This window comes from Metabacillus sp. 113a, from assembly GCF_050107635.1.
Classification (GTDB): domain Bacteria; phylum Bacillota; class Bacilli; order Bacillales; family Bacillaceae; genus Metabacillus_B.
In genome coordinates, this window is the sequence record NZ_JBNILJ010000017.1 from 1 (window position 1) to 57,671 (window position 57,671).

Consider the following 57,671-nt stretch of genomic DNA (forward strand, 5'->3'; position numbering starts at 1 on the left):
ATGAGATGCCCCTGTCTTGAAGGCTGTTCAAAACAGAAATGGACTGCGAACGTTTAGTCATTCAAGAATCCCACCCGTCACACCGTAAGGTGTAGGGCTTGCGGCTTTAGCCGTGGGAGTCTCAAAGGCAAGATGGGGGTTTTAGTCTGCTTATTTATAAAGCGCCCCATTTATTGTCTAACGATTTTCAGCAGGATTCGGCATGCATGAGTCAGGAAACGGTCTCGAACTCCATTAAGACGCCGCAGCGGACATAAATAGAATAGTTGAAGGAAAGCGAAATGCATAGCAGCTGCTGTGCGTTTTTTTTTGCGGTTATTTTTCGTTGGAGCCGATTTCGTAAGGATGACGGCCTGGTACTTAGGTTGTGAATTGAAAAATTTTGCAGAATCATGTGGTGCGCATAAACGGAAACCGATATATTATGGTGTACATTGAAAAAAATTACAGTATGGGGTCTGGCCAATGAATATGATTAACCGATTAAAAGTTTATTTCGGTCCGAATAGCAAAGGGCTTTATCAGCCGCTGGTCTTTTCCTTCCTGTTGGCTTTAATCTTGCCGGTATGTGTGATTATTGTTCAGCTTATCATTGATGAGACAATAATAATGAATGACTATAAAATGTTCCCTTTAGAAATTTTTCTGCTTTGTCTTTTAATTGCTGCAGCACTCATTCTTACCCATCTAATAAACCGGGCCTTCCGGGAATTTAGACTGCGTGCCGCTGCCGGACTGAAAAAAGCTTTACGGGACAAGCTTTTGCAGCTCTCCATCCATTCGTTTGACCATCAAGCATATGAGCAGCTTTTATCCTTTTTTACTCAGGATGTTGAAGCAATTAGAAGGTTTTTTCAAAGGGGGCTCCACAAATTTTTTGTAGTCCCTGTCATAATTATATTGAGCCTGGGGATCCTTTTTTACTACTCGATTCCGCTTGCTGCAGGGGCCCTTGCCGCTTCGGCTGTTTTAGCCGGAATTATGTACCGTCATCTAAGGATTAAAGCTAACGTTCATATAGAATCTGCACACTTGTCTGATTTGCTTTCTTTAAAAGGAGCGAGGCCTTCAGGTGTCGTTTCTATTCAAAACCAAAAGCTGAAGGGTGCTGCAGTGGGCTGTTCCTTCCTCTTTGCTGCTTCCGGGGGGGTGCTGGCATGGTATGGCCAGCTCGCTCCCGGTGAATATGCCGCCTGTGTCTGTCTCCTTGCACTTATTTTTATTCCGCTGGGCGGTTTCGGACAGATTGCAGGGCTGTGGCCCCATTTTCATACTTCAGGATACCGGCTGCTTGCGATCTTAGAGACACCAAGGTCTGTTTATCAGCCGCCGTTTCCTGCTAAGGACAGAGGGATGATTTTGTTTGACGATGTGGTATGCGGTTATCAGGAGAATCATCCGGTGCTTCATTCTTTATCATTTGAACTGCATCCCGGCAAAATCATTGGAATTATAGGAGAAAGCGGGGCCGGAAAGACTGCACTTGCCCATTTGCTTACTGGATTTTTAAAGCCTGTAGAAGGGGAAATAAAGCTTGGAGGCGGAGCGGGCGCCAGAATATCATCCTGTGCAGTATTTGAACGATCTGATCTGGAAGCTGAAACAGTGAAAGGGAACCTTGCATTTGGGAAGCCGGAAGCGCTGATGAGTGAGATTATTCAGGCTGCAAAAGCGGTTCAAGCTCATGATTTCATTATGGAGCTCCCTGAACAATACAATACACCTCTTGCTGGAATAACCCTTAATAAAGCGGCTATTCAAAAAATCGCGATTGCAAGGGCTTTGTGTACAATGCCGGACATTTTAATTTTAGATGATGCATTCATGGGAATTGAACCGTTCGAAGTCCGGAGGATCCTTAGCAATATAAAGAAGATAAGAGGGATTAAGACAGTTATCGTCCTTACCCGGAGTGCTGACACAGGCAGGTGCACAGATGAAATCATCTTTCTTTCGAATGGAACTGCATCGGAAAGGGGAACGCATCAAGAGCTCATGAGGAATGGCGGATTATACAGCAGATACTGTTTCGGTCAGCTTTTGCCTGCAAAGAATAAGCTGAAGGGCCAGTAGCAGCCCGGGTAATGGGACCCGGGATTTTTTGTGGAATCAAAACCAGGTTTACTTTACGGGGAGAAGTTTGATATAAAGGTATGTATACAAATACATAGAAATGAGGATACATATGAAACAATCAGAACAATGGTCTTCCAAGCTCGGATTTATCCTCGCTTCGGCTGGATCTGCTATCGGAATCGGGGCAATCTGGAAGCTTCCATACGTGGCGGGGACAAGCGGCGGGGGCGCTTTTTTCCTGCTGTTTATTTTATTTACAGCATTGATTGGCCTTCCACTCTTGCTCGGTGAATTCGTCATCGGGCGCAGCACACAAAAAGAGGCAATCCGCTCTTACCAGTCGCTTGTACCGGGTACGGCATGGTCTTATATCGGTTATCTAGGAGTCGCAACAAGCTTTATTCTGCTATCCTTCTACAGCGTTGTGGGGGGCTGGATCCTTCAATATCTGGTTTATAGTGTGACCGGCCAGCTGTCTGGATCGGCTGATTTCGGAAATCTTTTTAATGAAACAATTGCCCAGCCTTATTTTGCAGCGGGTTCGCAATTTGCTTTTATGCTGCTGACCATTCTTGTGGTGTCAAGAGGGGTCTCGAGCGGAATTGAAAAGGCGAACAAATTTATGATGCCAGCCCTTTTTCTTATCTTTATTGTCATCATCGTTCGTTCACTTACCCTCGAAAATGCGATGGAAGGAGTCGCATTTTTTCTGCAGCCGGATTTCACCAAGCTAAATTCGGAGTCAATTCTCGCTGCGATGGGACAATCCTTTTTTTCCCTTAGCGTTGGGGTATCTGTTATGCTTACCTATGCTTCCTATCTTGATAAAACACAAAACTTGCCTAAATCCGCTGTATCCATCGTAATTATGAATATTGTGATTTCGCTTCTTGCAGGTCTTGCGATTTTCCCGGCGGTATTTTCGATAGGGATGGAGCCTGAAGCAGGTCCTGGCTTGCTGTTCGTTATATTGCCCTCGATATTCGGACAAATTCCATTCGGTTCCTTATTCATGGTATTGTTCCTGGCGTTATTCTTGTTCGCAACTCTTACTTCCGCCTTTTCCATGCTTGAAATTTTAGTTGCTTCTTTAGCAAAGGGCAGGCAGGAGAAAAGGAAAAAGCTATCCTGGATCGGCGGTTTGCTTATATTCGCCGCTGGAATTCCCGCTGCTTTAAGCTTTGGAATCTTAGGGGATGTCACTCTATTCGGGAAAAATATTTTTGACGCCGAGGACTACCTGGTCAGTAACATTCTGCTTCCAATAGGTGCTCTCCTGATTGCTCTTTTTATTCCATGGAAGCTGGACAAAGCCATGCTGAAAGCTGAACTTGAAAAGGGAGCGGGAAGTGCGTCTGCCTGGTTTGCTCTTTGGCTTTACACTTTGAAGTTCATCGTTCCGATTGCCATCATTTTCGTGTTTCTTGATGTCCTGGGAGTGATCTGACAGACTTTGTTTTTAGTACACAATCAGCAAATCACCTCCGTTATCCTGCTCTTAGTTTAAGAGAGGGATTCGGAGGTGATTTTATATGCCGCAAATGTTCTTGGGCGGCGGTTAATAGATAATCGTCAAATGAAAAGTTAAGGACGATAATGCCAGTAAGATAATCAATCAGAATGCGTTAAAAGCCGGAAGGGGAGGAGGTTTGGGAGGTAAACCATTTGAAGCAGGATAACATTAAATCATTCGTGCGGGATAGACCATTGCTTAATCAGGCGTGTAAGACTAAAAAAAGACAGCCTGCTTTGCAGCGGCTGCCCTTTAGGCATAAAATCAGTTGCTGGCTTACAAGTATCCTATACGGCAGAAGAATGGCCAGCATTTAAGCGGGGAAGTATGGTTGAATGATCTTAAGAATTTTTTCTTAACAGCTCCACTGCATGCTTAGGTACATAAACTTTTCCGTCGCTTTCAACTGTAATCCCTTCAAGCTCGTACTTTTTGCTGCCAATCATCATTTCATTTTTATCAATGGCTATTTTTGCTTCCGTCCGGCCCCTCTTTACAGTCAGTACAGGATTGTTTGAATCAGTTCTGTCAATTTTAACGGACGCTCCGATTTTTCTGAATGCTCCTTTAGCTTCTGTAAACAGCTCTTCTGTCAGCTTGTCTAAATTAAAGCCCATTCCTTTAGCCATGGAGTAGGCTATTTCTGTATTGTCAATCATTCCATACGGTTTTTTAGGACCATAAGAGTAAAGGAAAACATCCTCGCCAGTATGTCCTCCAGTAGTGAACCCTAGGTTAGCCCGATTAGCGAGCATCTTAACAAGCACGCTTCCAGCTTCTGCCTTTGTTTTCACTGCCTCAAGCTTGGCTGTCTCATCAGCAGAAAGATTATCCAATCCATAAAGCTTTGCAGCTTGTTTAAGGTTAGATAAATCATCCTTCAGCTCACCCATTGCCCCTTCAAGAGTCATTTTAGATTTTTTAAGCGGGTCTATGTAAGCAGATACAGGAATGGAGTCATAGCCCCTGGATGTATTTTGATTCCCGATGGAAAGTCCGCTGTTTCCGTGATCCGTTAAAGCGATAACCATCGTATTTCCGTCTTTTTTTGCAAAGTCCAGTGCTTTTCCTACCGCTTCATCAAAGGCAAGGACATCACTAATCATTCCAATTGGATCATTGGCATGAGCGGCCCAGTCTGGTTTGCTTCCCTCTACAAATAGGAAAAATCCATCTTTATCTTTAGAAAGGGTATTGATTGATTTTTGCGTCATTTGGGAAAGAGAAGGCTGCTCGGGATTTGTTTTGGAACGATCCATATCATAGGCAAGAGCGGTGTCAGAAAAAGCACCCCAGATTTTTCCTGATTTTGATTCCATGAGTTCCTGTTTCGTTTCTACAACATCATAATTCTTGTTTTCAAGGACCTTCATAAGATTTTCTCCATCTTTACGGGTGCCTTTTTCAGATTCAGGAAGAAGTGCTTTTTTCCCTCCTCCAAGGACAACTTCCATGTCCTGATAAACTTGCTGCTCACCGATTACGCTGAAATTATTCCGGTTTACATGATGGGAGGAGAAAGCTGCCGGAGTTGCATGCTGAATTTCGGAGGTTGCCACAATTCCAGTCGACCGGCCTGAAAGCTCGGCACCTTCAAGAACATTTGCAACTGGCTTGAATTGATCTCTACTCTTTACTTTTTCTGCTCCCGGTGAATTGACAACAGAAGGCAAAACGCCTACATATCCGGAGTTGGATTTGTTTCCTGTTGCCATTGCCGTACCTCCAGGTGCAGAGTCAGTAATAGCAGATTCCGATGAAAATGTTTTGACACCGCCTGAAGCGATTTCATCCATGACAAGAGGAGCTCCTTTGTACCAGCGGGCCAGCGTTGTAGCTGAAGAGCTTGCACCATCCATCACAAGCATAATAACGTTAGTCGGTTCCTTTGGCTTCTTGGCAGATACTTCATGTTTTGATAGTCCATCCCCGATAATCTTTTTCGATAATTTTTTCATTTTCTGCCTCCACACATGTATTGTATTCGACTTTATTCTAGTCTCGAAATACTTAGATAGTATTCAGAAAATTTTAATAGATTGTAAATAGTGGAAAAATAGAACTATCTACTTATTAAACAAATTAAATTCATGCCGATAGGTAAATCGATTTTTTTCAGTAAAAGGAGAACCCAATAAAAATAAGCTGCCAATAACTTAAAGGCAGCTTTTAAATCATATGTTGTATGGTCACTTATTGCAGAGGTGTTTCATTCAATTCCTGTTCAGCCATAAGAACTTCGCTTTTATCAGGGTAAACACGGTCGATATGCTGTTCTCCCCAAGCGCAGAGAGAGTCAAGGATTTCTTTTAAAGACCAGCCGTAATCAGTAAGGAAGTACTCTACTTTGGGAGGGACCTGATTGTACACTTTCCGTTCAATGATTCCGTCCTCTTCCAGCTCACGCAGCTGCTGGGTCAGCATTTTCTGGGTAATGCCGGGCATCAGCCGCTTAAGTTCTCCTGTTCTTCTGGTGGCCTTAATAAGATGGCAGAGTATAACGACTTTCCATTTGCCTCCTATAACTTCTAAAGCTGCTTCTACAGGAATATTGTATTTTTTCATGGGTAATGCACCTGCCTTTACATACTGTATATAACTATTATAACCTTTGTTGCCTATGGAGGCTATAAGGTACTTATTGGTGCCTATGGTACAGTTAATGCGTCAAAACCATTAGGATTATGATAACTAGTGTTTACTATTACAAAGGTACATCCGTTGACACTAAATACGTTTGTAAGCGATATTTACAAATAGTTCAACTAATTCTTTATCAGTAGTAATTGTATTAACATATGGGCTCAAAGTTGTGCACCTACTATAAAATAATTGGATTATTTGCTGTCTTAATACTGTTATCCTTTACACCCGTTCCTGTCCTTTTAATAACATTATTATCGTTTAAGGTAACCCTGTAAGTGCCAGGCGGCAGATTTTCACTTGCTTTCAGACCTTCTTCTATTTTCTTATGAATATCTTGACTTGGTTCAGTATTTGCGTCCTTCATATAAAGTTCAATAACAATATTTACTCGCTTCGGATCAATAGTTGGCTGCTTTAAATTTTTAATGGTTCGGGCTGGATTCTGAATATATTGTTCTCTAATTGGCGTAAGTGAAGGGTCAAAAGCTACAATGTAGTACTCCTCCATTCTATAACCAATTGTAGAGATGTTTTTTATAGCCTCAGAAAGGAGACCAGATACAGGGAATGTGGATTTAATTTCTTTTACGAATTTATTCAAATTATTGATCTCATTCTCGAAGAGCATCGCCTAAAGGCCTGTCTCTATATCTCTTTCAATTTCTTCTTGTAAGGACGTAATCTGGTCATACAATATCTTCTTTCCTGGAACACTAACAGGTACAATTGCTAGTGTGTGAAAATGGGGTTCCCCAACCGATTCCACAAAGACCGAAATCCCATCTCGGGCTCCCGCTAAATTGTGAACCGTCACTTCTGTATTATAGTTATTTTTGAAAAAGGTTTTCACAGCCTCTATTATTTCTTCTTTGTTTTCCGATGCTAGTTTTTCGGTTAGATTGCCGCTGTTAGGGAGTTTAAATCCTTCTCCTGTGTAATCCTGCACACTGGCATATGTATCTTGATTCTTGGTTTCCTCTTTTTGAACTCCTTTCTCTGGCGATGGTGTTCCCCCAAGCTCTTCCGTTAATTCAGCATTCTTCTTATCTAACTCATCTCCCATTTTTTCCAATTGTGAGCAGCTTCCTGTAATAAAAACAGACCTAACGAGATAGTGCACAGCTTATATGTAACGTTCAACGGCTTACCTCCTTACTTTACATATATACCTCTAAAAACCCAAAATAATTGAATCGAATCAGGATCCAGGAAAAAATTCCTTCAGTGAAGCAGGGGGAGCACCGCAACCGTGTCCGTCCCCGCCAGACTGAAATTTTTTGTATAAGAAAAGCTGACTCTTTCAAATACAAGAGTCAGCTTTCTATTTAACGGATATACAGCCTTCCAGCTTAAGATAGGCAGGCTGGTTAACGGTCTGAAAACATATACGTACGATGGTGATACCTGATTCCAAAAACTAAGCCAATCGCCATCATACTGCCCATTAAGGAGCTTCCTCCATAGCTTATGAAAGGGAGGGGGATTCCTGTTATTGGAAGGATGCCGACGGTCATTCCTGCATTTTGCAGGACATGGAACACAAACATGCTGATGACTCCTGCACAGATAAAGCTGTTAAATGGCTCATTTGTTTCCATCGCCACTTTAATTAAATGGTAGATGAGCAGAAAAAATAAGCTGATGACAATGCTTGTCCCTACAAACCCGAATTGCTCTCCGATGACGCTGAAGATAAAATCCGTGTGATTCTCGGGAATTCGGACATCACTGTTTCCAAGCCCCTTCCCGAATATTTGTCCCGAACCAATCGCTTTCATTGAGTTGAGCAAATGGAAGCCTTCTGCAGAAGGATACTGTTCAGGATCCAGCCAGGAGTATATCCGGGCCATCTGATATTGCTTTGTCCCAAGGACGGCACTGATCAGTTCCTGCTGCCGGAGTGCCAGATACAAGAGGGTGATGCCCACTAAAGCAATCGAAGAATAAACAATCGTAATGATTTTCCAGGATATACCGGACACAAGAATCATTCCGGCGGTTATGGCAATCAGTACAAGTGAAGTTCCCAAATCCTGCTGCATGATCAGAATGAGCGGAAAGCCTGATACAGCTCCAATTTTCACGAGAAGAAACAAATCCGATCCGATTGATTTCTGCTGATGGCTCTGATGATGCTGGATTAACACGCTGCTGATGGCCAGTATAACAAATGTTTTGACAAATTCAGAAGGCTGAATCGAAATGAACCCGAGATCAAACCAGCTTTTTGCACCTTTAATTGTTGGAGCAATGCTTTCGGGAGCTACCTTTAATAACAGCAGCAAAAAGATTCCGAACCCATACAGGTACCAAGTAAGCCTCTGCAGCTGTTCTGAATCAAAAAACATGACAGATGCTACAATTCCGCAGCCGAGGATGTAGTATATGAATTGACGAACGACAAAATTCGTTTCATATTGTGTAGCGGTCAGCTGTGCTCCATAAATGGCAATGATGCTAGTACAAAACAGCAGAAAAAGCAAAAAAGCCAGCTGGTAATCAAACTGCTGATTTAAAGAGTTTCTTTCTCTTTCCATATCTTTCACCAACTTACAAAAGTTTCCGCTAGTAAAGCCATTAGCGAGGCTAAACACTATCTATCATCCTACCACAATCTATTAAATGTGTGCGAGGAAATATTCCACCGCTAAGCGCCTAATTCTATAGACGTTATAAAGCCTTAAAAAGTTTCTATGATGGCAGGCGAAACTTCGCTGTACTGTGTATCTAGGCAGCAAGCCCTTTAAACGGACAGCGGCAGAAAAGCATGGGAACGAAAACCAGCCTCACAGATATTCTGCTCCGTTGCTCTGTTAAAAAGAATGAAAAAAGTCCCATATTAATTTGATTGCAAAAAGAATCAGTGATGTGCCTGCAATAAGATTGATGATCCTTAAAACCAGTGCTGATATGAACTTCCTTGCAAAGTGGACGGTCAGGGCTACATTCAGATTCCATAGAAAAATTCCTGCCACGATAAAAAAGCTGTAAGCGAAAACATCTGCCATTCCAAACGAAGATGGAAACGAGGCAATAGCTGACCCGTAAACCCCAAACCAGAAAAACAGGTTAAACGGATTGCCGAATGCAAGGAAAAATCCTTCTGCAAACGATCCCTGCAAATTTCCCGGGGGATGGACGTCAAGCTTTGTCTTATCATATCGGTATGCGGAAATGCTTTTGATCCCAAGCTTGAAAAGAAGAATGGCTCCTGCAGCAGTCATCGCAGTTGAGATAACGGGGATCCTGAAAAACGGCAGCAGCCCTCCGAGGATTGCTCCAATAAATATGAGATCGGCTGTCAATGCCCCGAGCCCTGTAAGCCAGGATGGCCAAAATCCTCCAGACAGCCCTGCTCTGATCATTTGCAGTTTTACCGGTCCAACCGGTGCTGCAAGACTGATCCCGAGCACCAGCGGTTTTATAAAAAAAAGAATAGCGTCCACAGAAATGCTCCTTTTTTGGCTCGTCCTTCTATATCTTATTCATGAAGGTGAGCGGAGCATTCTATATAATTTTGAATAAAGTGTTTCAGTATGAAGTTAAGCTCGTTAGGAAACTTTGTCGGTATCTGATGGCCGGCATCTGAAATATAAACGATTTTCGCATGAGGAATTTCTTGTTCATAAATGGCAGGATACGATTTCAGATATCTGTCACTCGATCCGTAGATAAGAAGTACCGGCATAGCCAGAAGATGCAGGCGGGCAGTGGCGGTGTATGAAAATGTCATTTGATACTGCTTATAGAGTCCATAAGGATCTGAAAGCATCATGTACCGTTCCAGAATATCTTTCATGCACGGATCAGGTGCATGGGCTCTGGCGATTGCTTTTGATAGGCAAGACATTCCCCCTGCACCTGTCAGTGCTATTCCTAATTTAAATTCGAGAGTGAGAAGCGGGGTGGAAACTTCCGGAAACCCGCCAATTAATAGGAGCCCTTCTGTCTTATCAGGATAGGCTAATGCAAATTCCTGAGCGATGCATCCACCATTGGAATAACCGCAGATAATGGCTTTAGAAATTGAAAGAAGGGATAAGAGCTCATAAAGATCATCGGCCAGTTCACGAACGGATAATGCAGGAAGTAACCCGCCGCTTCTGCCATTGCCTCTTAAATCATAGGTCAATACCGCGAAATTCTTTTGGAGCACTCTTTGATAGTGAAAAACAGCAGAGCCCATTCCGGTAGGATGAATAAAAACAATGGTCTGTTTTCCTGTGCCGGTAAGCTGGTAAAACGTTTTGCCGGAAGGGTAAGAATAGGACAAGTGTAAAACCTCCTCTCTGTCATTATGTCCATAGCATGTGATTGACATGTTTTCAGGAGACAGCTAAAATTGATTTAATTTGAGTCAATTGTGATAAAATAGAGTATCGGTTGTCTTTGTATAAGCTTGACTTAGAGGAGGAACATCAGTGCCGGAAATACCGCCCCGTAACAAGAAAAAGAAAAGAAGTCCCATTTTAGAATGGATCGCTGCCATTTTAGTGGCTGTCGTACTGGCGGCTAGCATAAGGATTTTTATCTTTGAACCTTATGTGGTAGATGGGGATTCAATGGATCCAACACTCAGAAACTCTGAGAAACTTTTTGTGAATAAAATCATCCGTTATGTAGGAGATTTTGAACGGGGAGATATCGTCATTATTAATGGCCAAAATAACAGTGAACACTATGTAAAAAGGATTATCGGTCTTCCCGGGGATACAGTGGAAGTTAAGGATGATGTGCTTTATGTAAACGGCGAAGAGGTGAAAGAGCCCTACCTGACCTCTAACCGGATAGAAGCAGAGTCTACAGGTGTTCAGCTGACCAATGACTTTAAAGAAGTAAAAGTTCCGGAAAACAAATACTTTGTTATGGGTGACAATCGCCTTGTCAGTATGGACAGCCGGACAGGCCTCGGTTTAATTGAAACAGAAAGAGTTATAGGAAGATCAGAATTTGTGATGCTTCCGTTTGATAAAGTACGGGCAACAAACTAAAGCCGATCCATTGGATCGGTTTTTTATTATGTTCTGCCTTCTGCCAAAAAAGAAAGGATTCATTGTGAAAAAATTACATAATTTTGTAACATTTGTAAAACAAAGACGTCTATGTATTTAAAAAGGGAAAAGAGGTGCCTAATGATTAAACTTGCAGCAGGCGTTTTGCTTGTTATTTTCATCTTGACCGGCTGCAGCAATGAAAATAATGCGAGCTCCCGGGACCACTCAGCTTCGGGAGATGGAGAAATGATGGCAGCAGAAGAAAAAGAGGCACTAAATAAAAAGAGCGGGGTGAAAGCAGAAACTGAACAGCCTGCTGAACAGGAAGGTCAGCAACTGATCAAATCTCCCCAGGATCAAAAGATTATCTATACAGCGGAAATGAGTATAGAAGCAGAAGATTACAATAAGGCTTATACTAAAATCGAAAAAGACGCTCAAGCTGCAGGCGGCTATATCGTCAGCACTTCATCAAACAAAACGGAAAATGGACCGCGGGAGGGGAGCATCACTTTAAGAATTCCCCAGCAGGAGTTCAACGGGTTTTTAGCCGTCATTGAAAATGGTGAACTGAAAATATTCAGTAAACATGTTTCAGGGCAAGATGTGACGGAGGAATTCGTGGACTTGGATTCCAGGCTCAAAGCGAAGCAGGCGGTTGAAGAAAGACTCCTCTCGTTTATGGAAAAAGCGGACAAAACAACTGATTTGCTGTCCATTTCAAAGGATCTATCCACTGTCCAGGAGGAGATCGAACAGCTGAAGGGGAGAAAGAATTACCTTGAGAACCAAACTGATTTCTCTACGGTTACCATCCAGCTTAGTGAATCTAAGGTGGTAGTGCCGGGGGTTGATAACAAGGAATGGAATACGTGGGAGAAAACACAGCGGCAATTTATGGGAAGCATCAATGCGCTTTTATATGGAGGATCGGCATTCATTGTGTTTACTGCAGGAAATCTCCCAATTTGGATCATGTTGTTTGCAGCTGGCTGGATAGTTTATTCCTTCTGGAAAAGAAAGCGCCGGGGAGGGAGGGACTAACAGGATTCAGACAGGAAACCATTTGTCTATTTCGTGGCTATTCATGCTATAATGAAGAGGATGATTATTAATTGGAGGACTTAAACTATGATTACAGTAAACAATGTCGGCTTGCGCTACGGCGACCGCAAGCTTTTTGAAGATGTTAATATAAAATTCACTCCCGGTAACTGCTACGGACTGATTGGGGCAAATGGAGCAGGAAAATCAACGTTCCTTAAAATTCTTTCAGGAGAAGTTGAAGCTCAGAGCGGTGACGTTCATATGGGACCCGGTGAGCGTCTTGCTGTATTGAAGCAAAACCATTTTGAATATGAAGAACATGAAGTAATGAAAGTTGTCATTATGGGTCATGAACGTCTTTTTGAAGTGATGCAGGAAAAAGACGCCATTTACATGAAAGCTGATTTTTCAGATGAGGATGGGATGAAAGCGGCCGAGCTTGAAGGAGAATTTGCCGAGCTGAACGGCTGGGAAGCAGAAAGTGAAGCGGCTATTCTTCTTAAAGGTCTTGGGATTCCTGAGGAGCTTCACACGAAAACAATGGCAGAGCTCACAGGCGGAGACAAGGTAAAGGTGCTGCTTGCACAGGCTTTGTTCGGAAAGCCGGATGTACTTTTACTGGATGAGCCTACGAACCACTTGGATTTAAAGGCGATCGGCTGGCTGGAGGAATTTTTAATTAACTTTGAAAATACAGTCATTGTTGTATCCCATGACCGTCACTTCCTTAATAAAGTCTGTACCCATATTGCCGATCTTGATTTTGGGAAGATTCAGGTTTACGTCGGGAACTATGACTTCTGGTATGAGTCCAGCCAGCTTGCCCAGCGCATGGCTTCGGACGCTAATAAGAAAAAAGAAGAGAAAATCAAGGAGCTTCAGGCATTCATTGCAAGGTTCAGCGCCAATGCATCCAAATCCAAACAGGCGACTTCCCGTAAAAAGCTTCTTGATAAAATATCACTGGATGATATTCGTCCGTCTTCAAGAAAGTATCCGTATGTCCATTTCACCCCTGAACGGGAAATCGGGAATGACCTCCTGCGTGTAGAGGAAATTTCTAAAACGATTGATGGCGTTAAAGTTCTTGATAACGTGAGCTTTATCATGAATAAGGGTGACAAGATTGCGTTTACAGGCGGTGATGAGGTGGCTAAAACCACCTTGTTCAAAATACTGACTGGCGAAATGGAAGCTGACAGCGGGACATTCAAATGGGGCGTTACAACCTCACAGTCGTATTTCCCTAAAGACAATAACGAATATTTTGACAGCAACGATCAAAACCTTGTCGACTGGCTAAGACAATATTCTCCAAACGACCAAAGCGAAAGCTTCCTCCGCGGATTCCTGGGAAGAATGCTTTTCTCCGGGGAAGAAGTGCTGAAAAAATCAAGCGTTCTTTCCGGAGGAGAGAAGGTGCGCTGCATGCTCTCCAAAATGATGCTGAGCGGAGCGAACGTGCTGATTATGGATGAACCAACGAACCACTTGGATCTAGAATCCATCACAGCATTAAATAACGGAATGATAAACTTTAAAGGATCTATGCTGTTCGCTTCTCATGACCATCAGTTTGTTCAGACGATAGCCAACCGGATTATTGAACTGACCCCTAATGGCTTTGTGGATAAACAAATGTCCTATGATGAATTTTTGGAAGACAGTGATGTTCAGAAGCAGCTGCAGGAAATGTATGCCTCTTAACGATATCCATCTAAATTTCAGATAACATATAAAAACTCTTGGATTCATTTCCAAGAGTTTTTATTTTGCTTTCTTTAATTTTGAAAACGGCCTGATCCATTATTTTCTGATGTGTTCCTTCCAAGCTGCTAATGCTCTTTTTCCTTTTTGTTTTTTTCGTACAAATCCCTGCCTGTTTTCCCAAAGTAGGATACGAGAATAGAAAGGACTGTATAGATGGATACCCAGATTGTGAATGTGTCGTTAAAGATTGTCATTGTCAGAAAAATGAGGATCAGCAGCATTAAAACAGGCATAACCCAAATTTTGTGGATCAGCCATGAGCCGGCAAGGGATAAAATCATGACTGCAAATGGGATGATGAATAAAACCAGTGCAAATTCCAACGAAACCGCTCCTTTCCAGCCTCCTTGATTATAAAGGAAAAAGGGAGTGCCTGAAAGTTTTTATCCCCAAATACTAGGGAAGATAAAGTAGTGAGAAAGGATGATGGATGATGACTGCTAAAATGAAGGCTGCAGGCTTACATCAATATTTGCCGATCAGCCATCCCGAAAGCATAGTGGAGGAAGAAGTTAACAGGCCCGAACCTGGCGAACGGGATATTCTGGTGAAAATTAAAGCCGTTTCTGTTAATCCGGTCGATACGAAAGTCCGCGCTCCTAAAGATGGGGAAGAGAAGGAGCTGAAAGTTTTAGGATGGGACGCTTCCGGAGTTGTAGAGAAAACCGGATCAGGTGTGACAATGTTCCAGCCTGGAGATTCGGTCTATTATGCTGGCTCTATTTCCCGCCCGGGTACAAACAGTGAATATCATCTAGTGGATGAAAGAATTGCAGCTGCAAAGCCGGATATCCTGACATTTGAAGAAGCAGCAGCCATGCCGCTAACGAGTCTGACGGCGTGGGAAGGGCTATTTGAGAGGCTTGGCATCAGCCGGGACCAGGAACAAAACGAGGGAAAATCCATTTTGATTATCGGCGCGGCCGGCGGAGTTGGATCAATTGCCCTTCAGCTTGCCAAGTGGGCAGGGCTGACCGTTATTGGAACAGCCTCCAGAAGAGAAACGCAAGAGTGGGCGAAGGAACATGGTGCCGACGAAACCATTAGCCACTATGAGCCATTAAAAGCTCAGCTGGAAGCGAAAGGGTATGCCCAGCCAGATTATATTTTTTGCCTGAACAGCACGGACCAGCATTGGGAACCGATGATGGAGGCCATTGCTCCACAGGGGAGGATCTGCTCGATCGTAGAGACGAAAACCCCTTTGGATATCAGTCTTTTGCAGCAGAAGAGCATTACGTTTGTGATGGAGTTTATGTTCACCAAGTCGTTGTTTGAAACAGTTGATATGGAGAGCCAGCATAAAATCCTTACTGAGATAGGTGAGTTATTTGCCAGCAGAAAGCTGAAGCCAACGTTAACAGAGACGATCAAACCCTTCAGTGCAGAGAGCATAAGAAAAGCCCATGAGAAAGCAGAATCCGGCAAAACCATCGGCAAAGTAGTGGTATCAGGATTTTAGCTGCAGACTGGGTCCGTGCTTGGCTATGAATAAAAGGCATAAAAATAACCCTCAGGAGAGGGTTATTTTTATTCAAACCAGCTGTCAGTCAGATCACGGTTGTCTTCAATCCATTTTTTTGCGCCACGCTCAGGGTAGTATCCATCCTCTGACTGAGCTGCTGCATTCACATATTTAATGAGTTCGGACATTTGATCGTCGTTAAGCTCCCAATTGTTCATCCACTCAATAATTTCCGGGTGTTCCTTGCTGAACCCTTTTCTTGTCATGTACTGGATATTATCAGGTTTCCCGTATGATTCTTTAGGGTCTTCTAAATACTTGAGGTCCATATCGGAGAAGATCCAGTGGGGACTCCACAGTGTGACAGCGATCGGCTTCTGATTGTCATAGGCTTTTTTCAGCTCAACAAGCATCGCGGCCTCTGATGATTCCACAATTGTATAATCCAGGCTGTAATCCGTTTTCATTTTACCTGTAAGCTGCATTAAGCTTGAGCCGGGGTCAATTCCGTACACTTTCCCTCCGAACTTATCCTTGACCGTATTCAAATCCTCCAATGAATTCACATCTTTCAAATACGATGGTACAGCTATCCCGAGCTGGGTTCCTTTATACCATTCGTCATGAAGTTCTACGTCCTCTTTATATTTGTCATAAAAAGGCTTATCCGTGATTGGCAGCCAGACATTTCCCTGAATATCAATGTCTCCCCGGGCCACACCGGTCCAGTTCGCTGCTTTATCAAGCTCCATCATTTCAACATTATAGCCTTTTTCTTCTAAAAGAACCTTCCATAGATAGGCAGTAGAAATGTTATCAATCCAGTTGATCATTCCAATTTTGATTTTCTTTTTGCTGTCTCCAAGCGGGCTGCTGCAGGAGGCAAGTACGAGGGTAAATAGCAGAGATAAAATAACCGCAAGCTTCATCTTTTTCAATATGTATGTCTCCTCTCTTTCTTCAATCGCTGTATTTGTTTTCCCTAATCAGTCAAGGATAAAACACTATTCAATGAAAAAATTATGTGAATAGGTTTACATACTGATACATGGGGTATGTATGTACTATCCCCCTCATGACCATATCTCTATTTTTTCCTGAAAGCATGAATCTTAACAGTCCTTCACACAAACAATAGCAATAGAAAGAGGTGGACCTATGGAAAATGTAAAAATCAAAGCCGAGAACGTCAGTAAAATCTTCGGTAAAAATCCTCAAAAGGGTATTGAACTCCTTAAAAAAGGCAAGTCAAAAACAGAAATACTTAAAGAAGCAGGATTGACTGTAGGGGTTAAGGAAGCAAGTTTTGAAGTACATAGCGGAGAAATTTTTGTCATCATGGGGCTTTCAGGAAGCGGTAAATCTACGCTCGTTCGTATGTTTAACCGGCTGATCGATCCGACGGCAGGCTCTCTTATGATTGATGGGAAAGATCTTGTGAAGATGAAGGGCGAGGAACTGAGAGAGGTTAGAAGGAAGAAAATGAGCATGGTGTTTCAAAAGTTTGCTTTATTTCCACACCGGAATGTTCTTGAGAATGCGGCCTACGGACTTGAAGTTCAAGGTGTTCAAAAGCAGGAACGGGAAGCAAAAGCACAGCATTCTCTTGAGCTTGTGGGGTTAAAGGGATATGAGAAAAGCTATCCAGGCGAATTGAGCGGAGGAATGCAGCAGCGGGTGGGACTTGCAAGAGCACTTGCCAATGACCCTGATATTCTTCTAATGGATGAAGCTTTCAGTGCTCTGGATCCGCTGATCCGCAAAGACATGCAGGATGAACTGATTGAACTGCAGGAAAAGATGAAGAAAACCATTATTTTTATTACACATGACCTGGACGAGGCTCTGCGGATCGGTGACCGGATCGCTCTCATGAAGGATGGAGAAATTGTCCAGATTGGCACACCGGAAGACATCATGACGAATCCGGCTAATGATTATGTTGAACGCTTTGTTGAAGACGTTAATCTTGCCAAGGTGCTGACAGCAGAATCGGTCATGTCGCGTGCTGAAACCATTCAGGTTGACAGGGGACCGCGCGTGGCGCTTAAAATTATGCGCGATGCCGGGATGTCCAGCATTTATGCTGTGGACCGCAAAAAATCATACATGGGTCTGGTAACAGCTGATGATGTTTCTGAGGCCGTAAAACGCGATCAGCCGATTTCCGCATTTCTAAAAACCGATGTGCCGGTTGTAAGAATTGACACCCTGATTGAAGAAATGTACGAAAAGATGGCCGATACAAGATACCCGCTTCCGGTTCTGGATGAGGACAACCGGATTCGAGGCGTTGTAAAACGTGAACGGGTGATTCAGGCGCTGGCCGGGAGAGAGGTGAATACCATTGAACATTCCTAAGCTCCCTATAGGCAAGTATGTCGACATGTTCGTGGAGTTTTTAAATGATCAGCTTTTGGGATTCTTCAATATGGCAGGAGATATTATTGAGGGCTTCAATGATATTCTAGTCAATTTGATGATGCTGATCCCAGCTGTCCTGTTTGCAGCAATTGTTGCGGGCCTTGCCTACTGGGTAAGCCGAAAATGGGGTCTGACCCTTTTTACACTGATTGGGCTTCTGCTTATTATTAACCTTGGCTACTGGGAACAGACAATTGACACGCTTGCATTGGTGCTTACCGCTGTTATCATTTCCATTATCTTAGGTATTCCACTCGGTATCTGGTCTTCCCAGAGCGACCGTGCTTCCGGAATCATTTCCCCGATATTGGATTTTATGCAAACGATGCCTGCATTTGTTTATTTGATTCCTTCCATTCTTTTCTTTGGAATTGGAGTAGTTCCGGGGATTATCGCATCAGTCATCTTTGCAATGCCTCCGACCATCCGGCTTACCAATTTGGGCATTAGACAGGTTCCGGAGGATTTAGTAGAGGCAGCTAATGCATTCGGTTCAACGACCTCTCAAAAGCTATTTAAGGTTCAGCTCCCGCTTGCTATGGGAACAATCATGGCTGGGATCAACCAGAGCATCATGCTGGCACTTTCCATGGTTGTCATCGCATCACTCGTAGGGGCTCCGGGACTTGGAGTTGAAGTTTACCGGGCTGTTCAGAGAATTGAAGTAGGGCTTGGATTTGAATCGGGTCTTGCCATCGTTATTCTTGCCATCATACTTGACCGCATCACCCAAAACCTGAAACCAGGCAAAAAAGGATAAAAAAAGAAAAAGCCGTACTGTCAAAGCAGACAGTACGGCTTTTTAATGAATTGGAAAATCACCTCGTGATTTCTTCCATTTTTTCGCTGATCCAGCTGTGATTAAGATTTTCTCCAATGAACACAAGCAGCGGCTTCATTTTGAGCGGTTCCTTCATGTATAGTGGCATCCCGTACGAGTATTGAACTGAAAATGTTCCCTCGGATTCCGAAAAGGATACATAGCCTTTAATACGGTAAATGGTTTCGGGCATCTCGCGTAAAAATTGTTCAAACCCTTCCAGATCGACTGAACCAGCGAAGGAGTGGACATAGGTTTTCATGTGGAGTTTGCCAATATCTGATTTTTCGATTTCCCCTTTACGGGATCCTGTCATCTTTCTGATATCAGCCAGATTCACCTTTGCATGGGAGGTCATAATCAGACTTCCTCTGACTTGAATGGCTTGAAGCTGCCGGACTATTTCTGCTTGCTCTGCTTCGCTAAGAAGGTCCGTTTTGTTCAGCAGGACAAGATCGGCATGCTTAACCTGCTCAATCAGGAGTCTCCTCACAGGAATACTCAAGTGGTCCTGTGCATCCCATCTGGAGCCATCCACAATTGAAATGATCCCTTTCATCTGCAGCCTGTCTGCAAAAAGCGGGGATAGACAGGAATCGAGGACTTCTACAGGGTGGGCAGCGCCTGTTGTTTCAATATAGATGACGTCTGGCCCATGATCTTCAAGCAGCAGATGGAGCTGTGTTTCAAACTGCCCCTGCATCGTACAGCATACACATCCGTTTAAAAGTTCTTTTAATGGAATGTCATCCGCCACTGCATCACTGTCTATCGACTCTTTTCCAAGCTCATTCATAACCACTGCGATCTTTCTGCCTGTTTCTTTTTCTTCTTTCAAAAGATTTTTAAGAAGGGTTGTTTTGCCTGCACCTAAAAACCCTCCGAGTATGTATACCTCCGTTTGGCTCATGATGATCTCCATTCCTGACTGTTTTTCCCCATATTACTCAAAGATGCCTCATTCAGTCAACAAAAAGGCGAAACTCCTGTTTCAACAGCCGGTCCCAAACGCACCGAGATCGATTATAGTAGAGTAGAATGATTATATGAAAGAGGAATTTACGTGAAAATTGACTTGCACGTTCATGCTAAACTAGGGAAAAAAGTGCCGTTCACCCTTAGAGAATTTATTCGGCTTGCAGAGGAGGCAAAATGGAATGGAATAGAGGGCATTGCCCTGACTGAGCATTTTAATGCACAGGATTATGTACAGATTTACCAAACACTTGACAGGCATTATCCTTACCAGAGTACGTATTATGAAGTAGCCGGGATAAGAGTCTTTCCAGGGATGGAAGTCGACATAGCGGAGGGTGGGCATATCTTGGTTATAGGATCAAGGTCAGATATGATCCGCATGACAAAGCGGCTTGAAAGGTTTAAGAGCCGGGAGAATTTTATTACATTTGATCACCTGATGTCATTTCATGGAATGGAGCAGATGCTGAAAATCGGAGCCCATCCGTTTCGCGAAAAAAATCCGCTTGCTGCTCTGTCAAAGGAACAGCTTGCAAGGCTGGATGCCCTCGAATGGAATGCAAAGGATGCCGTAAAGCAGGGTCGGGGATTGCGGTACCGGCTGAAGGACATGGCATCTGAATTTCATACGGCCGTTACAGGAGGGAGCGACACGCATCATTATAGTCAGATCGGTGCCGTATATAACGATTTTTATGAACCTGTTCATACGGTGAAACAGCTAAAAGAAAAGATAGCGAAACAGGAATTTGAAATGCGGGAATCTCCCTTCCTTCCCGTTAAGATTCAGGCAGCGAAAATTTTTAAAAGGAAGTACAAAGCCAGCAAAAAAGGATGAGAGTCTTAACCCAGGGCTCTCGCCTGTGCTTCATACATAGTGACAGAAGATAGATAGGAGGCAAAAAAAGAGACTGGCATCCGCCAATCTCTTTTGAAGCTGTTGTTTGGGCTAGGCTTTTGCCGTACTATGCTGTGAGCCTATTCGTTAAAATGCCCAGTCCCCGTTTCTGAAAATAGGTTCACGGGTCCCGTCTGTCAAGATGCCGTCGATATCCATCTCCTGAGATCCAATCATAAAATCAACGTGGGCAATACTGCTGTTAACTCCGTGCCTGGCGAGTTCATCACGGTCCATTTTCTTTCCGCCTTCGATATTGAATGCATATCCGCTTCCGATCGCTAAGTGGTTGGATGCATTTTCATCAAAGAGGGTATTGTAGAATAGTACTCCTGATTTGGAAATTGGGGAATCGTAAGGAACAAGCGCAACTTCACCGAGATACTGCGAACCTTCATCTGTATCGATGAGCGTCTTGAGAATTTCTTCTCCTGCCTTCGCCTCGGCTTTAATAATTTTTCCTTCTTCAAAGGTAAGCTGGAATTCATCAATAAGATTTCCGCCGTAACTTAGAGGCTTCGTGCTTGATACGACTCCATTCACACCGTTTTTTTCAGGAACGGTAAAAACCTCTTCTGTAGGCATATTAGCCATGAACTCTGAGCCGTGTTCGTTTACGCTTCCTGCTCCGACCCACTGGTGCTTTTCATGAAGTTCAATGGTGAGATCGGTGCCTTTTGCTTTATAATGCAAGGCTTTGTACTTCTTATTGTTTAAATAATCGACTTTTTTATGTAAGGAAGCGTTATGATCTTTCCATGCCTGAACAGGGTCTTCTTCATAGATGCGGACTGATTTAAAAATGGCATCCCAAAGTTTTTCGACGGCTTCTGTTTCACTGACTTCGGGGAAAACCTTTAAAGCCCAGTCTCTGGACGGTGCAGCAATCACTGTCCAGCTCATTTTGTCGGATTGAACATACTGGCGGTAGCGGTCAAGAGCTTTTCCGGCGGCCTTGCTTGCTGCAGCGATTCTTTTGGATTCTACTCCCTTCAGCAAATCCGGATTAGCCGAAACAATGCTCATGAAGGCTGCATTGTTTTCCGCAAGTTCCTCTCTCTCCCTTGCCCGGTGCATCGGGTATTCATGAAATGCTTCATCTGGAGCCATCTCATATTTAAGGCGGCTCACAACGTCATCCATCCAGTCAACCGTTACGTTTTTTGCTCCTGCTTCGTATGCTTTCTTAACGATTTTCCTTGTGAATTCAGCTGTATCGATGGCTGCATAGATTGCCAGGGTTTGCCCTTTTTGAATGTTGACTCCCACTTTTACTGCAAGTTCTGCATATTTCTCGAGATTCTGCTGAAAGTTAGACATCGTATATGCCCCCTTTTTTTGGATTCTTCATTATTTTAGCAGACTTATATGAATCTTCAAACGAAATCCCTCAGAGCAGACCAAGCAATCAGATTGCTTTTAGAACGAAGCTGTAAAGCGGTACAATATAAGAAGAATGAAAGCATGAGGTGACACACAATGAGATTTCTGGAAAATCAGTTTATCAGGACTGAGAGTGAAGAAGAACTGTTTAAAAAAGCCAAACATCTTTCTGAAACCTTCTTTGTCCGGGCTGAAGATCATGACCGGGATGCCTCTTTCCCTTTTGAAAATTTTAAAGAGCTCAGGGAAGAAGGGTTTCTATCTTTAACGATCCCTGAAACGCATGGAGGCAAAGGGATCTCCCTCTATACATTTCTCCTTTTGCAGGAAAAGCTTGCAGAAGGGGACCCGGCCACAGCCCTTTCGCTCGGGTGGCATCTTGGTCTGTTTTTAAGCTTGCGGGAAACGGGGAAATGGAAGCCTGAATTATTTACCCGGGTAGCAAAGGAGGTTGTCGAGCACGGAAAGCTTCTAAACAGTGCGGCGAGCGAAGCGAAAACCGGCAGTCCTGCGCGCGGCGGCAAGCCTGAAACATCCGCTGCTAAAGATGGAGATAAATGGAGGATCAGCGGCAAAAAGATTTTTGCGTCCTTGGCACCTATTCTTGATTATTTCATTATTACAGCAACGGTTGAGGAAACGGGGGATGTATGTGAATTCCTTGTACCGAGAAATGCTGAAGGAGTCAATATTGAAGAAACGTGGGATACGATGGGCATGCGCGGAACAAGAAGTGATGATTTAATCCTCGAAAATGTTGTGCTGGAGGAGTCTGCCTTGATAGGCAGCCGCAGCAAACAAGGAAAGCCTATGGCACAGGGGTGGCTGCTCCACATTCCGGCCTGTTATTTAGGAATAGCGATCGCTGCCAGAAACGAAGCGGTCAGCTTTGCAAGACATTACCATCCGAACAGCTTGCCCCATCCCATCATGGAAGTCCCGGAAGTAAGAAGAAAAGTCGCACAGATGGATATAAAACTTCTGGCAGCAAGACAGCTGATGTATGCTGCAGCAGAAAAATGGGATGCCGCCAACCCTGAAAAGCGTTCAGAGCTCGAAACAGAGCTTGCTGCAGCGAAGTACGTAGCAACCAATGCGGCGATTGAAGTAGTAGACCTTGCGATGAGAATTGAAGGGGGCCAAAGTCTGTTCCGCAGTAAACCGCTAGAGCGTTTCTACCGTGATGTACGAGCCGGTCTTCACAACCCGCCTTCTGATGATATTACCATTAAACTGATGGCGGATCGTGCTTTTTCCGAACAAGAATAGGTTTCAGCATCAGAGAGATTAGTGTAACGTTAGGATGGACAGTAACAGAGTTTAGTGGAGGTTTTGCAGATGGCAAATTATATGATAGGTGTAGATATTGGCACGACCAGCACAAAAGCCGTGCTTTTCGACAGGGATGGAACCGTGATTTCCAAGCACAACGCTGGCTATCCGCTGTATACCAATACTCCCGGGGAAGCAGAACAAGACCCTGAAGAGATATTTACGGCTGTTAAGAACGCGATCAGCGAAGCAATAAAAGAAGCGGGCGCCCAGCCCGAAGAAGTATCCTTTTTAAGCTTTAGTTCCGCCATGCACAGCCTTATTGCCATGGACAAAAACGGAAAAGCACTGACCAGAAGCATTACTTGGGCTGACCAGCGAAGCGAAGCGTGGACGAAGAAGCTTAAAAATGATTGGAGGGGGCATGAAATTTATTTGCGGACCGGGACCCCCATTCACCCTATGTCTCCGCTGTCCAAAATCATTTGGCTGCGGGAGGAGTACAGTGAGATATTCAGCCGGACAGATAAATTCATATCCATAAAAGAATACGTTTTTTACCGCTTTTTCGGTGAATACATAATTGATCATTCCATCGCATCCGCAACGGGCTTATTTAACTTAACAACACTTGATTGGGACGCTGAAGCGCTAGAAATTGCCGGTATTAACGCGGACCAGCTTTCTAAAATTGTTTCTACAACCTATACATTGAAAGGGATTAAACATGAATTTGCTTCCGAGCTGGGTATTCAGGAGACAGTGCCGTTTATCGCAGGTGCAAGCGACGGCGTCCTGTCCAACCTTGGCGTAAATGCCATCGACAAGGGAGTAGCTGCTCTTACAATCGGGACAAGCGGGGCGATTAGAGCGGTTACAGACAGACCTGTAACCGATCCGAAAGGAAGAATTTTTTGCTATGCTCTCACTGAGGATCACTGGGTAATTGGAGGCCCGGTTAACAATGGAGGGATGATCTTTCAATGGCTGAAGGATGAAATCTGCCAGTCCGAGGTAAAAGCAGCAGAAGAATCGGGGCAGGATCCCTTCACTTATTTAACCAGCATCGCAGCTGATATCAGGCCGGGGTCTGAAGGACTCATTTTCCATCCGTACCTTGCAGGCGAGCGGGCGCCAATTTGGAATGCCCATGCAAGAGGCGCTTTTTTCGGATTGGGCCTGCATCATAAAAAAGACCATATGATCAGAGCGGTGCTCGAAGGCATCAACTACAATCTATATACTGTTTTGCTTGCCCTGAAAGAACTCATTGGGATTCCAGAGAAAATTCATGCTACAGGAGGCTTCGCTCAATCGGAGTTTTGGCGCCAGATGCTGGCGGACGTGCTGGATCAGGAAATTCTGATCCCGGAAAGTTATGAAAGCTCCTGCCTAGGTGCCGCAATTCTTGGGATGTTTGCACTGGGAGAGATTGATTCTTTGACGGAGGCAAAGCGTTTTGTCAGCTCTAACCTCAAGCTGACGCCTGATGAAGAAGCCTCTGCAATCTACCAGGAAATCATTCCAATCTATATCCGATTAGCGAGAATGTATGAAACGGAATTTGAAGAAATTAGTGCGTTCCAGACGAAATATGGAAAGAAGGAGCTTCCTGAAAGCGTGAATTAATTAAAGCAGGGACGTTCTCTAAATGATTTATACAGCCAGGGTATTGCGGAGAGTAAAATGATCCTTGAATCGCTTGCTGATATTCTTCTATCGGTTGGACAAAGATATTGCTGAGCATTCGTATATGGAGGATATGGGCCCCTGATATTATGTTTTTCATGCTATGCGAGAGCATGCTAAATGTTCTTTAGTCATGCTGCCCATATTGAACAGTTCCCGGATTATTGCGGATCTCCCTCTCATGTCTAAGAGCACACCCTTTTCCTTAACGAGGGTGACAGATGAATAATTGATTCTTTTTCTCAAATTGATCAGCTTCAGGACTTCCTTGTTGTATAGGGCTCTGTTAAAAATCAATATTGATTAATGATGAAGAATTATAACCCCTAAATATTGGAGGTTATAATTCTCAAAATATCTTATTGAACTTAAACACCTTATGGGAGAGGGTTAAAAAGAATACAGTTCTTTTATTCTTTCTAAGGGTAATTTTTTTGGATTACACATATCAACAAAGTAGGGTAACTGCCATTCTTAAGTTTTCATCGCTTGTTTTCTACTTGGACTGTCCTATCCAACAAGGGACTGAACAATACACTCTATGCTGCAATGATCTGACCGGTGTGGTGGCCGGTCTTTTGATGCTGGAAGATATTGAACCTGCAGAAAGTGAGGAACCAACTGGTGATTGCTGCGAAATCTGTCAAACACAAAAAGATGTCCTTTTTTACCAGACAGATACTACAGAGTTATTCCTTTGCCGAAAACATCTATTCCGCTTTCCGCAAAACTGGCATTTTAATTGATTAGGTTGATTCATGGTTTTTCCTCCTAAAAAAAAGAAGCGTGCTTGGACGCTTCTTTTTTTAATCATATCGTTGATAGTATTCCACAGTGGACATGTTGAATTTTTCTCGAGCAGCAGCAACTTCAGGATCTTCATCCCAAGTTAAATAGGTTCCGTCTTGTCGAAGGGATTCCGGTGCATTATGATAAGCCACCAGTTGTAAATACTCCACAGTTTCTAATTCTTTGTGATACATCTTCAGAGCTTCTGACGTCTCTTTAACAATTCTATTGAATTCGGGATCAACCGATTCAAAATCCTCCATATAAAGACCCTTTGACAAGGAGAGGCCTTCACTTTTTACTCTTTCGAATGTACGATCATCCCAACTTGTGTCATATATATATTCTGGACCTTGGAGGTGGACGTTTTGTTCTAGCTGCCTGAATTTTTCAACCCACTCTTCCCATTCCTTCGTTCTGTTGTAGTAGGTTACTTTTGCGTCGCCTATACGACCTGCTTTGCCTTCTTCCCACTCTTTTGCTTCCGCTGCTTCTTGTCTTTCATTTATTTCATATGGGATCCATACAAACGCGGTGACAAAGGCTACCAAACTAATTTTCATCCAAAGACGGAGTCGGTTTTTAGGATTTAAGTCCTTCCTCCAAGGACGGTTTGCCGGCATCATGCTTTCTTTTCCCCCTGATTTTTCTAAATTCATAGGGATTATATCGTATTTTTATTTTTGCTTATTGAGTTTAAAGTCCTGTTTTTATCTCGTATCTTCTGCACTAGATGCAAAGCTTAGGTGGTAATCGAAATGGTCCAAGCAAACTTCCTTTAGATCCTCTAACCTAAAAGCAAGCCTCGCTCCCTTCATGCTCTTCGGATCGTGCAACTCTCTAACAAAATGAAACGGGATAACCATTTCGAGCGGAAAGGCGGGTGAACTGACTTAAACCCAAGAAAGAATAATTGGAAGCGGATAACAGCATGGTCCAACAATCAACAAGATAGGCATCATAAACACTCTTCATTTTTGTTATTCTGATTTTTCTGTCGTGAGCCCTGCTCTAAACATCTCATACTTATTAATGTCACAGACAGATGGGGTGGGAAATATCCAGTAGCTAACTTAAAGTCATGTGAAGAGCTCTCGGCTAATAGCTGGCTGAAATAATCGGTCGGATTCTGCTTCAGGCTATTCAAAGCACTGGCGAGCGGTGAGCTTGCTACACCGCTGCTAAAAGCGCAGAGTCAGGTCCATTCAGCTCCAATCAGCCATACTGATTTTGAGCAATTTACCTTACAAACCCCCGGTATGCTTTGAACCAAAGGGTTTTGCATTCCGGTATTTTCCACCCGAAAGGACTTTTTAGACAGCCATGGATGATCATACCCTTATCGAGCAGCGACACTTCTTCAATAGGAGCTTTTTTGAATCATCCTTCAAGTATTATTAATTGTGCTTGGCGAAACAGCAGCTTGAACGTCTGCCATGATTCAAGCCTTGCTCCTATTCTTCTGCTCCCATCCCTCTCTGGTAATCCCCATTTCATAAAGGCTCCAAAAGGATTGATTTACTTTTCTCGCATTGATCGCATGTCCTTCTATTTGAAAGCCCGCTTTACTGTAACAATTAATTGCCTGCTCATTAAAATCGAATACTGCCAGTGTGATACGGCGGAATTCTAATTCACGAAACGCAATATCCAAGCATCCCTTAATCATTTTCTGGCCATAGCCTTTTCCTCTGGTCTCCGGACTGCCGACCAGCACTTTGCTGATTCTGCAAGATTTATTAGCGGCGTCTATTCTCGAAATGCAAATATGGCCTACAGTAAGTCCGGATTCTATGTTTTTTGCCGTAAACACAAGCTGGTTTTCCTTTCCTAAATAATTTTGTATTTGTCCTTTCGTTAAAGGGAAAACAAATTCCGGACCGCCCCATTGCATCAAAAAATCTTCAGATGGAATCCAATGAATCAGTTCATCTGCGTCCCCCATAGTAAACGGTACTAAACGAATCATATAGAATCCCCCTGTCTCTGTTAATAAATTCGTTTTTTCTACCTGATTTCCTTTTTGTTTTGAAGGAAATCCAATATTCGTATAGAATCAATAATGAATTGAGGTGACCATAATGATCGATATACAAGCCTATTATGATATTGATTTTTTTAAGAAAGCCGCCTTATCCTTTTTGGAAACGCGGGAAATAGAAAACAATGTGGCGCTCGGCATCCTTTTGGATAAACAGGCGTCCAGTCTTCAGCCGATACATATGAGCATTATCCGGAAAGATGGGGAGATCATGATGGTTCTCCTTCAGATCCATCCAAAACAAGTTCTGGTAGCTGCCAGGAAAAGTTTACAAGAGGAGGACCTGATGCTTGCGGGCAAACGAATCGCTCAGGTATACAGGTCTGTCCCGGGCCTGCTTGGAGAAAAATACGTAACCGAAGCAGTGGCCAAAAGGATTGCGGCACTGACTGGGAAGGCAGCTTACATATCGATGAATCAGAGGCTGTTTGTACTTGATCAGCTTGAGATAAGGGCTGAGAAAAGCACTGGAAAGATGCTGCTTTTGGAGGCAGAGCACCGCCCGATGATCAGTCAATGGGTTTTCGATTTCTGCGAGGAAGCTGGAGAACATGTTTCTATGTTTGAAGCGGACGAAAAAGCTGATGAGATGATCCGGAAAAAAAGTCTTTATGGGTGGTTTGAAGAAGGGGCGATCGTGTCAATGGCAAATTGGTCCCGTCCGACAAAAACAAATGTAAACATCAATTATGTATACACTCCGCCTGTATTCAGGAATAAAGGCTATGCTACAAAATGTGTGACGGAGCTAACAGAGCTCATGCTGAAAAATGGCTATCGGACTGCCAGTCTGTTCACGGATGCTGAAAATCCAATTGCCAATAAAATTTATGAAAAAGTGGGATATCAGCCTTTTCAGGATCTAGCAAAAATCCGCTTTGAAGAGAGGCCTAAAAAACCAGCAGGATGATCTGCTGGTTTTTTACTGTAAAAAAATCAGGCTGCCTCCTTTTCACTTCGGGGCCAGATGGTGTAGCTGAAGCTGTATAGAAAATCAGCTGCTAGCATTAGAGACCAATATAGAAGTGCACGGGAAAGTTCTTCTGTTCTGGCCCCTTCTCCAATTAAAAGAATCATTCCGGCAAGAAGACCTCCGCCGATCAGCCATGCTAAAAAATGGCGGTACCAGCCATTCCTTTCTTTTTGAGCATGCTCTCTGCCGGCCTTAACCGGTTTCGCGGGAGCGGGTCCGCCTGCAAAACGGCTGGCAAATCGAACGTCTGCCCACTGTATCATTTTATGACCGAAGGCAATTGTGCATCCAATGTAAATAGCAGCAAGGGAATGAGTGAATTCTGCGTTTTTACCGGAATAAAGGTCAGCTATTGTAACGGCAATTAATAGTAAATCGATAACCGGAGTAAAAAACAGCAGGATTGCTCCTGTTTTTTTCTTTCCAAGCAAATACCTTACAGAAAGACCTCCAAATACAAAAAGCCAGAAACCGATCTCACAAGCTATGATAAGCCATCCAATCATAAACCTTCTCCTTTTTAGTACGATTGTGTTAAAAAAAATATAACACAACTGTATTAAAAAGGCAAATTGTGATAAACTATTAGCATGCCTAAATATGTAGATCACGATAAACAAAAGGAAATAATTGCAGAAGCTGTATGGAGGATCATTGCGAGAGAGGGAATGGAACAGGTTTCGGTGCGCAAAGCAGCAGAAGAGGCCGGGGTTTCCCCCGGTTCACTAAGGCATTATTTTTCTTCCCAGTCAGAGCTGTTTATTTTCTCGATGAAGTCTGTGTCTGATCGGGTTCGAAAAAGGGTGCAGAATGCTCCGTTTACAGGTGTTCCGCTCGATGATATGGAAATGGTCCTTGAGGAAATTCTCCCGCTTACTGATGAAACAAGAACAGAAACGGAGGTATGGTTTACTTTTATAGCCCGAGCTTTTACTGATGCAGCTCTTTCAGATGTAAGCCATGAAGTTTATGATCAGACACGGGCAGGAATCGCTTTAATTATACAAGGGTTAATAAAATTAAAAATAGCCCGGGAGGATTTGGACGAAGAGCTTGAAACGGAACGGCTTTTTGCTCTAATCGATGGGCTGGCCATTCATGGTGTGATTAGGCCTGCTCACTGTACTCCCGAGATGATGATCAAAACGGTCCGCTTGCATTTGCATTCATTATGCAGGTGAAAGTTTACAAAAACAGGAAGGGTTGAAAAGAATGAAATTGGGCTGATGAAGCAGTAATCTTATTTTTCTGACGTTTCTTTCATATAATACATCAACATTATTCATTAACAAAGCCTTCATTAAAGAAACCAAAAGAAAACAGGATTCGTGCGCCCTTTTTTCATTCACAGCCGTATTTTGCATTGTCATGCACCGGCTTATTTGAATATGGCCCGATTTCCTCTTCAGGTTCCTGAGAGGTTTTTTTTATTCAAAAGGCTATGTTAAAGTTTAATGTTGATATTAGACATAAAATAGGAACTTCCAGTTTTATGGAAGTTCCTATTTAGCATATTAGGCTTATTAAACTAACGCCCCCGTTAACGGAACTATAATGACAGGCTCTGAAAAAGCGTGGTGGTTATAACTAATGCAGATAAAGAACCAGCAGACAGTAATGTTATCATTTTCCACCAATTTATTTCTTTTGAAGGTTTTACAGCCTCTCTAGACACCATAATCCAAATAGCCATAGATACTATAACTAAGATAAAGGTAACTTCTTTAGACACATTTAACACCTCCATAATTTAAATAAATCTTCGTACCGTATGTACGAATTAGAAAAATTAAAGTTTCACTTATTAAAGTAAACTGCCCGATAGTGGAACAAGAAAAATTGCTTATGTGTTGAACCTGGATAACCTAAGTGTATCATAGGTTTCCATATTCTGTATTGAATTTCCTCTGATAATTAAATCGTTTATAGTGACTTGATTTCTCTGGTGCTGAATGCTTTCTAATACTTGAAACCAAGCGAGGTAATTGTTCAAATATTTAGTTGCTACTCCGTTAAATCGCTGTATCCACCCTTTGAGCCTGCGGTGGTAATTGTTGACGTTCTGGATATGATATAGACCCTTTGTGCGGATCTTTCCATCGGACTTGAATTGATAAATACTCATCCCTCTTTCAGCAGCATAGGTTTTAAAGGCACGCCAAGAATCGGTGCATAATACATTTTCAGGTGAAAGTTTATGCCCAATAGCTTTTTCTAATTGCTCTTTTATCAATCTACCCATACCCAGTGTCTGCGAAAAAGTCATTTTGGCTCGATCTCTCGCAACTAGAACACACACTTGCTCATTGCTTATCCCGCGTTTCTTTGCGGATCCGCCGCGTTTACGAGGCTTTCTATCTTCAATCTTTCTTTGTCCTTTTTCTGAGTATAAGAAATAGGTTTCGTCCATTTCTACGATACCTTCGAAATTCGATATTTCAATTTGTTTTAACGCAGATAAGAGCTTATGCCTCCAGTAAAATAAGGTGACGTGAGAGATATTGCCGACCAATTTAGCGGACTTACGCAGGGAGTATCCTTCTATCATACACTCAACAAATTTAATCCATTGGTTAAGGCGACGAGTTCGATATAAGCAGTATTGGTAAGGTCGGTAAATGTCCTTTTGCAAGCTTTACAGCGATAACGTTGTTTTAAAACTTCTTTGCCATCAACAATAGTTGAGTAACTACCAAACCGAACAATATGCTCTGATTCACAATCAGGGCAATGATAACCACCCTTATTTTTTCGCTCTGATATTTCTTGAAGAACTGTTCCTGTCGATGATGATGCGGTAAGAGCATCAATTAAATATTCCCTTAATCGATGTTTCTCTGCTGGATTAAGTTTTTCAATCACTTTAAGAATATCAATTGCTCTCACGGTTATCACCAATCCTTATATAGATAAACAGATTATAGAACGTTCGTTCCCAGAAGTCAATTTATCAACAACAACCTTTAACATAGCCATTCAAAAAAGAAATAGGGCGTGATTTAATGCGATTTATGAAATAAACAATGTGGGATACACATAGTCTATGCGGACTGAATTTAGAAATCGCACCAGGGGATCGAATCGGTTTAGCTGGATATAACGGAACCGGTAAAATTCTTTGCCCAGATCCTGGCTGGAACGCTGGAGATGGATAACGGGGGATCTTCCAGCAAGGGAGCAGCTTGAAAAAACCCTTTCTTCCGTTGAAGGAACGCTTCTGACAGTTTCCCATGATTCCTGCTTTAACTATCAGACTGTCTTATTGAAGAAGATTTGGTTATCCGAAGATACAGGATGAGTATGGAAGAATGGGATGAAAAAAGCTGGAGTCTGGTAAGCCTGACAAAAGAGAGGAACTTCTCGTCATTGAATCAGAGCTGTCAGCTGCTCTCGATAAATTGAGCTTCCTTCAGACTGGCGATCCAGAATATGCCGGACTTGATCAGCAATGTAACGAATTGATGAAAAGAAAAAACTTATAAAGCTGGATTAAGACATTCCTTGAAGTGAATGGTACAATTGATTCATTAAGTATGTACGAACTTAGCGGGGGCCTGAATATGGAGACAATAGTTGAACGGGTCATGCAAATCCTGCCTAATCAAAAGCCTGTCATAATCGCAGTTAGCGGCATGAATGGATCCGGTTATGAAGCGGAGGCCAGGAAACTTCAGGCAGAGCTTGTAAAACAGGGATTGCTTGTCCATTTTGAAGAGATTCATGAAGAAGCAGTGAATATTGATTCGCTAAATCCGGCCAGAAGCTGGTACGATCAATCCATGCCTGAGAAGAAGGTCAGTGTCTTAGTGAATCAGGCTAAAAGTCATTTAGAATGGGATATTGTCATAGCGAGCGGTCCTTTTCTGCTCAAAAACACCCTTCATTACTTATACGATACAGCTATTTGGGTTGAGCGACGGGACCAGGCTGCATCAAAACGGGAAGAAAAGGCAAACGCTGAATGGAAATCTGAGGCCCAGCAGATCCATGAGATGGTTGATGAACCGAAGCAAAAGGCAAACCTGGTGATCTCGAATTAGCCTATACAGTAACCTTAGGTTATCCCAAACATTATCTCACTTAGAGAAAGAGTTAGAGTCAGGAAAATATAGCACAGGTGCTTTGCAGGCTGCTTTTCATCTCAGAAAACCTTCGAAGGGTGATAGATTCAGTTCGGGAATGCCGGTCCTTAAGATATAAGGTGATGCCGGCTCATAGCCCAATGAAAGAACAAAAGGAGCAGTGCGCGTAAGCGCCGACTGCTCTTTTTTTCAGAGTATGTAAGAGCGGAAAGAACTGCATCTAAAACGCTGAACTACGGCCTTACAATTAGATTTTCCTCTTTTTGCTTCTCCTCAGGCACATTTGCCAGCGTGACGCTCATCCCGCCAAGGATTATTCCTGTTAATACAAGGCTGATTACGATTCGCCTGCTCATATCCTTCATTCTTATCCCTCCGCATCCCGTTATACAAAAATCCTTTCTCACTATAAAGGCGGGACAAGCTGTTTGAAAAGGGGTAAATCTCTGTTTTTTCATAAATAGGTAAAAGTTCCTGGATATGGTTTCCGGAATGAGATGAAGCCATTCCAAACGGTTATCGAGCCGTGTCTATGCATGTACAATCTTCATAGTATACAATATGAGAAGAGCTTTGTAAGAGGAGGAGTATGATGGAGCCAAAATGGCTGACATGGGCCAAAGAAATTCAGTCTTTGTCCCAGGCTGGTATCGCCTATTCAAAGGATCCTTTTGATATTGAACGCTTTGAGAGACTAAGAGAGCTGAGTCAGGAAATGGTAAGTGAGTATACAGATGTGCCGATGGAAAAATTGAAGGAATTGTTTGCGAACGAGACAGGGTATCAAACGCCGAAGGTTGACGTCAGGGCAGTCATTTTTAAGGAAAATAAGGTTTTGCTTGTCCGTGAGATGCTGGATGGCCTGTGGTCTCTCCCTGGAGGCTGGGCGGATATTGGATTGAGCCCTTCTGAAAATGCAGCCAAGGAAGCGTTTGAGGAATCCGGGTTAACCGTCGAGCCAATCAGGCTTATTGCAGCCATGGACAAAAAGTGCCATCCGCATCCTCCGGGAGGCTACCACATTTATAAACTATTCTTTCTGTGCGAGCATAGAGAGGGAGAGCTTAAGACTGGGTATGAAACTCTGGATGCCGGATTTTTTGCCCTGGATGAGCTTCCGGATTTATCTGTGGGCCGGATTACAGAAAGTCAGCTGAAAATTTTATTTGAATACTGCTGGGATTCCAACAAGCAGGTTTATTATGATTAAGGCTGCAGCACTCTGCGGATGGACACGGGAGTGTGTGCGGGGGTCAATGGAGGACACTTGCAGCAGTGGTGAAAAGCAGCTTCTGCTGCTTTTCTTTTTCCCTTTAAAAAAGAAAAGCAACTGACAATCAGCAGAAGGTTGTGTATAATACTGTCTATATCATAGTTTCATATCGATAAGGTGTAGGTGCTGATTGTTTATCAGCTTAAAAGGGAAGCCGGTTTAATTCCGGCGCGGTCCCGCCACTGTAAATGGGAGTGACCTGCTTAATCCACTGTGCAGCTATGCATGGGAAGGGAAGCGGGGAGCATTGATCATGAGCCAGGAGACCTGCCTTGCACCTCGTCACCGCATACCTACGAGGATAGGATGGTGTTAACGTTGACCGAAAAGTCTATACATAAGGCTTATACAGTCTGCCTAACATGTACCGTCATCTCCTTTTTCAAGGGAGGTGTTTTTTGTTTTCAGCTTTGTTGAATGAATGCTGCTGATTTATTCGCAAAGGGAGAGAAACCCTGCAGCGGCCAATAACAGCTGGTTTGACGAAACACTATTTTAACCGGCAGCTCAAAACAGCAGCGGTCGTATACGAGCTTTATCAATACCTGTTTACCAATATAATCAATACTTGGGGGATTGCCTGAATGAACAAGCTATTATCTATTTTATCAACAGTGCTTCTGTCTGCGGGAGTGCTCGCAGGGTGCGGAAGCCAGTCTGCTGCACCTGAGAAACAGGAGGAGAAGCAGGCTGCAGTTAAGGAAGAAGCTGAATTTCCGCTAAAGCTTACAGATGCATCGGATACGGATGTTACGATCGAGAAAGAGCCAGAGAAAATCGTTTCCCTTATCCCAAGCAATACGGAGATTTTGTTTTCCATGGATCTCGGAGATAAAGTTGTTGGCGTAACGGAAAATGACAACTTTCCTGAAGAAGCGATGAAAAAGGAAAAAGTCGGCGGGATGGATTTTAACGTAGAAAAAATCATCGGCCTGGAGCCTGACCTGGTTCTTGCCCACGAATCCGGCGCGCATAATTCAGCAGAGGGATTAAAACAGCTGAGGGATGCCGGTATAGATGTTGTAGTGGTAAATGACGCGCAAAGCTTTGAGCAGGTGTATGAGTCGATGGAGATGATCGGAAAAGCTGCCGGGGAACTGGAAAAATCAAAAGAAATGGCAGCAGGAATGAAAGAGGAGATTGCTAGCATTAAAGAGAAAGCCTCTTCTATATCTGAAGATGATAAGAAAAGCGTGTTCGTGGAGGTTTCCCCATCCCCTGAGATTTATACAGCAGGAAAGGATACCTTTATGAATGATATCCTCATGACGGTTGGGGCAAAAAATGCAGCAGCCGATCAGTCGGGGTGGCCTAAAATGTCAGAGGAGGCAATTGTCAAGCTGAATCCGGATGTGATTGTGACGACTTACGGCTACTATAGTCCCAATCCTATTGATCAGGTAACAGGAAGAGAAGGCTGGGACAGTGTAACCGCTGTAAAGGAAAAAGCAGTTTTTGACGTGCACTCCGATAAAGTTACAAGGCCGGGGCCGCGTTTAGTTGAAGGAGTAGAGGAACTTGCAAACGCAATCTATCCGGACGTATTTTCAAAATAACCGTACCATTCAATATGCTTTGGCCGTTCTCTTCTTAGTAACCGCTTTTTTAGCCGCTGTTTCAATTGGAACAGCGGCTATTTCCCCAAATGAAATCCTTTCCGTCCTGTTTGGAGGACGTGCAGCTTCTGAAGCTAATGGAAACATCCTCCTTTCGATCCGCTTTCCGCGTGTCCTCCTGGCAGGCTTAGTCGGCGCATCACTCGCTCTCGCGGGAGCTGCTTTTCAGGGGATTTTACGCAACCCTTTAGCTGACCCATACACTCTTGGAGTTTCATCCGGAGCTTCCCTTGGGGCAGTGAGTGTGATTTACTTTGGGGTCCAGATGTTTGGCAGCTTCACACTTCCGGTCATCAGTATAACCGCCGGATTCCTGACCATGCTTGGAGTTTTGGGCTTTGCGCATCTGGCTCAAAGGCGAACTTCGATGGAGACGATGATATTAGCCGGGATTATTTTTAATTCTTTTTTAGGCTCATTCATTTCGCTCATTGTCGCTTTAAGCGGAGAGGAATTGAGACAGGTTATGAATTGGCTTCTTGGCAGCGTCTCAATGAGAGGCTGGCCGTATGTTCATATGATTTTGCCCTTTACTGCAGCAGGCGCACTTATTTTGCTTATGAACAGCAGAGAGCTCAATGCGTTTGCCTTCGGAGAAGACAGGGCCCGCCATATTGGAGTTCATGTAAAAAGAAAGCAGCTTCTGATCATCATTGCTGCCTCCTTGCTGACCGGATCCGCGGTCGCGGTTTCCGGGACGATTGGATTTGTCGGTCTGGTCATCCCGCATATGGCACGACTGCTTTGCGGCAGCGATCACCGTCATTTGCTGCCGCTGTCCATGATATACGGGGCTGGTTTTTTAATGCTTGCTGACCTATTGGCAAGAACCATTATTTCTCCGGTTGAGCTTCCAATCGGAGTGATTACAGCTATTGCAGGTGCACCGGTTTTTGCAGTTATTTTAGCAGCTAAGAAGAGAAGGTCCTAGGATGGAGGTATGTTTATGATTGAGGTACAGGAACTTGAGGGAGGGTATGATCGGAATAAAGTCTTGAATGAGGTCAGCTTCGGTGTCCAAAAAGGAGAGTTTTTCGGAATACTTGGTCCGAACGGAAGCGGGAAGACCACTTTAATGAAAATGCTCTCCGGAATTCTGCCGGCCGCTAAAGGAAGGATCAGCATCCAGAACAAGGATGTTGCTTCCTATTCAAGCAAAGAACTTGCTAAAGTCATGGCCGTACTGCCTCAAGTGACCGCAGCAGCATTTGATATGACGGTTAAAGAAGCAGTGAGTATTGGACGGTATCCTCATCAGGCAAGATTTCTGCCGGGATGGACAGATAAAGACGAGGAACTGGTGGAGCTTGCCATGCGGGACACAGGGATTGCAGAATTCTCGAGGCGTTCCATTCAGGAACTGAGCGGCGGAGAGCAGCAGCGCGTATTTCTGGCCCAGGCTCTTGCACAAGACCCGGCCATTCTTCTCTTGGATGAGCCGACGAATCACCTTGACATAGCCTACCAGCAAAGCCTTTTGTCCCGTTTGAAAAGCTGGACAAAGGATAGGGGGTTAACCATCGTTTCGATTTTTCACGACTTAAATATGGCAAGTTTGTACTGTGACAGAGTCATGCTCTTAAATAATGGACGTGTATCGGATATCGGCACACCTTATGAAGCTTTGCAGGAGCCAACCCTGAAGCAGGTTTACAGCGCAGGGATCAAGCGGCATTACCATCCGGCCGACCAAAGTCCACAGGTTATTCTGGAATCCCCTCATCGAGCTGGGGAGCTGTCAGAAATTAACGAATCACTTCTTGTCATTAACAAAGAATACATTTCCTTGAAATCTCCTGTTCCGTTAAAAACCTTGTCGTCAGCTGTCCTGCATGCAGGAATCGGATGGTACACAACCTTTATCAATCGCCATGTAAATCTGGATTACCAAAGCAATGACAGTGAGATGGATCTTATCCGCTTTATACAGGCAAAAGGTTTTGATCCGAATGAAACAGTGGGCATGATGACAGCCGTACAGCTTGAAGATGTGAGTGTACACTGGACCGGCCTGAACGATTTTTCCATTTTAACTGCCGTTACCGCCGGAACAGGGAATGCAGCCGATGCTTCACTCGGTGCGGATCGGCTGATGCAAAGCCCCGGGACCATTAATACATGGATATTCATAAATGGAGTCTGTTCGGATGAAGCCTTCCTTCAAGCTGTCATAACGGCTGCCGAAGCAAAGACAAAAGCACTGTCGGATCGATTTATACTTGATCCGGTTACAGGCACGCCCGCTACAGGAACCTCCACTGACAGTGTGCTGATTGCTTCGACCCAGCAAGGAAACAGCCTCCCTTATGCAGGACCTGCTACAGAGCTTGGAAAAGCGATTGGGAAAAGTGTTTATGCCTGCACATTGGAGTCTATTGACAAGTATCTGGAGAGAAAGAATCGTGCTTAGCCACTTAGCTGCCTTAACCGTTGCCGTCCTGCTGGATAAATTAATCGGGGACCCGCCGGCCATGCCCCATCCTGTGAGGTGGTTTGGCAGGATGATCTTGTTTTTAGAGAGCCGATTGAATAAAGGCAATAGGAAAAAAGGGAAAGGAATTTTCATCGTACTAATTCTGACAGGAATCGTTCTGTTCACAGTCGTTCTTCTCCAATTCCTTTTTTGGAGGATTCATGCAGCAGCGGGAATCCTGTTTGAAGCAGCTGTTATATTTACTGCGATTGCACAGAAAAGTCTCAAAGAAGCAGCATTGAAGGTGGAAGCTCCGCTAGCTGATGGAAATATTTCAGAAGCCCGAACGAAGCTTTCCTGCATTGTAGGAAGAGACACAGATCACCTTGAGAAGAGTGAGATCGTCAGGGGAACGGTTGAAACCGTTGCCGAAAATACAAGTGATGGTGTTACGGCTCCTCTGTTTTGGGCGGCAATCGGGGGCGCCCCCTTCGCTGCAGTTTACCGTCTGATTAATACACTGGATTCGATGGTTGGGTATAAAAATGAAAAATATCATCAGTTCGGGTGGGCATCTGCAAGGCTTGATGATGTACTGAATTGGATTCCGGCGAGAATAACGGCATTTACAATGCTTGCTGTTCACTGGAATATCAGACTTTGGCCCAAGGTGGCTTCAGACGCGGCGAAGCACCCGAGTCCGAACAGCGGCTGGGGGGAAGCGGCTGTGGCTTACTTACTTGGAGTAGAGCTTGGAGGAACGAACCATTATAAGGGGGTGGTCTCCAGCAGAGCGCGTATGGGAAGGCCGGACCATCCGTTGCATGTCTTACATATTGGCAAATCCATAGAAATCATGGATCGATCGGTTTATTTATTTATCGTTTTCCTATGGATAGGGGGAATGCTTTTTGAACTTGCCTCAACATGGCTCTAATCCGATTCACGTATACAGGAGTCTAAACATCGATCCTCCAGCCCGCATTCTGGATTTCAGCGTTAATACCAACCCTCTTGGTCCGCCTGCTTTTATTAAGGAAAGATGGCATGAGTATTTACATGCTATCCGTGATTATCCGGATCCGGAAGCGTCCGTGCTTATAAACACCTTATCGAAAGCAAACGAGCTTCCTCCTGATTGGCTGCTTCCCGGTAATGGAGCCGCAGAACTAATCGCCGCTGTATCACAGGAACTGAAAGGGGAAAAGGTTTTGATTATCGAACCGGCCTTTTCAGAATACCGCAGGGCACTTGAGGCGCAAGGGGCAGATATCGAAGCACACGTTTTATCGGCGGAGAATAACTGGGAGCTGGATGAGCAGATTTTTGAAAAAATGACTGAAAAAAAAGCTTTGTTTATCTGCAGCCCCAACAATCCTACCGGGAAATCATACACGGTGTCTGTATTGGCGGAAGTCGTTAAGCGTGCCGAAAAAAACGGCACCCTCGTTGTTTGTGATGAAGCGTTTTATGACTTTACTGAGAAGGCAGAAACCCTTGCCCCCATGCTCCGGAATTTTTCGAATTTAATCATTCTCCGTTCACTTACCAAAATGTATGCAATCGCGGGGCTGAGACTTGGCTATATGATGGCCTCGCCCCCTGTCATAGCCAGAATAAAATCTCTCCTCCCGCATTGGAATGTGAATGCGCTGGCGCAAGTGATCGGGACAGATTGCATCTCAGACGGCACGCATGCAGAACGGACGCGGCATTTCATTGCCAACGAGCGGCGAAGAATGCATCAGTTGCTTACGGACATGGGATTCTGTGTGTATCCGAGCAGTACGAACTATTATTTACTCAGGCCTGTTAAACGGGCAGAGCTGTACGTAATTTTAGCAAAAAGAGGCATCATCACCCGCCATACGGAAAATTTTGCTGGCCTGGAGGGCGGTTTTCTTCGGGTGGCCGTGAAGCTTCGCCATGAAAATGATGAATTTATTGATGCATTAAAGGAGTGGGCAACATGCTGATTTTTATTTCCGGCGGCGTGAGGAGCGGCAAGACAGCGTTAGCTGAGAATTTTGCAAAGAAAGCAGCAGGCCGTACATACCGATTAAATTATATCGCAGCTGGCCGGGCGACCGATTCAGAGATGGAAGAGAGGATTATGAGACATAAAGAAGGGCGGCTGCAATCCGAAGCGGTGTGGCGGACATTTGAGCAGTCCGTAAACTTGCATGAATTGGCTGTTCATTATTCTAAGAGGGACATCATAGTTCTGGATTGCCTGACGACGTGGCTCAATCATGAGATGTTCTCTTTAACACCTAATCCCTGCCTTCTTTCTCACATGCTGATGGGGGTCCGCCGGCTGCGTGACTCCAGCAGGATGCTCATTGTGGTTTCAAATGAGCTATCTTTTGACGCTGCACGGTACAGCCCGGAAGTCAGTGATTACATCCGCCTTCTTGGTAAACTTCATCAGGAAACCGTCAAGATAGCGGACTCCGCATATTTGGCCGAATGCGGGATCCCTCTTATGAAAAAGGGAGTAAAGCCTTGAAGGGCCTTATAGTACAAGGAACTTTATCAGATGCCGGAAAAAGTTTAATAACCACGGCTTTGTGCCGGATTTTTGCGAATGAAGCACTGAATTCCGCACCGTATAAATCGCAAAATATGTCCAGCAATTTTTACGTCACCGCTTATGGAACGTTCATGGAATACAGGCTGAAGCGGCTGGGCTGGAAGCTGCCGTGTATAGGAATTCGAACGTTCTTAAATCTTCCAGTGATTTGACCTTATTGATTGGCCTGGCTTATTGGAATTAGAGCGGCTAACAGGCGCTATGAAGGGCTTGCTGAACATGCAAAGAAACATTTAGACATGGAGAGAATCATGAAAATAGCAGAGAGAGGGGGATGAAATGAAAAAAGGAATCGAAGGTTTTTTAATCGGCATACAGTTCTTCACTGCTCTTCCTGTTAAGAAGCGGTTTGACATGGACCCGAAGCGGACGGCAATTGCCATACAGTGTCTTCCGGCTATCGGCCTCCTTATGGGAAGTGTCCAAGCTGCACTCTTATGGCTGCTGCAAACTTATACCCCCTTATCTGCCCTCGCCTGCGCGTTTATTATCTGGCTTTCTGCAATCATGATGACGGGCGGTCTGCATTTGGATGGCTGGATGGACTCAAGCGATGCTTACTTTTCTTACAGAGACAGGGATAAAAGGCTTGAAATTATGAAGGACCCAAGAACAGGGGCATTTGGTGTGCTTTCCGTGCTGGTTCTGCTTTCTGCTAAATTTTTGTTTATTTACGAAGTGATTGAACGGTTCCATGGTTTCGGTTTTAGCCTCCTTGCGCTGATTCCGATGCTTTCCCGCACTGGAATGGGGCTCCTGCTGGCATCAGTTCCATCGGTAAAGAAAGATGGACTTTCGTATTTTTTTCAAAAAGGGCTTCAATGGAGACGCATAGCCGGGAGCTATGCCATTTCAGTAACGCTGGTTGCCTGTCTGCTGGGCTTATTTGAACCTGTGCTTGTCATTTATCTGATAGGATTGCTGCTTATGAGTGCCTTGTTCACACTTGCTTCCGGAGTGTTTTTTAAAAAAGAATTTGGAGGAATTACTGGAGATTTGCTTGGTGCTTCTTCAGAAGGAGGGGAGGTCTTTTTATGGATGGGTTTGTGGCTGTTACATTATTACGTCATGGGTTAACAGAAAAAAACAGCCGGAATGCTTATATAGGATGGACAGACGATCCCCTTTCAAAGGAAGGGGAAGAGCAGCTGAGAGGGATGCAAATCCATCGTCCGGATCTGGTGGTGACGAGCGGGATGACCCGGGCAAATCAAACAGCGGATATTCTCTTTCCGGAAATAAATCCAACCAGAATTCAGCAAATAAAAGAGCTGAATTTCGGAAAATGGGAGGGTCTTACCTATGAAGATCTGAAGGAGGATCCGGCATATAGAGAATGGGTTGAAAACGCGGATCGTATTGCTCCGCCGGGCGGTGAAACCTTCACTCAGTTTAAAGCAAGGATCATGGAAGGGTGGGGAATCATCCACCGGGAAATGACCAATAAAACCATCGGATCTGCATTAGTGGTCAGCCATGGCGGTCCGATCCGCCAGCTTCTGACTGAGCTGGGCGATTACAGCCGATCTTTTTGGGAATGGCCGGTACATCCCGGCACAGGATATAAATTAACATGGACATTCGAATCATTCAGGAGGGGAGAACGATGCATTTCGTTACAGGAGGTGCCTGCAATGGCAAAGCAAAATGGGTAAAAGAACAGCTATGGCGAAGCGAAGATAGTCTATGGATCAGTGCATTCAAAGGGGATGACCTTGATCAAGCATTTGCCCCGCTTACAGTTGTTGAAGGTGTGGAAACCTATATAAGGAACGAAACGCTCCATTCCGGATTGCAGGCAGCCGAGAACTGGAAGGCGCTCGTTTTAGAGTGGAAAGCCTGGGAAACGAGCCAGGCTGACCGAAAGCTTGTCCTCATTGGGTCGGATATCTCTAAAGGCATTGTGCCTATTAAAGAAGAAGACCGTCTTTGGCGGGATTCCACCGGCTGGGTGTACCAGCATATCATCCAGCATGCTGATCAGGCCGACTTGATTTGGTATGGAATTCCTTCAACACTGAAAACCCAGTAAAATGAAGGGACGGGCCGATCACTATGAGAGATATTCAGAAAATACACCTGACAGAAGAAGAATGGCTGATTGCGGCTTCCGACAACGCAGGTGCAATTGGAGAAATGGAACACGACCTAGTGAATGTGCCCCTTGAAATTGCGGCTTCGCATACTCTCCGGGTAGCTTTAATGGAATGCCTGGCGGTAGGGGCCGCACCATTTTCCATCATCCTTCACAACTTTATCGGGAACAAAGCATGGAAAAGGCTGAGTGCTTCCTGCGACAGGCTGATGAAGGAGACAGGCTTTGAGGGGGTATCGATTACAGGGAGCACAGAGAGCAATATGACCATGATGCAATCAGCCATCGGAATTACGGTTCTTGGGCGGGTGGCCAAGAATTTATACCGCAGCGGTGTTACCCCGCTGAATGCCGGTTTCGCGGTGGTAGGAGAACCGCTTGTAGGAGAAGAAGTCATAACAAAAGCTGACAGAATGGTTTCCTTGTCTCTGTTTCAGGAACTTTGCCGGCATGATGGTGTTTTCGAGCTGATCCCCGCGGGGTCGGGAGGAATTGCCCGGGAGATCCGTTTTTTGAATCCGGAAGCTAAATTCATAGATTGCGAGCTTAATATGCATAAGTCTGCCGGTCCGGCATCCTGCGTTATCATTGCTTATAATAAGCAATTCACAAATGATCTAAAGAACCTTGCCAACGGTCTGTTCTATCCTGTACATCTGTCTGGATAATCAGGCTTTTTTTAGGTTTTTCAGCATTTTCAGAAGCTTTTGATTCTCCTCTGAAACTTTATATCCAAGATCAGCAGTCGTGAATTTTTTTAATCTTTTTCTCTTATTCTTATTTTTTTTATTTTCCATAGCATGGTCGCTCCCTTACAGCTCATCATGATATATGTATATGTGGAGAAGGGGAAAAAATATCCGGTTTTCTGCCTATTTGATGGTTTAATAGGAATACCCGCGGGTATAAAGAAGCGTTCTCAAAATCTCATAAAGGGACGCTCTGTCAAACGTAATTGCTGAATTCCGCAGCAGGTGTCCGCTTATCCAAGGGGCTGTGTACCTTGCGCTCCAAGCAGCAACTATTCCAAAATCAGCATTAGGCCGGCATGAAAATTAAGGATTGTTTTTCAAAAAAAAATCGTTTAGTATGAGAAGGGAGTTAACCGGTTAACCAGGAGGGGTCATGATTAAAAATGTGACAATCAGAGATGTGGCCAGGCATGCCGGGGTATCCGCCGCAGCCGTTTCGTACGTGCTGAACGGGAAAAACAAGGTCTCAGCAGCAACGAAAAATAAGATTATGAGATCGATAGAGGAATTAAACTATCTACCCGATTTTACGGCGATCAGCCTGTCCAAAAAGCAGTCAAAGCTGATTGGTTTGCTGAAAATACACAACCAGAAATCCCTTGAGCCGGTATTTCATTCCAATCTGTATTACAATGAATACATCAGCGGTGTAGAACATGCAGCAAGAAATTTCGGATATGATATCCTTCTTGGAGGCATCAGCGAGGCAGATGAGTGCAGGCAGTGGGTCAAAAAGAGAAATCTGGACGGACTCATCGTTATGAATGCCACAGGCTGCATAGCCGATGAACTGGCTGGAATTCTAGACATACCATGCGTATTTGTCGATACCTATGGGGAAGAAAACAGCACCAGTCTCACTTTGAACATTGATGATGAGGAAGGCGGATATCTGGCTTCACACTATCTCATCTCTCTCGGGCATCAGCACATTGCCATGGCCGTAACTTCGGCTATAGGGAGTCCAATAGAAGAGCAGAGGATAAAAGGCTACAAAAGGGCACTCGAGGAATCAGGTATGGTGTTTACTGATGATCTTATTTTTGAAAGCGGTGACAATAGACCTGAATCTTCCTTTAAAATCGGCACGGGCCTGCTAAAAACGAGCATACCAGTCACAGCCGTTTTCGCGGCTTCTGACACGCTGTGCTTCGGGATTATGAAAATATTTTCTTCAGCAGGCAGAGCAATTCCAAGAGATTTGTCGATAATCGGCTTCGATGATTTAAATATCAGCCAATATTTTTCTCCAAGTCTTACAACAATCAGGCAGGATATTATGGCAAAGGGAGAGAAAACATCAGAGATGATTTTTTCGGCCATATCCGGAAACCCGCCTGCATCGGCTAAACAGGTTCTCCCGGTAGAACTGATCATCAGGGAATCTGTGGTGCAGGTTACGTAAACGATTAACCAAACAGGTTGATTGATAGAACTATACATACTAAAGGATGGTGCAAACAATGAAAGTTACTGTTTGGAATGAAAACCGCCACGAAAACACAAATCCGGAAGTACGCAGGATTTATCCGGAAGGCATCCACGGAGCAATCGCAGGATTTCTTGAAGAAATGGGACACAGTGTGCGGACTGCCACGTTGGATGAGCCGGAGCACGGACTTACAGCCGAAGTTCTCGAAAATACCGAAGTGCTGATCTGGTGGGGGCACGTCGCACATGAAGAAGTTGAGGAAGAAGTTGTGGAAAGAGTTAAAAACTGTGTATTAAACGGCATGGGGTTAATTGTCCTTCATTCAGGGCACTTTTCAAAAATCTTCAAGTCGCTCATGGGAACAGGCTGTGATCTGAAATGGAGAGAAGCAGACGAAAAAGAGCGTTTATGGGTTGTTGAACCAAGCCATCCGATTGTTGAAGGCCTTGGTGAGTTTATCGAGCTTGAGAAAGAGGAGATGTACGGAGAGCACTTCGATATTCCTGCACCGGATGAGCTTGTTTTCATGAGCTGGTTTGAGGGGGGAGAAGTGTTCAGAAGCGGCTGCACGTATAAAAGAGGCAGCGGCAAAGTGTTTTATTTCAGACCCGGACACGAAACCTATCCAACCTATCATAACAAAGATATCCAAAAAGTAATTGGAAATGCTGTTCTTTGGGCAGCCCCTGCCAAAAGGGAAAAACCAGTATACGGGAATGCCCAGCCGCTCGAAGCCATTGCAGCGAAATAAGAGAATCGGAACCACATAAGGAGGAGCTTTTATGACAAAGATCAGAATCGGAGTGATTGGCTGCGGAAGCATCGCCAGACACCGCCACCTTCCAGAGTATGCAGCACAGGCTCAGACAGAAATCACCGCCGTGTGCGATGTTTCCGAGGAGCGGGCAAATGAAATAGCTGCACTTTACGGAGCAGCGGCTTACACAAATTATTCGGACCTGCTGAATAGCGGGAAGGTGGATGCAGTAAGTGTCTGCACACCGAACTATCTTCACGCGCCGATTTCGATTGATGCTCTTAAAGCAGGACTTCATGTCCTGTGCGAGAAGCCAATGGCAACCTCCAGAGAAGATGCGGAGGCTATGATCAAAGCAGCAAAGGAATCCGGCAAAAAGCTGATGATTGCCCATAACCAGCGTTTTGCACCCTCTCATCAAAAAGCAAAAAAGATGATTGAGTCCGGTGAATTGGGTAAAGTCTTCAGCTTCAGAACCGCTTTTGGCCATCCGGGGCCGGAAGCGTGGAGCGTAGATGGAAAAGACAGCTGGTTCTTTAGAAAAGAAGAGGCGTTCATTGGTGCTATGGGTGATTTGGGGGTGCATAAAAGCGACCTGCTCCGCTATTTGCTGGGAGAGGAATTTACGGAAGCCGGCGCATTTGTGCAAACGAGTGCGAAAACATTTGCGGATGTGGATGATAATGCAGTGTGTGTACTGAAAACGGCCTCAGGCACACTCGGTACACTGACAGCAAGCTGGTCCTACACAGGGAAAGAGGATAATTCAACGATTCTTTACTGTGAGCACGGAATTATCCGGCTAGAGGATGACCCAATACACAGCATGATTGTGCAGTATGCAAATGGAGAAATCGTAAAATATGAACTTGGAAAAATTCAGTCCAATGAGGATGGCGGCCAGGTATCTACCGGTGTGATTGACCATTTTGCAGAATGCATCCTTGAAAACAAAGAGCCGCTCGTAACCGGGGAAGAAGGAAAAAAATCCCTGGAAGTGATTCTGGCTGCGTTAAAATCAAGCGAAACGAAACAAATTGTAGCGATTGAGCAGGGCGTTACAGCATGAAAAAGCTTAGAATTGGGATTATTGGCGCTGGAGGAATCGCAACAGACCGCCATATTCCATCCTTTCAAAAGTTTACGGATCAGGCAGAAATCACTGCAGTATGCGACATTAATGTCCACCGCGCAGAGGATGTTGCGGAGGAATTTGGAATCCCTCTCTTCTTCGGAGATTACCATGAGATGCTGCCGGATGTAGATGCGGTAGTTGTCTGCACACCGAATAAATTTCATGCACAGATCTCTATAGACGCACTGAATGCCGGAGTCCACGTTCTTTGTGAAAAGCCCATGGCCCTGGCAGCGGGGGAATGTCAGCAGATGATCGAAGCAGCAAAGAAAAACCAGAGGAAATTAGCGATTGCCTACCATTACCGGTATATGAAGGAATCCCAGGCAGCTAAAAAAGTGATGATTACGGAAGAAATCGGAACCCCTCTTGTAGTAAGGATTAAGGCGCTTCGCCGCCGCAAGGTTCCCGGCTGGGGCGTGTTTACAAACAAAGAACTTCAAGGCGGAGGCAGCTTGATCGATTATGGCTGCCACCTGCTCGATCTTGCTCTGTGGCTGATTGGCAATCCGAAAATTACGGATGTGACAGGCAGCACGTATAACGCATTAAGCAAAGTCCCGAATCAGGTTAATCTGTGGGGAGATTACGATCACCAAAAATTTAATGTGGATGACCATGTAACGGCCTATATCCGCTTTGAAAATGGGACATCCATGCTTTTTGAAACATCCTGGGCTACCAATATCCGGGATGATGAGGAGCATCTCAGCATTTCAGGAGTAAACGGAGGGATCAGCGTTTTCCCTATGGAGCTCTATACAACGAAATACAACATGCTGTTTAACAGCCAGCCAGCCTGGATTCCAGGTGAAGATGATCCTGGGGTGCTTCAGGCCAAGAACTTTATTGCAGCATGCTTCAATGAAGAAGAGCTGATTGTAAAGCCTGAAGAAGCCATGCAGGTTTCCGAAGTAATTGACGCGATTTACGAAAGCGGAAAAATTACGATTCAGGAATAAAGCATAAAGGGGAGGAAAAACATGAAACTGGGAGTATTCACTGTATTATTTTCCGACATGGAGTTTGAGCAAATGCTTGATACGGTAAAAGCGGCGGGTTTGCACGCTGTGGAAATCGGAACGGGCTGCTATCCCGGCAATGCCCATTGTAACCTGGACGAGCTTTTGGAAAGTGAAGAAGCGAGAAGCCAGTACAAGAATAAGGTAGAAAGCCGCGGATTAACAATCAGCGCCTTCAGCTGCCATGGAAATCCGATTTCTCCTGATAAAGCGTTTGCAGCAGAATCGGATGAAACCCTTAGAAAAACGATAAAGCTCGCCTCCCTGCTTAATGTGCCGGTTGTAAACTGTTTTTCCGGAACGGCGGGAGATTCGGAGGAGGCAAAATATCCGAATTGGCCTGTAACACCCTGGCCAAATGAATACGGCGATGTTTTAACGTGGCAGTGGGAAAACAAGCTCGTTCCTTACTGGAAAGAGGTTGGAGAGCTTGCTAAAGAAAGCAGTGTGAAAATCGGACTCGAGCTCCATGGGGGCTTCCTTGTCCATACTCCATACACGCTTCTGAAGCTTCGTGAAAAAACGTGCGATGCGATCGGGGCCAACCTGGACCCCAGCCATCTGTGGTGGCAAGGAATCGATCCTGTGGCAGCCATTAAAATCCTGGCAAAAGAAAATGCGATTCACCATTTTCATGCCAAAGACACCCATATTGATCCGGACAATGTCAATATGTACGGTCTGACCGACATGCAGCCTTACGGAGAGGTGAAATCAAGGGCATGGTCTTTCAGGTCTGTCGGCTGCGGCCACAGCAACGACGAGTGGGGCCGTATGATCAGCACCTTAATTACCTATGGCTACGACTATGTGGTAAGCATTGAACATGAAGACCCCATCATGTCTATTCAGGAAGGATTTAAAAGAGCGGTAACGAACCTGCAATCCGTTCTGATTGAAGAAAAGCCTGCTGAAATGTGGTGGGTATAAAGATTCTGCGGAATGCAGCTTCTCTGCTTGAACGCATGTGGAATAGGAAGAGGGAAACAATCAAGAAAAAAATGCTCAGAGCCCTGCTCAGAGCATTTTTTTGTCGTGAAGGGACAGCACACTTCATTGTTTCGTCTGGCAGTCAAGCGGGGGGGCTGTGGAGATGAAACTTTATCGACCGTACTAAGTCGGATTTGAGCCGAGATTGCGTGTCGGGCGGACTGATTCATCTATCGGGCAAATTCCTGTATATCGACCCGAAATTCCAGTAAATCGACCGTATTTACAATATATCGACCAAAATTCCAGTAAATCGGCCGTATTCTCAATATATCGATCGAAATCCCAGTAAATCGACCGTGTTCTCGATATATCGACCGAAATTCCAGTAAATCGGCCGAAATTCCAGTAAATCGGCCGAAATCCCAGTAAATCGGCCGAAATCCCAGTAAATCGACCGTGTTCTCAATATATCGGCCTTTCGGCAATATTACCCCAGCTTCATCTTTTTATGAAAATAAGTTCTTGCTCTAATCCCTTTAGCTCTCCAGTTGAAAGGCTTTGATTCAGATTCCCTCCCAAGACGGAAGGATCACCGCTTTTAGCTGACCGGCTGGTCCTGTTCGGCGTCTGCCCCTTTCCAATCTGATCTCCATTCGAATATGCTGATGAGATTGATTACATGCAGCGTATCGATCTCCATTACTGGGTTTTCTTTAGCGGATAAAACGAGCAGGGATGAATAGCGTCCATATATTGGAATAACAGCGACTGTGTCATCTTCGAATGTATGAACCCGTGCTTGCTTTAGCTGTTCAGATACCTCCTGTTTATCAGGGATGGACATATTGAATATCGTTTCAAGCCGGCTGAGGACATTGTAGATGCTTTGGCTAAAGTGGTAGTCATCCTCCCCTTCAAGCGTATAAAGCTTTACGCTGAAATCGAATTGGTCGGTATACATTTCAACATAGCGGAGAACGGAATGACGGTATTCCTCTATGCTCTTAATGGAAGATTCCTTTGGCATCAAGTCCTCTTCCTCCTGTATAATAAGCGAAAACGCAGTAGATTTTTTGCGCATATATTCAAGGGTACGTTCATTATGCTGGATGGTTTCTTCAATCCACCCGCTATGCTTAAACTCAGCTGAGCCGATTTTCAGTATATTTGGGGTCTGGAAAATAGTTAAATCTGTAAAAACGGCTGCGGCTGCAAGCTGAACAAGAATAGGCCAGTCCGCTATCGTAATGTACTTAAGAAAAAAACAAACGGATAAAAAAGCTAAAAGAAAGGCATATAGGCTCTTTCTTAATACCGGAAGAATGGATGTATAAATGGTTCGGTTTACCAAATATAAAATAATAGCACTGAATGAGTAAAGAGCAACCATCAAAAACAGCCATGGAACATACATAGGCAATCCCCCTCTTTACCATGTTTATTGAAGTGAGGGTAAAAAGATGATAGAGAAAGGGCGTTTAAAGCCATGCATTTTTTACAGCGGCATGAAGCAATTATCCAAAGTCTCGAAAAGGATAAAATGGTAAAAGTTACAGAACTCAGTTCAAGTCTTTCTGTTACTGAGAAAACCATCCGCCAGGATCTGATCGTGCTGGAGAACAAGGGGGTGCTGAAGCGCATACACGGCGGCGCCATTTTACCGGATTCAGCAGCAATGCTTTCGGTGGAAAAAAGGCAGGCAAGCTTTCTCTATGAAAAAAAGCAGGCAGCAAAAGCAGCTGCAGCATTCATTAAAGAGAATGACACAATTCTGCTTGATGGCGGAAGCACAATGCTAGAGCTTGCCAAACAGCTCATTCACCATAAAATTACTGTCGTCACCAATGATCTGAAGATTGCCCATGCGCTGCTGAATGCATCCAAAATCCAGCTGATTGTACTTGGAGGAGCGAGAAATGCTTCTGCGGGATTAACCGGTCCCATTGCTATGGATGCCTTGGAGAAAATATGGGTCCAAAATCTGTTCCTCGGTACCACTGCTGCAGATATTGATAAAGGATTAACCGTATTCAGCAACGATCAAGCGGAATATAAAAGAATGATTATGAACCGGGCGGAACAGATCACCCTTGTAACGGATCATACAAAATTCGGGCAAACCGCATTGATTCAGTATGCAGAAATAAACAGAGTCGACAGGATCATCACGAACAATGAACTGTCTTCCAACTGGAAATGCAAGCTGAAGGAAACCGGGATCCCTGTTACCTATACAAACGAATAAGGAGGAAAACATGAGGAGTGAAAATCAGGTACTGCACCAGATTGTGGAATTTGCCATGGGAGAATCCATGGTTAGAGCCGTAATGATGAATGGGTCTCGGCTTAACAGCAATGCCCCCAAGGATTTTCTTCAGGATTATGATTTGGTTTTTTTTGTGAACGATCTGCCTTCGGCGCGCTATAAGAGAAATCAAGACTGGATTCGGCAGTTTGGGGAACTTGTGATCATGCAGCAAAACGATTTTGATGACGGAGCATACATATTTTTAATGCTGTTTAAGGATGGCGTCCGCATTGATTTATGCTTTAAGGACGCAGCTGTTATCCATAAATCAGTTAATGAAGATTCACTTACCCGTATTCTTCTGGATAAAGATCATTGTCTCCCTGAGCTCTCCCCGCCGGATGATTCCTCCTATTATGTAAAAAAACCCTCAGAGATGGAATATAAAAATTGCTTAAACGAAGCATGGTGGATTCAAACGTATACGGCAAAGGGTCTTCTTCGGAATGAGTGGCCGTACGCCAGATACATGTATGACACCATTATAATCCCATGCGTCCATTCAATCCTTTCATGGGTAATCGGCTATGAGCACGAATGGAGAGTTAATATTGGGGTAAGTGGACGCTGGCTTAACAGGTACCTTTCTCCCGGGCAATATGAAAAGCTTCAAAGCTTATATGTAAATTCAGACAAAGAGAGGCAATGGGATTGTTTGTTTAAGGCTGGTGAAGTTATTCGCGAATACGGAAGAAAAGCAGCCGGTAACATGGGCTATGAATATCCGGAAAGAGAAGATAAAGAAGTGACCGCATATCTTCAAAACTTGCGAAAAAAAGATCTTATCTAAAAGTATCAGAAATTTCCAAAATAAAGTGCACGTATGATTCATCCTGTGATAAACTGAAAAAAACGAACATAAAGATACAGAAGCGAACCTTAATAGGAAGGGGAGAGGATTCTTTTGTCCCATGATTTGTTTTCTCTGCACGGAAAGATAGCTCTTGTAACTGGGGCTAGCCGCGGGCTTGGAAAGGGGATGGCTCTTGGGCTGGCAGAAGCCGGTGCAGACATAATTGGAGCAGGTATCAGCAGTATGGCCGGTATTAAAAGTGAGATTGAAAGTCTGGGAAGGTCCTTCATTGGGATCGAAGCCGATTTATCGGAAGAAAGCGCCAGAAGGGAACTGGTCACAAGAGCTTTGAAAGAGTCAGGAAGAATTGATGTCCTTGTGAATAACTCTGGAATGATCCGCAGAGCTGCGGCTGAAGAGTACTCGATGGAAGACTGGAGAGCAGTAATCAGTTTGAATGCAGAGGCTGTTTTTCAGCTTAGTTCAGAGACAGGCCGTCATATGCTTGAAAAGGGAAAAGGTAAAATCATCAATATTGCGTCCATGCTCTCCTTTCAGGGAGGCGTGAGGGTTCCCGCTTATACAGCAAGCAAGCATGCAGTAGCCGGGATAACGAAAGCCCTTTCCAATGAATGGGCTGGAAGAGGCGTGTGTGTAAACGCCATAGCACCTGGCTATATGGAAACGGACAATACAGAAGCTCTCAGGCAGGATAAAGAAAGGAATGCATTCATTCAGTCGCGAATTCCGGCCGGGCGCTGGGGAAGTGCTGAGGATTTAAAGGGCCCGGCTGTATTTCTGGCTTCTGATGCATCCAATTATGTAAGCGGTCACATCCTGGCAGTTGATGGAGGATGGCTGAATTTTTAACAGTATGGAGGGAGATAGGATGGAAACAAGACATTGTGCAAGCAGAGAAGAAACAAAACGGTTCACGACTGAAGAACTCAGGAACGCATTTTTGATTGAGACACTTTTTAAAGCTGAGAGCTTAAATTTAACCTATACACACGAAGACAGGATGCTGATTGGAGGCGCAATTCCAGTAAGAGAACCGCTGGCTTTAATCGAGCCTGATATTAAAACGAAAGGGTTTTTTGAAAGAAGAGAGGCGGGTATCATCAATATCGGGGGTCCCGGTATCATCAAAGCAAATGGAGAGCCATACCACTTGGAGCAAAAGGATTGTTTGTATGTCGGTCTCGGAACAGAGGAAGTCATTCTCTCCAGTGCCGATCCTGCTAATCCAGCCCGCTTTTACATTCTTTCCACTCTTGCCCACAAAGTATATCCAACTGTAAAAATCGGCATTAACGAAGCCGCACCTGTTCATTTGGGCGATGAAAAAAATTCGAATAAGCGGACTATTTACAAGTACATTCATGCTGAAGGCGTCCAAAGCTCACAGCTGATGATGGGAATGACTCTCCTGGCACCTAATTGTATGTGGAACACGATGCCTGCTCATATTCATGACCGCCGCTCCGAGGTTTACTTGTATTTTGACATGGAAGAGGATACGAGAGTCTTTCATTTTATGGGAGAACCTTCAGAGACACGGCATCTGATTCTGCAGAACGAGCAAGCGGTCATATCGCCAAGCTGGTCAATCCATTCAGGTATCGGCACGAGCAACTATACGTTCATTTGGGCGATGGCCGGAGAAAACTATACGTTTAATGACATGGAGCATGTTGCAATGAGCGATTTAAAATAGGGGGAATCGGCTGTGAATGTGGTGAACGAGGGAATAAAAACGGATAAGTATAAAACAGTCTCTGCTTCACTTGAATTTATTGATGAGGCAATGGAACATGCTCTGGAAAAAATCAGCTCAAGCCTTGAAGATTTTACCCATGCATTTCCGGATGACACGACCGTTGAAAACCGTTATTATATCCGAAAACCTGAAAAGCCCGGACAGGATCGGGGCGGCAACCACGGATGGACGACAAGCTTTTGGACGGGAATGATCTGGCTTGCCTATGAGGTGACCGCGGATGAAAAATACAGAAGGGCAGCAGAAGTCCACATCGATAGTTTTCATGACCGAATTGTCCAGAAAATCGATTGTGACCATCATGATCTGGGATTTCTATATACGCTTTCCTGCGTAAGCGCCTACAAACTGACTGGCAATGAAAAAGCAAAAGAAGCTGCTTTAATGGCCGCTGATCACCTTATGAGCCGGTACTTTGAAAAAGCAGGCATTATTCAAGCGTGGGGAGACTTGAATGATCCGTTGCAAAGAGGAAGAATCATCATTGATTGTCTCATGAACCTACCTTTGCTTTACTGGGCTTCGGAGGCTACAGGGGACAAGAAATACAAAGCGGCTGCGGAAAAACATGCAAACAACGCTTACAGGTGGATTGTCAGAGAGGACGCCTCTACCTTCCACACCTATTTTTTCGATCCGGAAACAGGGGATGCCAGGTATGGGAAAACGCATCAGGGGTACCGGGATGATTCCTGCTGGGCCCGGGGACAGGCGTGGGGAATCTATGGTTTTCCATTAAGCTATAAATACACTGGGAACCATGAGTTTATTCAAATGTCTGAAAAGCTGGCCCATTATTTTTTGAATAGAACGCCCGCCGACGGTGTGGTCTATTGGGATTTGGCTTTTTCAGATGACAGCGGGGAGGAGAAAGACAGTTCCTCCTCAAGCATCGCGGCCTGCGGCTTGCTGGAACTTGCAAAATATACCGAGATTAAAGACAGCCAAAGATATTATGAAAGGGCTGCTGCTGCAATCCTGCAAGACCTTTACACAGGCTACTCAACTAGAAATATGCCCGAATCCAACGCTCTTCTGCTGCATGGAGTCTATGCAAAACCGGAAAACCTCGGTGTGGATGAGGGGAATTTATGGGGAGACTATTATTATATGGAAGGTCTTGTCCGGCTGAAGAAAAATTGGAATCTTTATTGGTAAACAGCTTGATCGATCAGGGCAGTACTCCGTTTAGGTCTCATAGAGTCTCCCTGATATTTTTTCAAAGATTTAAAGCTATGCCAAATCATAGTAATGTAAGCGTTATCAAAAATACGGTTCGGCTCATGATCATAGAGACAGATTCACTTGCTTTCTTCCAAAACAAAGGCATGTGAGCGGGCTTTAACCGGGGGAAAAGGATGAAGTTTAAAAGGGGATTGTTTATTTTGCTTTCGCTGCTGCTGCTGATGCCAGGCTGGCTTGCGTCCGCTGAGGAAAACGTTCCGCCAAAGGAAGAAAACCATGAGGAAGCACAGCTTGTTATCGAGGATTTTGAAGATGTATCTCAATGGAGAGGGCTGACATCCGAACAGGAAGTTGTTTATGAAGGCAGCTTTTCCGGGAGATGGAACATTACCAATCCGGTCAGCGGAAAATGGATGAAAGCCGTCGAAACATCGGCCATTCCTGCTGACTGGTCCTCCTATGATTCGCTGAATATGTGGGTCCATTCTGAAAAGGCAACGAATGACCGGATTTATGTGGTCCTCTACTCAGATAATCCTGCTACTCCACAGCTTGACTACTATATTGCCTCTATTCAAACTACATGGCAGGGATGGCAAAAAGTTACGCTTCCCTACTACTCCTTTCGCAAAGGCTACACTCCTGCAGGCTTTAACAAAATTGATCAATTACGGCTCCACAGTTCCTGGTATGGAGAAACTCCGGATCCGGAAACCCGGCTCGTTCTGGACCAAATGACTCTGGAATATATGATGGAATCTGATATTCTGCACATAGACGGTTTTGAAGATTCCAAGAAGTGGACCTCAGTAACGGAAAACACTGAATTTGTTAAAGAGGGACTCTATAGCGGAAAATGGGAAAACATGCCGGTGAAAAAAGCCGTCCAGTCCACTGCGATTCCAAAGGACTGGTCACGCTATGATAAGCTTGAGTTTTGGATGTATTCCGAAAAAGCAACCGGTACGACCATTTACCCTATACTGGATTCAGATGATCCTGAAACAGAAGGCTTCGATTATTATCTCACAGGATTGAAGATTGATTGGACAGGGTGGAAGCTTGTGTCCATTGATTTGAAAAACTTCTCTCCTTCGCGGCAGCCGCTTGGTCTTGATGCTGTCAATAAACTTACTTTCCATTCCTTCTGGTACAGCGATCAGCCTCCGGACCCGGAAACGGTTGTATATTTAGATGATTTGAAGCTTGTAAGAGAATCCTTTCAAGTCTCTCCGAAATCCATCAGTAAAGAAGGTCTCCCAGACCAGGAGCAGACATATTTAGTAACCATCTTAAATAAAGCAGCGGAAACCGATTATTTTGAAGTGAGCATTCCGGAAGAATACGCCGGCAAAGTAATACTAAGCGAGACTTCCGGTGAACTCAAACCCGGTGAATCCAAAACCATATCGGTACGCTGGAAAGAATCTAATGAGAGTCCGGCAGGAGATGAACAAACAATGACCATTTCGATTATTTCCCGCCTTAAACTGGGTGCAAGTTTTCAAGTCAAGCTGAAACGAAAAGCGGTAAAGTGGGAACCTGCTATCCATGCGAGGCCTAAATCATTTATATCCGTCCAGGAACTCTCAGAAGGGAAAAAAAGAATTCAGTCCGAGCCCTGGGCAGCTGATTATTATCAAAAGCTGCTTGCTGAAGCCGATAAGCACTTACTGGCAAACCTGGAGGTGCTGGATAAGGCGGGCGGGCACGGAATGTGGTTCTTGTGTGATGACAGCTCACAGCTTCAGTATGATTCCTCGAGCCCGAATAAGCATTATTGCCCTGCTGAAGACCGATATTATACAGGAGATTCTTATGATGCCGGCTGGCGTTATTACCGCCATAATGAACTGGTTAAAGCTGCCCGCACTCTCGCAGTAGCCCACAAACTGAGTGGAGATGCACGATACGGAGAGAAGGCAGCTGAGATTCTGATCTCGTATGCAAACCATTATCCAAATTACGCAAAGCAGGCAAGGGGGGGAAGACTTTACTGGCAGACGCTTGATGAATCAGTCAGTATGGTGGATTTAGCCTATACGTATGATCTTCTGTATGACAGCGGACTGATGGCGGACCAGGATCTGGCAAATATAGAATTGAATATGCTAAGACCGTCTGCCATTACAATCAGTGAATATGACATGGGCCGGTCCAACTGGCAGGCATGGCATAATGCGGCTGTCGGAATGATTGGATTTGCATTGGGAGAAAAAGAGTACATGGAATTTGCCATTAATGGAGAACATGGCTTTCACTATCTAATGAAAGAAAGTGTCCTTTCAGATGGATTTTGGTGGGAGGGCTCCATCGCTTATCATTTATATGCATTAAGAGCTCTTCAGCATTTGGCTGACGGAGCCGCAAGCTGGGGCTATGATTTATACAGCAGTCCTGAGCTCAAAAAGATGTACACTATGCCTCTTGATTACGCTTATCCAAATTTGGGGCTCCCCTTCAATAACGATGGAGGCGGCTACGGCAGCTCCCTGGTCGATCCGATTTCGAAAAAAGGGAATTTTGACTACGAGGGTGCTTTTTCTGCTTATGGAACTTCAAGCTTTGCATGGCTTCTCGGGCAAAAATACAACCAAAACCCCAGAGAAGGAGAATTTGCTCTGTTTAAAGGAGCCCTGCCGATTCCGAAAGATGGAACTCATAAATGGATGAGCCGGAATTTCGAGGGTGCGGGCCAGGGAGTTTTAAGATCAGGAGATATGT

At 44.4% G+C, this 57,671-nt stretch carries 54 protein-coding genes, 2 pseudogenes and 1 riboswitch (1 of these 57 running past the window's edge); of the genes and pseudogenes, 38 read left to right on the forward strand and 18 right to left on the reverse strand.

Annotated elements, in window-relative coordinates:
* The first annotated feature begins 465 nt into the window (after positions 1 to 465).
* Together ACQCVE_RS17190 and ACQCVE_RS17195 are read left to right on the forward strand one after the other, a co-directional pair.
* A complete protein-coding gene (locus tag ACQCVE_RS17190; protein WP_426863493.1) occupies positions 466 to 2,073 on the forward strand; it encodes an ATP-binding cassette domain-containing protein in 1,608 nt (535 codons plus the stop codon).
* Between the two features lie 112 nt (positions 2,074 to 2,185).
* A complete protein-coding gene (locus ACQCVE_RS17195; RefSeq protein ID WP_426863494.1) occupies positions 2,186 to 3,523 on the forward strand; it encodes a sodium-dependent transporter in 1,338 nt (445 codons plus the stop codon).
* 407 nt (positions 3,524 to 3,930) lie between these two features.
* On the opposite strand, the gene ACQCVE_RS17200 is transcribed toward ACQCVE_RS17195, so the two are convergent.
* From ACQCVE_RS17200 to ACQCVE_RS17225, 6 genes and pseudogenes are all read right to left on the reverse strand, one after another.
* Complete coding sequence (locus ACQCVE_RS17200) at positions 3,931 to 5,547, reverse strand: alkaline phosphatase (protein WP_426863495.1); 1,617 nt, start codon at positions 5,545 to 5,547, stop codon at positions 3,931 to 3,933.
* A gap of 235 nt (positions 5,548 to 5,782) precedes the next feature.
* Positions 5,783 to 6,154, reverse strand: a complete 372-nt coding sequence (locus ACQCVE_RS17205) for a winged helix-turn-helix transcriptional regulator (RefSeq protein ID WP_426846887.1) — start codon at positions 6,152 to 6,154, stop codon at positions 5,783 to 5,785.
* Between the two features lie 256 nt (positions 6,155 to 6,410).
* Positions 6,411 to 7,298: pseudogene (locus ACQCVE_RS17210) on the reverse strand (DUF1672 family protein).
* Between the two features lie 304 nt (positions 7,299 to 7,602).
* Positions 7,603 to 8,772, reverse strand: coding sequence for an FtsW/RodA/SpoVE family cell cycle protein (locus tag ACQCVE_RS17215; RefSeq protein WP_426863496.1), 1,170 nt, complete (start codon positions 8,770 to 8,772; stop codon positions 7,603 to 7,605).
* A gap of 276 nt (positions 8,773 to 9,048) precedes the next feature.
* Positions 9,049 to 9,681: a LysE family translocator gene (locus ACQCVE_RS17220; RefSeq protein WP_426863497.1), complete on the reverse strand. Its 633-nt coding sequence runs from the start codon at positions 9,679 to 9,681 to the stop codon at positions 9,049 to 9,051.
* A 35-nt stretch (positions 9,682 to 9,716) separates the two neighbouring features.
* Positions 9,717 to 10,508 (reverse strand): alpha/beta fold hydrolase, encoded by a 792-nt coding sequence (locus ACQCVE_RS17225; RefSeq protein ID WP_426863498.1) that lies wholly within the window; start codon positions 10,506 to 10,508, stop codon positions 9,717 to 9,719.
* A gap of 157 nt (positions 10,509 to 10,665) precedes the next feature.
* On the opposite strand from ACQCVE_RS17225, the gene lepB reads away from it, so the two are divergent.
* The 3 genes from lepB (at position 10,666) to ACQCVE_RS17240 (ending at position 13,983) form a co-directional block, all read left to right on the forward strand.
* Complete coding sequence (gene lepB, locus ACQCVE_RS17230) at positions 10,666 to 11,226, forward strand: signal peptidase I (protein WP_426846895.1); 561 nt, start codon at positions 10,666 to 10,668, stop codon at positions 11,224 to 11,226.
* 141 nt (positions 11,227 to 11,367) lie between these two features.
* Complete coding sequence (locus ACQCVE_RS17235) at positions 11,368 to 12,273, forward strand: DUF4349 domain-containing protein (RefSeq protein ID WP_426863499.1); 906 nt, start codon at positions 11,368 to 11,370, stop codon at positions 12,271 to 12,273.
* Between the two features lie 87 nt (positions 12,274 to 12,360).
* Entirely contained in the window at positions 12,361 to 13,983 is a 1,623-nt protein-coding gene (locus tag ACQCVE_RS17240; RefSeq protein ID WP_426863500.1) for an ABC-F family ATP-binding cassette domain-containing protein, read from the forward strand.
* Positions 13,984 to 14,111: 128 nt separating this feature from the next.
* On the opposite strand, the gene ACQCVE_RS17245 is transcribed toward ACQCVE_RS17240, so the two are convergent.
* Positions 14,112 to 14,369, reverse strand: a complete 258-nt coding sequence (locus ACQCVE_RS17245) for a DUF2651 family protein (protein ID WP_426863501.1) — start codon at positions 14,367 to 14,369, stop codon at positions 14,112 to 14,114.
* A 107-nt stretch (positions 14,370 to 14,476) separates the two neighbouring features.
* On the opposite strand from ACQCVE_RS17245, the gene ACQCVE_RS17250 reads away from it, so the two are divergent.
* Positions 14,477 to 15,508 carry a zinc-binding alcohol dehydrogenase family protein gene (locus ACQCVE_RS17250; RefSeq protein ID WP_426846880.1) on the forward strand — a complete coding sequence of 344 codons (1,032 nt, stop codon included), beginning with the start codon at positions 14,477 to 14,479 and terminating at the stop codon, positions 15,506 to 15,508.
* Between the two features lie 68 nt (positions 15,509 to 15,576).
* On the opposite strand, the gene ACQCVE_RS17255 is transcribed toward ACQCVE_RS17250, so the two are convergent.
* Positions 15,577 to 16,449, reverse strand: a complete 873-nt coding sequence (locus tag ACQCVE_RS17255) for a glycine betaine ABC transporter substrate-binding protein (RefSeq protein WP_426863502.1) — start codon at positions 16,447 to 16,449, stop codon at positions 15,577 to 15,579.
* 220 nt (positions 16,450 to 16,669) lie between these two features.
* Here ACQCVE_RS17255 and ACQCVE_RS17260 point away from each other — a divergent pair, with 220 nt between their 5' ends.
* Entirely contained in the window at positions 16,670 to 17,872 is a 1,203-nt protein-coding gene (locus tag ACQCVE_RS17260; RefSeq protein ID WP_426846878.1) for a quaternary amine ABC transporter ATP-binding protein, read from the forward strand.
* Between the two features lie 25 nt (positions 17,873 to 17,897).
* Entirely contained in the window at positions 17,898 to 18,695 is a 798-nt protein-coding gene (locus ACQCVE_RS17265; RefSeq protein ID WP_426863536.1) for an ABC transporter permease, read from the forward strand.
* Positions 18,696 to 18,753: 58 nt separating this feature from the next.
* On the opposite strand, the gene ACQCVE_RS17270 is transcribed toward ACQCVE_RS17265, so the two are convergent.
* Positions 18,754 to 19,665 (reverse strand): CobW family GTP-binding protein, encoded by a 912-nt coding sequence (locus ACQCVE_RS17270; protein ID WP_426863503.1) that lies wholly within the window; start codon positions 19,663 to 19,665, stop codon positions 18,754 to 18,756.
* 153 nt (positions 19,666 to 19,818) lie between these two features.
* Between ACQCVE_RS17270 and ACQCVE_RS17275 the strand changes: the two genes are divergently transcribed.
* Positions 19,819 to 20,571: a PHP-associated domain-containing protein gene (locus tag ACQCVE_RS17275; protein WP_426863504.1), complete on the forward strand. Its 753-nt coding sequence runs from the start codon at positions 19,819 to 19,821 to the stop codon at positions 20,569 to 20,571.
* A gap of 147 nt (positions 20,572 to 20,718) precedes the next feature.
* On the opposite strand, the gene ACQCVE_RS17280 is transcribed toward ACQCVE_RS17275, so the two are convergent.
* Complete coding sequence (locus ACQCVE_RS17280; RefSeq protein ID WP_426846875.1) at positions 20,719 to 21,951, reverse strand: aminopeptidase; 1,233 nt, start codon at positions 21,949 to 21,951, stop codon at positions 20,719 to 20,721.
* A gap of 159 nt (positions 21,952 to 22,110) precedes the next feature.
* On the opposite strand from ACQCVE_RS17280, the gene ACQCVE_RS17285 reads away from it, so the two are divergent.
* The 3 genes from ACQCVE_RS17285 (at position 22,111) to ACQCVE_RS17295 (ending at position 25,721) form a co-directional block, all read left to right on the forward strand.
* Positions 22,111 to 23,283: an acyl-CoA dehydrogenase family protein gene (locus tag ACQCVE_RS17285; protein ID WP_426846874.1), complete on the forward strand. Its 1,173-nt coding sequence runs from the start codon at positions 22,111 to 22,113 to the stop codon at positions 23,281 to 23,283.
* An 81-nt stretch (positions 23,284 to 23,364) separates the two neighbouring features.
* On the forward strand, positions 23,365 to 24,915 hold the full coding sequence (gene gntK, locus ACQCVE_RS17290) for a gluconokinase (RefSeq protein WP_426863537.1): 1,551 nt from the start codon (positions 23,365 to 23,367) through the stop codon (positions 24,913 to 24,915).
* 494 nt (positions 24,916 to 25,409) lie between these two features.
* Positions 25,410 to 25,721, forward strand: coding sequence for a hypothetical protein (locus ACQCVE_RS17295; protein ID WP_426863505.1), 312 nt, complete (start codon positions 25,410 to 25,412; stop codon positions 25,719 to 25,721).
* Positions 25,722 to 25,781: 60 nt separating this feature from the next.
* On the opposite strand, the gene ACQCVE_RS17300 is transcribed toward ACQCVE_RS17295, so the two are convergent.
* Entirely contained in the window at positions 25,782 to 26,423 is a 642-nt protein-coding gene (locus ACQCVE_RS17300) for a hypothetical protein (protein ID WP_426863506.1), read from the reverse strand.
* Positions 26,424 to 27,205: 782 nt separating this feature from the next.
* Positions 27,206 to 27,733 carry a GNAT family N-acetyltransferase gene (locus ACQCVE_RS17305; protein WP_426863507.1) on the reverse strand — a complete coding sequence of 176 codons (528 nt, stop codon included), beginning with the start codon at positions 27,731 to 27,733 and terminating at the stop codon, positions 27,206 to 27,208.
* Between the two features lie 112 nt (positions 27,734 to 27,845).
* On the opposite strand from ACQCVE_RS17305, the gene ACQCVE_RS17310 reads away from it, so the two are divergent.
* Positions 27,846 to 28,715, forward strand: a complete 870-nt coding sequence (locus tag ACQCVE_RS17310) for a GNAT family N-acetyltransferase (RefSeq protein ID WP_426863508.1) — start codon at positions 27,846 to 27,848, stop codon at positions 28,713 to 28,715.
* A 26-nt stretch (positions 28,716 to 28,741) separates the two neighbouring features.
* Here ACQCVE_RS17310 and ACQCVE_RS17315 read toward each other — a convergent pair whose 3' ends face one another.
* On the reverse strand, positions 28,742 to 29,284 hold the full coding sequence (locus tag ACQCVE_RS17315) for a hypothetical protein (protein ID WP_426863509.1): 543 nt from the start codon (positions 29,282 to 29,284) through the stop codon (positions 28,742 to 28,744).
* A gap of 84 nt (positions 29,285 to 29,368) precedes the next feature.
* Here ACQCVE_RS17315 and ACQCVE_RS17320 point away from each other — a divergent pair, with 84 nt between their 5' ends.
* A complete protein-coding gene (locus tag ACQCVE_RS17320) occupies positions 29,369 to 29,959 on the forward strand; it encodes a TetR/AcrR family transcriptional regulator (RefSeq protein WP_426846870.1) in 591 nt (196 codons plus the stop codon).
* 368 nt (positions 29,960 to 30,327) lie between these two features.
* Here ACQCVE_RS17320 and ACQCVE_RS17325 read toward each other — a convergent pair whose 3' ends face one another.
* Positions 30,328 to 30,510: a hypothetical protein gene (locus ACQCVE_RS17325; RefSeq protein ID WP_426863510.1), complete on the reverse strand. Its 183-nt coding sequence runs from the start codon at positions 30,508 to 30,510 to the stop codon at positions 30,328 to 30,330.
* Between the two features lie 111 nt (positions 30,511 to 30,621).
* Positions 30,622 to 31,664, reverse strand: a pseudogene (locus tag ACQCVE_RS17330) (IS1595 family transposase).
* A gap of 674 nt (positions 31,665 to 32,338) precedes the next feature.
* Between ACQCVE_RS17330 and ACQCVE_RS17335 the strand changes: the two are divergent.
* Positions 32,339 to 32,818 (forward strand): hypothetical protein, encoded by a 480-nt coding sequence (locus ACQCVE_RS17335; RefSeq protein ID WP_426863511.1) that lies wholly within the window; start codon positions 32,339 to 32,341, stop codon positions 32,816 to 32,818.
* Positions 32,819 to 33,093: 275 nt separating this feature from the next.
* On the opposite strand, the gene ACQCVE_RS17340 is transcribed toward ACQCVE_RS17335, so the two are convergent.
* Positions 33,094 to 33,225 (reverse strand): protein YkpC, encoded by a 132-nt coding sequence (locus tag ACQCVE_RS17340; protein WP_426846868.1) that lies wholly within the window; start codon positions 33,223 to 33,225, stop codon positions 33,094 to 33,096.
* Positions 33,226 to 33,452: 227 nt separating this feature from the next.
* Here ACQCVE_RS17340 and ACQCVE_RS17345 point away from each other — a divergent pair, with 227 nt between their 5' ends.
* The 12 genes from ACQCVE_RS17345 to ACQCVE_RS17400 all read left to right on the forward strand — a co-directional run bounded on the left by ACQCVE_RS17345 (position 33,453) and on the right by ACQCVE_RS17400 (position 43,518).
* A complete protein-coding gene (locus ACQCVE_RS17345) occupies positions 33,453 to 34,070 on the forward strand; it encodes an NUDIX hydrolase (RefSeq protein ID WP_426863512.1) in 618 nt (205 codons plus the stop codon).
* 167 nt (positions 34,071 to 34,237) lie between these two features.
* A riboswitch (cobalamin riboswitch) is annotated at positions 34,238 to 34,423 on the forward strand.
* A 294-nt stretch (positions 34,424 to 34,717) separates the two neighbouring features.
* Positions 34,718 to 35,689: an ABC transporter substrate-binding protein gene (locus ACQCVE_RS17350; RefSeq protein ID WP_426863513.1), complete on the forward strand. Its 972-nt coding sequence runs from the start codon at positions 34,718 to 34,720 to the stop codon at positions 35,687 to 35,689.
* Positions 35,652 to 36,680: a FecCD family ABC transporter permease gene (locus ACQCVE_RS17355; protein ID WP_426863514.1), complete on the forward strand. Its 1,029-nt coding sequence runs from the start codon at positions 35,652 to 35,654 to the stop codon at positions 36,678 to 36,680. The genes ACQCVE_RS17350 and ACQCVE_RS17355 overlap by 38 nt, the downstream gene beginning before the upstream one ends.
* Before the next feature lie 15 nt (positions 36,681 to 36,695).
* On the forward strand, positions 36,696 to 38,159 hold the full coding sequence (locus ACQCVE_RS17360) for an adenosylcobinamide amidohydrolase (RefSeq protein ID WP_426863515.1): 1,464 nt from the start codon (positions 36,696 to 36,698) through the stop codon (positions 38,157 to 38,159).
* Positions 38,152 to 39,099 carry an adenosylcobinamide-phosphate synthase CbiB gene (cbiB, locus tag ACQCVE_RS17365; RefSeq protein WP_426863516.1) on the forward strand — a complete coding sequence of 316 codons (948 nt, stop codon included), beginning with the start codon at positions 38,152 to 38,154 and terminating at the stop codon, positions 39,097 to 39,099. The genes ACQCVE_RS17360 and cbiB overlap by 8 nt, the downstream gene beginning before the upstream one ends.
* Positions 39,074 to 40,138, forward strand: a complete 1,065-nt coding sequence (gene cobD / locus ACQCVE_RS17370) for a threonine-phosphate decarboxylase CobD (RefSeq protein WP_426863517.1) — start codon at positions 39,074 to 39,076, stop codon at positions 40,136 to 40,138. Before cbiB ends, cobD begins: the two co-directional genes overlap by 26 nt.
* The gene (locus ACQCVE_RS17375) at positions 40,132 to 40,671 is read left to right on the forward strand and encodes a bifunctional adenosylcobinamide kinase/adenosylcobinamide-phosphate guanylyltransferase (RefSeq protein ID WP_426863518.1); all 540 of its coding nucleotides are present in this window, start codon (positions 40,132 to 40,134) and stop codon (positions 40,669 to 40,671) included. The genes cobD and ACQCVE_RS17375 overlap by 7 nt, the downstream gene beginning before the upstream one ends.
* Complete coding sequence (locus tag ACQCVE_RS17380; protein ID WP_426863519.1) at positions 40,632 to 40,907, forward strand: hypothetical protein; 276 nt, start codon at positions 40,632 to 40,634, stop codon at positions 40,905 to 40,907. Before ACQCVE_RS17375 ends, ACQCVE_RS17380 begins: the two co-directional genes overlap by 40 nt.
* A 127-nt stretch (positions 40,908 to 41,034) precedes the next feature.
* Positions 41,035 to 41,832 (forward strand): adenosylcobinamide-GDP ribazoletransferase, encoded by a 798-nt coding sequence (cobS, locus tag ACQCVE_RS17385; RefSeq protein WP_426863520.1) that lies wholly within the window; start codon positions 41,035 to 41,037, stop codon positions 41,830 to 41,832.
* Positions 41,790 to 42,410, forward strand: a complete 621-nt coding sequence (locus ACQCVE_RS17390) for a histidine phosphatase family protein (protein WP_426863521.1) — start codon at positions 41,790 to 41,792, stop codon at positions 42,408 to 42,410. The genes cobS and ACQCVE_RS17390 overlap by 43 nt, the downstream gene beginning before the upstream one ends.
* A complete protein-coding gene (locus tag ACQCVE_RS17395; RefSeq protein WP_426863522.1) occupies positions 42,362 to 42,787 on the forward strand; it encodes a bifunctional adenosylcobinamide kinase/adenosylcobinamide-phosphate guanylyltransferase in 426 nt (141 codons plus the stop codon). The genes ACQCVE_RS17390 and ACQCVE_RS17395 overlap by 49 nt, the downstream gene beginning before the upstream one ends.
* 23 nt (positions 42,788 to 42,810) lie before the next feature.
* Positions 42,811 to 43,518, forward strand: coding sequence for an ATPase (locus ACQCVE_RS17400; RefSeq protein ID WP_426863523.1), 708 nt, complete (start codon positions 42,811 to 42,813; stop codon positions 43,516 to 43,518).
* Here ACQCVE_RS17400 and ACQCVE_RS17405 read toward each other — a convergent pair whose 3' ends face one another.
* Positions 43,519 to 43,647, reverse strand: a complete 129-nt coding sequence (locus ACQCVE_RS17405; protein ID WP_426846853.1) for a hypothetical protein — start codon at positions 43,645 to 43,647, stop codon at positions 43,519 to 43,521.
* A 328-nt stretch (positions 43,648 to 43,975) separates the two neighbouring features.
* On the opposite strand from ACQCVE_RS17405, the gene ACQCVE_RS17410 reads away from it, so the two are divergent.
* From ACQCVE_RS17410 to ACQCVE_RS17430, 5 genes are read left to right on the forward strand one after another with little or no spacing between them, the layout of a single operon-like run.
* Complete coding sequence (locus tag ACQCVE_RS17410; protein ID WP_426863524.1) at positions 43,976 to 45,007, forward strand: LacI family DNA-binding transcriptional regulator; 1,032 nt, start codon at positions 43,976 to 43,978, stop codon at positions 45,005 to 45,007.
* A 58-nt stretch (positions 45,008 to 45,065) separates the two neighbouring features.
* Positions 45,066 to 45,785, forward strand: a complete 720-nt coding sequence (locus tag ACQCVE_RS17415) for a ThuA domain-containing protein (RefSeq protein ID WP_426863525.1) — start codon at positions 45,066 to 45,068, stop codon at positions 45,783 to 45,785.
* Positions 45,786 to 45,816: 31 nt separating this feature from the next.
* A complete protein-coding gene (locus tag ACQCVE_RS17420) occupies positions 45,817 to 46,860 on the forward strand; it encodes a Gfo/Idh/MocA family protein (RefSeq protein WP_426863526.1) in 1,044 nt (347 codons plus the stop codon).
* Entirely contained in the window at positions 46,857 to 47,888 is a 1,032-nt protein-coding gene (locus ACQCVE_RS17425) for a Gfo/Idh/MocA family protein (RefSeq protein ID WP_426863527.1), read from the forward strand. Before ACQCVE_RS17420 ends, ACQCVE_RS17425 begins: the two co-directional genes overlap by 4 nt.
* A 21-nt stretch (positions 47,889 to 47,909) precedes the next feature.
* Entirely contained in the window at positions 47,910 to 48,878 is a 969-nt protein-coding gene (locus ACQCVE_RS17430; RefSeq protein ID WP_426863528.1) for a sugar phosphate isomerase/epimerase family protein, read from the forward strand.
* 601 nt (positions 48,879 to 49,479) lie between these two features.
* On the opposite strand, the gene ACQCVE_RS17435 is transcribed toward ACQCVE_RS17430, so the two are convergent.
* Positions 49,480 to 50,295 carry a type II toxin-antitoxin system SpoIISA family toxin gene (locus tag ACQCVE_RS17435; RefSeq protein WP_426846841.1) on the reverse strand — a complete coding sequence of 272 codons (816 nt, stop codon included), beginning with the start codon at positions 50,293 to 50,295 and terminating at the stop codon, positions 49,480 to 49,482.
* 72 nt (positions 50,296 to 50,367) lie between these two features.
* On the opposite strand from ACQCVE_RS17435, the gene ACQCVE_RS17440 reads away from it, so the two are divergent.
* The 6 genes from ACQCVE_RS17440 to ACQCVE_RS17465 form a co-directional block, all read left to right on the forward strand.
* On the forward strand, positions 50,368 to 51,126 hold the full coding sequence (locus ACQCVE_RS17440) for a DeoR/GlpR family DNA-binding transcription regulator (RefSeq protein WP_426863529.1): 759 nt from the start codon (positions 50,368 to 50,370) through the stop codon (positions 51,124 to 51,126).
* A gap of 10 nt (positions 51,127 to 51,136) precedes the next feature.
* Positions 51,137 to 51,979 carry an aminoglycoside 6-adenylyltransferase gene (locus ACQCVE_RS17445; RefSeq protein WP_426863530.1) on the forward strand — a complete coding sequence of 281 codons (843 nt, stop codon included), beginning with the start codon at positions 51,137 to 51,139 and terminating at the stop codon, positions 51,977 to 51,979.
* Positions 51,980 to 52,093: 114 nt separating this feature from the next.
* Complete coding sequence (kduD, locus tag ACQCVE_RS17450; RefSeq protein ID WP_426863531.1) at positions 52,094 to 52,852, forward strand: 2-dehydro-3-deoxy-D-gluconate 5-dehydrogenase KduD; 759 nt, start codon at positions 52,094 to 52,096, stop codon at positions 52,850 to 52,852.
* Positions 52,853 to 52,871: 19 nt separating this feature from the next.
* A complete protein-coding gene (gene kduI / locus ACQCVE_RS17455; RefSeq protein WP_426863532.1) occupies positions 52,872 to 53,699 on the forward strand; it encodes a 5-dehydro-4-deoxy-D-glucuronate isomerase in 828 nt (275 codons plus the stop codon).
* 12 nt (positions 53,700 to 53,711) lie between these two features.
* Positions 53,712 to 54,920, forward strand: coding sequence for a glycoside hydrolase family 88 protein (locus ACQCVE_RS17460; protein ID WP_426863533.1), 1,209 nt, complete (start codon positions 53,712 to 53,714; stop codon positions 54,918 to 54,920).
* Between the two features lie 200 nt (positions 54,921 to 55,120).
* Positions 55,121 to 57,671 carry the 5' portion of a heparinase II/III domain-containing protein gene (locus ACQCVE_RS17465; RefSeq protein WP_426863534.1) on the forward strand. The gene runs 1,010 nt beyond the window's last position, so the window shows 2,551 of its 3,561 coding nt (coding positions 1-2,551); the start codon lies at positions 55,121 to 55,123; its stop codon lies off the right edge, out of view.

Excerpts from the sequence above, each read along its gene's own strand:
- ACQCVE_RS17190 (WP_426863493.1), top strand. The coding sequence starts at position 466 with ATGAATATGATTAACCGATTAAAAGTTTATTTCGGTCCGAATAGCAAA.
- ACQCVE_RS17195 (WP_426863494.1), top strand. The coding sequence starts at position 2,186 with ATGAAACAATCAGAACAATGGTCTTCCAAGCTCGGATTTATCCTCGCT.
- ACQCVE_RS17200 (WP_426863495.1), bottom strand. The coding sequence starts at position 5,547 with ATGAAAAAATTATCGAAAAAGATTATCGGGGATGGACTATCAAAACAT.
- ACQCVE_RS17205 (WP_426846887.1), bottom strand. The coding sequence starts at position 6,154 with ATGAAAAAATACAATATTCCTGTAGAAGCAGCTTTAGAAGTTATAGGA.
- ACQCVE_RS17215 (WP_426863496.1), bottom strand. The coding sequence starts at position 8,772 with ATGGAAAGAGAAAGAAACTCTTTAAATCAGCAGTTTGATTACCAGCTG.
- ACQCVE_RS17235 (WP_426863499.1), top strand. The coding sequence starts at position 11,368 with ATGATTAAACTTGCAGCAGGCGTTTTGCTTGTTATTTTCATCTTGACC.
- ACQCVE_RS17240 (WP_426863500.1), top strand. The coding sequence starts at position 12,361 with ATGATTACAGTAAACAATGTCGGCTTGCGCTACGGCGACCGCAAGCTT.
- ACQCVE_RS17250 (WP_426846880.1), top strand. The coding sequence starts at position 14,477 with ATGATGACTGCTAAAATGAAGGCTGCAGGCTTACATCAATATTTGCCG.
- ACQCVE_RS17260 (WP_426846878.1), top strand. The coding sequence starts at position 16,670 with ATGGAAAATGTAAAAATCAAAGCCGAGAACGTCAGTAAAATCTTCGGT.
- ACQCVE_RS17265 (WP_426863536.1), top strand. The coding sequence starts at position 17,898 with ATGTTCGTGGAGTTTTTAAATGATCAGCTTTTGGGATTCTTCAATATG.
- ACQCVE_RS17270 (WP_426863503.1), bottom strand. The coding sequence starts at position 19,665 with ATGAGCCAAACGGAGGTATACATACTCGGAGGGTTTTTAGGTGCAGGC.
- ACQCVE_RS17280 (WP_426846875.1), bottom strand. The coding sequence starts at position 21,951 with ATGTCTAACTTTCAGCAGAATCTCGAGAAATATGCAGAACTTGCAGTA.
- ACQCVE_RS17285 (WP_426846874.1), top strand. The coding sequence starts at position 22,111 with ATGAGATTTCTGGAAAATCAGTTTATCAGGACTGAGAGTGAAGAAGAA.
- gntK (WP_426863537.1), top strand. The coding sequence starts at position 23,365 with ATGATAGGTGTAGATATTGGCACGACCAGCACAAAAGCCGTGCTTTTC.
- ACQCVE_RS17300 (WP_426863506.1), bottom strand. The coding sequence starts at position 26,423 with ATGAATTTAGAAAAATCAGGGGGAAAAGAAAGCATGATGCCGGCAAAC.
- ACQCVE_RS17305 (WP_426863507.1), bottom strand. The coding sequence starts at position 27,733 with ATGATTCGTTTAGTACCGTTTACTATGGGGGACGCAGATGAACTGATT.
- ACQCVE_RS17310 (WP_426863508.1), top strand. The coding sequence starts at position 27,846 with ATGATCGATATACAAGCCTATTATGATATTGATTTTTTTAAGAAAGCC.
- ACQCVE_RS17315 (WP_426863509.1), bottom strand. The coding sequence starts at position 29,284 with ATGATTGGATGGCTTATCATAGCTTGTGAGATCGGTTTCTGGCTTTTT.
- ACQCVE_RS17320 (WP_426846870.1), top strand. The coding sequence starts at position 29,369 with ATGCCTAAATATGTAGATCACGATAAACAAAAGGAAATAATTGCAGAA.
- ACQCVE_RS17335 (WP_426863511.1), top strand. The coding sequence starts at position 32,339 with ATGGAGACAATAGTTGAACGGGTCATGCAAATCCTGCCTAATCAAAAG.
- ACQCVE_RS17340 (WP_426846868.1), bottom strand. The coding sequence starts at position 33,225 with ATGAAGGATATGAGCAGGCGAATCGTAATCAGCCTTGTATTAACAGGA.
- ACQCVE_RS17345 (WP_426863512.1), top strand. The coding sequence starts at position 33,453 with ATGGAGCCAAAATGGCTGACATGGGCCAAAGAAATTCAGTCTTTGTCC.
- ACQCVE_RS17350 (WP_426863513.1), top strand. The coding sequence starts at position 34,718 with ATGAACAAGCTATTATCTATTTTATCAACAGTGCTTCTGTCTGCGGGA.
- ACQCVE_RS17360 (WP_426863515.1), top strand. The coding sequence starts at position 36,696 with ATGATTGAGGTACAGGAACTTGAGGGAGGGTATGATCGGAATAAAGTC.
- ACQCVE_RS17375 (WP_426863518.1), top strand. The coding sequence starts at position 40,132 with ATGCTGATTTTTATTTCCGGCGGCGTGAGGAGCGGCAAGACAGCGTTA.
- ACQCVE_RS17380 (WP_426863519.1), top strand. The coding sequence starts at position 40,632 with ATGCGGGATCCCTCTTATGAAAAAGGGAGTAAAGCCTTGAAGGGCCTT.
- cobS (WP_426863520.1), top strand. The coding sequence starts at position 41,035 with ATGAAAAAAGGAATCGAAGGTTTTTTAATCGGCATACAGTTCTTCACT.
- ACQCVE_RS17390 (WP_426863521.1), top strand. The coding sequence starts at position 41,790 with ATGGATGGGTTTGTGGCTGTTACATTATTACGTCATGGGTTAACAGAA.
- ACQCVE_RS17395 (WP_426863522.1), top strand. The coding sequence starts at position 42,362 with ATGCATTTCGTTACAGGAGGTGCCTGCAATGGCAAAGCAAAATGGGTA.
- ACQCVE_RS17400 (WP_426863523.1), top strand. The coding sequence starts at position 42,811 with ATGAGAGATATTCAGAAAATACACCTGACAGAAGAAGAATGGCTGATT.
- ACQCVE_RS17405 (WP_426846853.1), bottom strand. The coding sequence starts at position 43,647 with ATGGAAAATAAAAAAAATAAGAATAAGAGAAAAAGATTAAAAAAATTC.
- ACQCVE_RS17410 (WP_426863524.1), top strand. The coding sequence starts at position 43,976 with ATGATTAAAAATGTGACAATCAGAGATGTGGCCAGGCATGCCGGGGTA.
- ACQCVE_RS17415 (WP_426863525.1), top strand. The coding sequence starts at position 45,066 with ATGAAAGTTACTGTTTGGAATGAAAACCGCCACGAAAACACAAATCCG.
- ACQCVE_RS17420 (WP_426863526.1), top strand. The coding sequence starts at position 45,817 with ATGACAAAGATCAGAATCGGAGTGATTGGCTGCGGAAGCATCGCCAGA.
- ACQCVE_RS17425 (WP_426863527.1), top strand. The coding sequence starts at position 46,857 with ATGAAAAAGCTTAGAATTGGGATTATTGGCGCTGGAGGAATCGCAACA.
- ACQCVE_RS17430 (WP_426863528.1), top strand. The coding sequence starts at position 47,910 with ATGAAACTGGGAGTATTCACTGTATTATTTTCCGACATGGAGTTTGAG.
- ACQCVE_RS17435 (WP_426846841.1), bottom strand. The coding sequence starts at position 50,295 with ATGTATGTTCCATGGCTGTTTTTGATGGTTGCTCTTTACTCATTCAGT.
- ACQCVE_RS17440 (WP_426863529.1), top strand. The coding sequence starts at position 50,368 with ATGCATTTTTTACAGCGGCATGAAGCAATTATCCAAAGTCTCGAAAAG.
- ACQCVE_RS17445 (WP_426863530.1), top strand. The coding sequence starts at position 51,137 with ATGAGGAGTGAAAATCAGGTACTGCACCAGATTGTGGAATTTGCCATG.
- kduI (WP_426863532.1), top strand. The coding sequence starts at position 52,872 with ATGGAAACAAGACATTGTGCAAGCAGAGAAGAAACAAAACGGTTCACG.